Source organism: Serratia sp. H1w (genome assembly GCF_000633355.1).
Taxonomy (GTDB): domain Bacteria; phylum Pseudomonadota; class Gammaproteobacteria; order Enterobacterales; family Enterobacteriaceae; genus Chania.
Window position 1 is genome coordinate 1 of record NZ_AYMQ01000033.1, and the last position, 57,671, is coordinate 57,671.

The 57,671-nt window shown below is 52.3% G+C and carries 46 protein-coding genes and 1 tRNA gene; 9 read left to right on the plus strand and 38 right to left on the minus strand.

Annotated features, from left to right (window positions below):
- Positions 1 to 145: 145 nt before the first annotated feature.
- Complete coding sequence (argF, locus tag U869_RS0105375) at positions 146 to 1,165, minus strand: ornithine carbamoyltransferase (RefSeq protein ID WP_025122603.1); 1,020 nt, start codon at positions 1,163 to 1,165, stop codon at positions 146 to 148.
- 161 nt (positions 1,166 to 1,326) lie between these two features.
- Between argF and rraB the strand changes: the two genes are divergently transcribed.
- Together rraB and miaE are read left to right on the plus strand one after the other, a co-directional pair.
- On the plus strand, positions 1,327 to 1,755 hold the full coding sequence (gene rraB, locus U869_RS0105380) for a ribonuclease E inhibitor RraB (RefSeq protein WP_025122602.1): 429 nt from the start codon (positions 1,327 to 1,329) through the stop codon (positions 1,753 to 1,755).
- A 44-nt stretch (positions 1,756 to 1,799) separates the two neighbouring features.
- Entirely contained in the window at positions 1,800 to 2,561 is a 762-nt protein-coding gene (gene miaE, locus U869_RS0105385) for a tRNA isopentenyl-2-thiomethyl-A-37 hydroxylase MiaE (RefSeq protein ID WP_025122601.1), read from the plus strand.
- Between the two features lie 2 nt (positions 2,562 to 2,563).
- On the opposite strand, the gene U869_RS0105390 is transcribed toward miaE, so the two are convergent.
- The 6 genes from U869_RS0105390 to pepA all read right to left on the minus strand — a co-directional run bounded on the left by U869_RS0105390 (position 2,564) and on the right by pepA (position 12,352).
- Positions 2,564 to 4,594 carry a DUF1176 domain-containing protein gene (locus U869_RS0105390; protein ID WP_025122600.1) on the minus strand — a complete coding sequence of 677 codons (2,031 nt, stop codon included), beginning with the start codon at positions 4,592 to 4,594 and terminating at the stop codon, positions 2,564 to 2,566.
- A 166-nt stretch (positions 4,595 to 4,760) separates the two neighbouring features.
- A complete protein-coding gene (locus U869_RS0105395) occupies positions 4,761 to 6,368 on the minus strand; it encodes a GMC family oxidoreductase (protein ID WP_025122599.1) in 1,608 nt (535 codons plus the stop codon).
- A gap of 366 nt (positions 6,369 to 6,734) precedes the next feature.
- Positions 6,735 to 7,238, minus strand: a complete 504-nt coding sequence (locus U869_RS0105400) for a GNAT family N-acetyltransferase (protein WP_025122598.1) — start codon at positions 7,236 to 7,238, stop codon at positions 6,735 to 6,737.
- Positions 7,239 to 7,418: 180 nt separating this feature from the next.
- On the minus strand, positions 7,419 to 10,295 hold the full coding sequence (locus U869_RS0105405) for a valine--tRNA ligase (RefSeq protein WP_025122597.1): 2,877 nt from the start codon (positions 10,293 to 10,295) through the stop codon (positions 7,419 to 7,421).
- 13 nt (positions 10,296 to 10,308) lie between these two features.
- Entirely contained in the window at positions 10,309 to 10,758 is a 450-nt protein-coding gene (locus U869_RS0105410) for a DNA polymerase III subunit chi (RefSeq protein ID WP_025122596.1), read from the minus strand.
- An 82-nt stretch (positions 10,759 to 10,840) separates the two neighbouring features.
- Positions 10,841 to 12,352, minus strand: coding sequence for a leucyl aminopeptidase (gene pepA / locus U869_RS0105415; protein WP_025122595.1), 1,512 nt, complete (start codon positions 12,350 to 12,352; stop codon positions 10,841 to 10,843).
- A gap of 280 nt (positions 12,353 to 12,632) precedes the next feature.
- Between pepA and lptF the strand changes: the two genes are divergently transcribed.
- Both lptF and lptG read left to right on the plus strand, forming a co-directional pair.
- Positions 12,633 to 13,727 carry an LPS export ABC transporter permease LptF gene (gene lptF / locus U869_RS0105420; RefSeq protein ID WP_025122594.1) on the plus strand — a complete coding sequence of 365 codons (1,095 nt, stop codon included), beginning with the start codon at positions 12,633 to 12,635 and terminating at the stop codon, positions 13,725 to 13,727.
- The gene (gene lptG, locus U869_RS0105425) at positions 13,727 to 14,797 is read left to right on the plus strand and encodes an LPS export ABC transporter permease LptG (RefSeq protein ID WP_025122593.1); all 1,071 of its coding nucleotides are present in this window, start codon (positions 13,727 to 13,729) and stop codon (positions 14,795 to 14,797) included. Before lptF ends, lptG begins: the two co-directional genes overlap by 1 nt.
- A 233-nt stretch (positions 14,798 to 15,030) precedes the next feature.
- Here lptG and U869_RS0105430 read toward each other — a convergent pair whose 3' ends face one another.
- From U869_RS0105430 to deoC, 24 genes are all read right to left on the minus strand, one after another.
- A complete protein-coding gene (locus U869_RS0105430; RefSeq protein ID WP_025122592.1) occupies positions 15,031 to 15,360 on the minus strand; it encodes a multidrug efflux SMR transporter in 330 nt (109 codons plus the stop codon).
- Positions 15,361 to 15,374: 14 nt separating this feature from the next.
- Complete coding sequence (locus U869_RS0105435; RefSeq protein WP_025122591.1) at positions 15,375 to 15,734, minus strand: multidrug efflux SMR transporter; 360 nt, start codon at positions 15,732 to 15,734, stop codon at positions 15,375 to 15,377.
- Positions 15,735 to 15,943: 209 nt separating this feature from the next.
- The gene (locus U869_RS0105440; protein ID WP_025122590.1) at positions 15,944 to 16,606 is read right to left on the minus strand and encodes a hypothetical protein; all 663 of its coding nucleotides are present in this window, start codon (positions 16,604 to 16,606) and stop codon (positions 15,944 to 15,946) included.
- Between the two features lie 10 nt (positions 16,607 to 16,616).
- Entirely contained in the window at positions 16,617 to 17,252 is a 636-nt protein-coding gene (locus U869_RS0105445; RefSeq protein WP_025122589.1) for a phosphate propanoyltransferase, read from the minus strand.
- 35 nt (positions 17,253 to 17,287) lie between these two features.
- A complete protein-coding gene (locus U869_RS0105450; protein WP_025122588.1) occupies positions 17,288 to 17,716 on the minus strand; it encodes a BMC domain-containing protein in 429 nt (142 codons plus the stop codon).
- A gap of 10 nt (positions 17,717 to 17,726) precedes the next feature.
- Complete coding sequence (gene cutD / locus U869_RS0105455) at positions 17,727 to 18,677, minus strand: choline TMA-lyase-activating enzyme (RefSeq protein ID WP_025122587.1); 951 nt, start codon at positions 18,675 to 18,677, stop codon at positions 17,727 to 17,729.
- Positions 18,678 to 18,743: 66 nt separating this feature from the next.
- Positions 18,744 to 22,163 (minus strand): choline trimethylamine-lyase, encoded by a 3,420-nt coding sequence (gene cutC, locus U869_RS0105460; protein ID WP_025122586.1) that lies wholly within the window; start codon positions 22,161 to 22,163, stop codon positions 18,744 to 18,746.
- 72 nt (positions 22,164 to 22,235) lie between these two features.
- Positions 22,236 to 23,390: a 1-propanol dehydrogenase PduQ gene (locus tag U869_RS0105465; RefSeq protein WP_025122585.1), complete on the minus strand. Its 1,155-nt coding sequence runs from the start codon at positions 23,388 to 23,390 to the stop codon at positions 22,236 to 22,238.
- A gap of 17 nt (positions 23,391 to 23,407) precedes the next feature.
- Entirely contained in the window at positions 23,408 to 23,665 is a 258-nt protein-coding gene (locus U869_RS0105470) for a EutN/CcmL family microcompartment protein (RefSeq protein ID WP_021179125.1), read from the minus strand.
- Between the two features lie 22 nt (positions 23,666 to 23,687).
- Complete coding sequence (locus U869_RS0105475) at positions 23,688 to 25,304, minus strand: acetaldehyde dehydrogenase (acetylating) (protein ID WP_025122584.1); 1,617 nt, start codon at positions 25,302 to 25,304, stop codon at positions 23,688 to 23,690.
- Positions 25,305 to 25,391: 87 nt separating this feature from the next.
- Positions 25,392 to 25,670, minus strand: coding sequence for a BMC domain-containing protein (locus U869_RS0105480; RefSeq protein ID WP_021179127.1), 279 nt, complete (start codon positions 25,668 to 25,670; stop codon positions 25,392 to 25,394).
- Between the two features lie 14 nt (positions 25,671 to 25,684).
- The gene (locus tag U869_RS0105485) at positions 25,685 to 25,969 is read right to left on the minus strand and encodes a BMC domain-containing protein (RefSeq protein WP_021807825.1); all 285 of its coding nucleotides are present in this window, start codon (positions 25,967 to 25,969) and stop codon (positions 25,685 to 25,687) included.
- Positions 25,970 to 25,993: 24 nt separating this feature from the next.
- Positions 25,994 to 26,272, minus strand: coding sequence for a BMC domain-containing protein (locus U869_RS0105490; RefSeq protein WP_004249182.1), 279 nt, complete (start codon positions 26,270 to 26,272; stop codon positions 25,994 to 25,996).
- Positions 26,273 to 26,761: 489 nt separating this feature from the next.
- Complete coding sequence (locus U869_RS0105495) at positions 26,762 to 27,274, minus strand: FidL-like protein (RefSeq protein WP_029988074.1); 513 nt, start codon at positions 27,272 to 27,274, stop codon at positions 26,762 to 26,764.
- Between the two features lie 3 nt (positions 27,275 to 27,277).
- Positions 27,278 to 28,072 (minus strand): winged helix-turn-helix domain-containing protein, encoded by a 795-nt coding sequence (locus tag U869_RS0105500; RefSeq protein ID WP_025122583.1) that lies wholly within the window; start codon positions 28,070 to 28,072, stop codon positions 27,278 to 27,280.
- A gap of 40 nt (positions 28,073 to 28,112) precedes the next feature.
- Positions 28,113 to 28,679, minus strand: a complete 567-nt coding sequence (locus U869_RS0105505; protein ID WP_025122582.1) for a TetR/AcrR family transcriptional regulator — start codon at positions 28,677 to 28,679, stop codon at positions 28,113 to 28,115.
- 246 nt (positions 28,680 to 28,925) lie between these two features.
- Positions 28,926 to 30,314, minus strand: coding sequence for a GntP family permease (locus U869_RS0105510; protein ID WP_025122581.1), 1,389 nt, complete (start codon positions 30,312 to 30,314; stop codon positions 28,926 to 28,928).
- The gene (gene denD, locus U869_RS0105515) at positions 30,314 to 31,279 is read right to left on the minus strand and encodes a D-erythronate dehydrogenase (RefSeq protein WP_025122580.1); all 966 of its coding nucleotides are present in this window, start codon (positions 31,277 to 31,279) and stop codon (positions 30,314 to 30,316) included. Before denD ends, U869_RS0105510 begins: the two co-directional genes overlap by 1 nt.
- Before the next feature lie 34 nt (positions 31,280 to 31,313).
- On the minus strand, positions 31,314 to 32,081 hold the full coding sequence (locus U869_RS0105520; protein ID WP_025122579.1) for a DeoR/GlpR family DNA-binding transcription regulator: 768 nt from the start codon (positions 32,079 to 32,081) through the stop codon (positions 31,314 to 31,316).
- A 258-nt stretch (positions 32,082 to 32,339) separates the two neighbouring features.
- Positions 32,340 to 33,107 carry a DeoR/GlpR family DNA-binding transcription regulator gene (locus U869_RS0105525; protein WP_025122578.1) on the minus strand — a complete coding sequence of 256 codons (768 nt, stop codon included), beginning with the start codon at positions 33,105 to 33,107 and terminating at the stop codon, positions 32,340 to 32,342.
- Between the two features lie 135 nt (positions 33,108 to 33,242).
- Entirely contained in the window at positions 33,243 to 33,644 is a 402-nt protein-coding gene (locus tag U869_RS0105530) for a VOC family protein (RefSeq protein ID WP_025122577.1), read from the minus strand.
- A 1-nt stretch (position 33,645) separates the two neighbouring features.
- On the minus strand, positions 33,646 to 34,977 hold the full coding sequence (fucP, locus tag U869_RS0105535) for an L-fucose:H+ symporter permease (protein WP_025122576.1): 1,332 nt from the start codon (positions 34,975 to 34,977) through the stop codon (positions 33,646 to 33,648).
- Positions 34,974 to 36,497, minus strand: coding sequence for an FGGY-family carbohydrate kinase (locus U869_RS0105540; RefSeq protein WP_025122575.1), 1,524 nt, complete (start codon positions 36,495 to 36,497; stop codon positions 34,974 to 34,976). Before U869_RS0105540 ends, fucP begins: the two co-directional genes overlap by 4 nt.
- Before the next feature lie 81 nt (positions 36,498 to 36,578).
- The gene (gene deoC / locus U869_RS0105545; protein WP_369795083.1) at positions 36,579 to 37,292 is read right to left on the minus strand and encodes a deoxyribose-phosphate aldolase; all 714 of its coding nucleotides are present in this window, start codon (positions 37,290 to 37,292) and stop codon (positions 36,579 to 36,581) included.
- A gap of 283 nt (positions 37,293 to 37,575) precedes the next feature.
- Here deoC and U869_RS0105550 point away from each other — a divergent pair.
- The 5 genes from U869_RS0105550 (at position 37,576) to U869_RS0105570 (ending at position 41,650) form a co-directional block, all read left to right on the plus strand.
- Positions 37,576 to 37,660: transfer RNA gene (locus U869_RS0105550), tRNA-Leu, on the plus strand.
- 198 nt (positions 37,661 to 37,858) lie between these two features.
- On the plus strand, positions 37,859 to 39,106 hold the full coding sequence (locus U869_RS0105555) for an integrase arm-type DNA-binding domain-containing protein (RefSeq protein WP_025122573.1): 1,248 nt from the start codon (positions 37,859 to 37,861) through the stop codon (positions 39,104 to 39,106).
- Between the two features lie 262 nt (positions 39,107 to 39,368).
- Positions 39,369 to 39,557, plus strand: a complete 189-nt coding sequence (locus U869_RS0105560) for a hypothetical protein (protein WP_001003202.1) — start codon at positions 39,369 to 39,371, stop codon at positions 39,555 to 39,557.
- Positions 39,558 to 39,573: 16 nt separating this feature from the next.
- Positions 39,574 to 40,176, plus strand: coding sequence for a restriction endonuclease subunit S (locus tag U869_RS0105565; RefSeq protein WP_025122572.1), 603 nt, complete (start codon positions 39,574 to 39,576; stop codon positions 40,174 to 40,176).
- The gene (locus tag U869_RS0105570) at positions 40,169 to 41,650 is read left to right on the plus strand and encodes an N-6 DNA methylase (protein WP_025122571.1); all 1,482 of its coding nucleotides are present in this window, start codon (positions 40,169 to 40,171) and stop codon (positions 41,648 to 41,650) included. Before U869_RS0105565 ends, U869_RS0105570 begins: the two co-directional genes overlap by 8 nt.
- Before the next feature lie 45 nt (positions 41,651 to 41,695).
- On the opposite strand, the gene U869_RS0105575 is transcribed toward U869_RS0105570, so the two are convergent.
- The 7 genes from U869_RS0105575 to U869_RS0105605 form a co-directional block, all read right to left on the minus strand.
- On the minus strand, positions 41,696 to 42,409 hold the full coding sequence (locus U869_RS0105575) for a M48 family metallopeptidase (RefSeq protein ID WP_025122570.1): 714 nt from the start codon (positions 42,407 to 42,409) through the stop codon (positions 41,696 to 41,698).
- On the minus strand, positions 42,409 to 45,504 hold the full coding sequence (locus U869_RS0105580) for a type I restriction endonuclease subunit R (RefSeq protein WP_025122569.1): 3,096 nt from the start codon (positions 45,502 to 45,504) through the stop codon (positions 42,409 to 42,411). The genes U869_RS0105575 and U869_RS0105580 overlap by 1 nt, the downstream gene beginning before the upstream one ends.
- The gene (locus U869_RS0105585) at positions 45,501 to 47,531 is read right to left on the minus strand and encodes a DUF262 domain-containing protein (protein WP_025122568.1); all 2,031 of its coding nucleotides are present in this window, start codon (positions 47,529 to 47,531) and stop codon (positions 45,501 to 45,503) included. Before U869_RS0105585 ends, U869_RS0105580 begins: the two co-directional genes overlap by 4 nt.
- Positions 47,524 to 48,957, minus strand: a complete 1,434-nt coding sequence (locus U869_RS0105590) for a DUF262 domain-containing protein (protein WP_025122567.1) — start codon at positions 48,955 to 48,957, stop codon at positions 47,524 to 47,526. The genes U869_RS0105585 and U869_RS0105590 overlap by 8 nt, the downstream gene beginning before the upstream one ends.
- Positions 48,954 to 50,297 carry a restriction endonuclease subunit S gene (locus tag U869_RS0105595; protein WP_029988068.1) on the minus strand — a complete coding sequence of 448 codons (1,344 nt, stop codon included), beginning with the start codon at positions 50,295 to 50,297 and terminating at the stop codon, positions 48,954 to 48,956. The genes U869_RS0105590 and U869_RS0105595 overlap by 4 nt, the downstream gene beginning before the upstream one ends.
- 5 nt (positions 50,298 to 50,302) lie before the next feature.
- A complete protein-coding gene (locus U869_RS0105600; protein WP_025122565.1) occupies positions 50,303 to 52,759 on the minus strand; it encodes a type I restriction-modification system subunit M in 2,457 nt (818 codons plus the stop codon).
- Between the two features lie 335 nt (positions 52,760 to 53,094).
- Positions 53,095 to 57,225, minus strand: coding sequence for a triacylglycerol lipase (locus U869_RS0105605; RefSeq protein WP_025122564.1), 4,131 nt, complete (start codon positions 57,223 to 57,225; stop codon positions 53,095 to 53,097).
- Between the last annotated feature and the right edge of the window lie 446 nt (positions 57,226 to 57,671).

Genomic DNA, 57,671 nt, shown 5'->3' on the forward strand with positions numbered 1-57,671 from the left:
GCTGCATGCTGCGCCCGTCTGGATGCAGATGACAAGCGATTGGATAATCAATGGATTAAATCGGGTCGAACATGTTCGACCCCTACAAATTTAGCCGCATTGCCACTTTGTCATCAATCTGAACCCTCCGGTAAGAAGGTTTTTTTTACAAGGTCTTGCTCAGTGTGGCGACCATTACCGCTTTGATGGTGTGCAGGCGGTTTTCTGCCTGATCGAACACGATGCTGTGTGCGGATTCGAATACTTCGTTGGTGACTTCAATACCGCCGTGCATACCGTACTGCTCGGCCATTTGCTTACCCAGCGTGGTCTGATCGTCATGGAAGGCTGGCAGGCAGTGCAGGAATTTCACCTGTGGATTACCGGTCAGTTTCACCATCGCCATATTCACCTGATATGGTCTGAGCAGGGCAATCCGCTCCTGCCAGACTTCTTTGGCTTCGCCCATCGAGACCCAAACGTCGGTATACAGGAAATCCGCACCCTGTACGCCTTCGGCAATATCTTCCGTCAGCGTGATTTTGCCGCCGGTCTGCTGTGCCAACGCCTGACATTCCGCCACCAGTTCGGCGTGCGGCCAACAGGCTTTCGGGGCAACCAGGCGCAGATCCATGCCCACCAGCGCAGCGGCTTCCAACAGGGTGTTGCCCATATTGTTATGTGCATCGCCAATGTAGGCGAATTTCACCTCGTTCAAGGCCTTGCCCGGCAGGTGTTCGCGCACAGTGAGCAGATCTGCCAATAACTGGGTGGGATGGAACTCGTTGGTCAGGCCATTCCACACCGGCACGCCAGCATGTTCAGCCAAGGTTTCCACCAGACACTGACCAAAACCACGATATTGAATACCGTCGTACATCCGGCCCAGCACGCGGGCGGTGTCTTTCATCGACTCTTTATGGCCGATCTGGCTGCCGCTTGGGCCCAGGTAGGTGACCTGAGCCCCCTGATCGAATGCGGCAACTTCGAAAGAGCATCGGGTACGGGTCGAGTCTTTTTCGAAGATGAGCGCAATGTTTTTGCCTTGCAGATGCCGGGTTTCCTGGCCTTGCTTCTTGGCCTGCTTTAAATCGGCGGCCAACTGCAGCAAGGACTGGATCTCACTGGGGGTAAAATCCATTAATCTCAAAAAGTGACGACTGTAGAACGGGTTCATCTGGCTCATCTGCGCAAATCCCTATCGTTTGGTTGAATTTAAATTCACTTTATATGTATGAATATTCAATTTCAAGCCCGAAACAGAAATCTTTCACGTTTATCATGGCAGCGGTGACAGCGGTGTGTGAAAATAGAAGTAACGAAGCCCAATTTATTGAGGATAGAGGCATGGCAAACCGTGAATTGCTGGAAGAACAACGTGAAGAAACGCGCCTGATCATCGAAGAACTGCTGGACGACGGCAGCGATCCGGATGCGCTCTACACCATCGAGCACCATTTCTCTGCCGAAAAGTTTGAAGTTCTGGAGCAGGCCGCCGTCGAAGCCTTCAAACTGGGCTACGAAGTGACCGATGCCGAAGAGCTGGAAGTGGAAGATGGCTCTATGGTGATGTGCTGTGATGTGATCAGCGAAGTCGCGCTAAATGCCGAACTGATCGACAGCCAGGTAGAACAACTGGTGGCACTGGCAGAAAAATGCGGTGTCAATTACGACGGTTGGGGCACCTACTACGAAGATCCGAACGGTGAAGAAGGCGACGACGACGAAGAAGACGGCGACTTTATCGATGAAGACGACGACGGCAAACGTCATTAATTAAATCCTGCGGGCTGGCGCAAGCTGGCCCCTGATAGAACCCGATGAAATACCAATCCCTATTATCCCCGATACTCAACTTCCTGCATTGTGAAACCCCCGATGGCTGGATCGAAGCGGCCCGTCGCCCGGAAAACCTGCAACTGTTGCTGACCGACCACCTGGTATGCGAGCTGAAAGCGGCGCAGACCGGCATGTGGCTGATCCGCCGCTACGTGGCAGACAAAGAGAGCGGCGATGCTCTACTGGCGCTGCTCAGGCCGTATGAGGCGTTTGTGCATGAGGCGCAGGAAGTGCCGGAAGAGTTGTTCCGCCAGAGTGCCTTTACCAGGAAGATCCTGCCGAAGAACAGCTCGGCCTACGGCCAGGATCTGGTCGACAAGATGGTATTGCTGATCAAAGAAGAGCTGCATCACTTCTCGCAGGTGCTGGAGATCATGCAGGCCCGGCAGATCCCGTACAGAAAGATCACCGCCAGCCGCTACGCCAAAAGCATGATCCGCGAGGTGCGCACCCACGATCCGGCCACCCTGATCGACAAACTGATCTGCGGCGCGTATATCGAGGCCCGCTCCTGCGAACGCTTCGCCAAGTTGGCCCCGTTCCTGGACGATGAGCTGAACCGGTTCTATGTTTCGCTGCTGCGTTCTGAAGCTCGCCATTATCAGGATTACCTGTCCCTGGCAGAGCAGATTGCTGGCGGCGATATCAGCGAACGTGTGGCGTTTTTTGGCCAGCTAGAGGCTGAACTGATCCGCTCGCCGGACGAAGAGTTCCGCTTCCATAGCGGCGTGCCGGTGGCCTAAGGTCAGAGCGCGCCGTTATCGCCCACGCGTTGTTTATAGCCACTGGTCACCGAGGTGATACTTCTTGGCCCGCTGATGGCATAACCCGCGACAAACTCCGAGTCTTTCTCCGGGGATGACAGCGAGATTTCGGCATCGACACCGTGGCCATAAGCACCAAAGTGGCTGGCGACGGTGCCGATATAACAGTGGTCATTAATCCAGACGGGGATGTAGGCAACCGCTTCGTAAGCATAATGCAGGGCCGTGCCCATGCTATAACTCTCAGCATCTTCGGGCGACGTTCCCGCTGGGACTGGGCAAATCGCGGTATTAACCTGCCCCGCAGGCCGATCTTTCAGCAAGTGCTGCTGCATGGTTGCCAGTGATTTCAGCAGCGTTGCTTTGTCCTTGGCGCTGAGTGGCGGCGCAGGGACTTCCTCGTCTACCGAGGAATCGAGGGTATTGAGATCGTAGTAATAACGAATGGTCACCGTTGGCGTGTTGGCTGCCTGGCTAAACGGACGGATAAGATAGAGATTATCCTCGCCGAAATTACCGTTAAACCACAACGCATAGACCTGACCGTTGATTTCAACCCATTGGCTCCACTGGTTCGCGCCGCGCCCGTTTTCAGAAAACAGGGCTCCCGGCACCCCGAAATCACCATTGCCATCGTCCTCACTGGTGGAGTAAAACGCGGTATCACCACGCTTGAGCACGCCGGTGTAGCTGAATAAACCGGTGCCGCCGACGTAGCTGCCAATAATTAAATCGCGTTTGCCGTCGCCGTCGAGATCGACCAGTTGAAAGCTGACGTTGCCTGATTCCGTATCGGCGGAGATGTTGGAGTTCAGAAACGCCTGCCATTCATCATCGCTGATATCGGCAGACGGTTTGCCCTTTGGCTGTGGGCCATCTTCGTTATAGGAGAAGTCGAAAGCCGTTAGCGGCTTTTTGATGGGGAACTGCGCAGCAACGTTTTCCCATGCGCCTTCCGGGTTAGCCGCTTTCTGCTTCATCACCGCGCGGTAAAATGTTTTCAGCGCTGCGTTGTCGAGATCGACTTCCTGTGAGGTGCGGATCGTGCTGACATAGGTCGGCAGATGCCAAACGCCACCAATGGATAGCGTATTGCCTTGCCCGGCGTTGTCATGATACTCATCGGCCAGCGCAAACTGTTGGCCATCCCAGACCCAGGCGCGTATTGGCCCGCTGTATTGCCAAATCTTACCCTGCTGATAGTCTGCCGCATCGTTGGTGATCAATTGTGGACGTTTGCTGAAACTGTTATCCGTGACCCATAGGGCAAAGCGGGAAATATCGAAACACTCGGTTCTGATCAGGGAATGGCTGTTGTCTAGCGGGATAACATCAAAAGTTCTTTCCCTGCCTTCCTCGAGCTCGCTACAGTTCATTGCTGCGGTGGGCTGTATCCATCCGGCAATCTTTTGCTTTTGTAGCGCAGTTAATGGCTCGATATTTGGGGCGGCGATAACCGGTTGGGTAATGATTTCAGGCTTGGGGCTAGCGACCAACACCGCGTTGTTATTGTTCTTTCCGGGGGAAAGTAATGCGCTGTTCGTACCAACGCGCCGTTGGAACTCATCCATTTTCAACAGTACGGCGTTGGAACCAGAGGCAGAAAGCGCTATTCGCTCGCCGTTGAGGGAGAATTCGATCTGCTCATCTTGGCGCAGTGCGTGCAGGACGGACTGGCGTTGCGCATAATCCAAGATAAAGTCGCCATTGGCGGTGTTATTTAATTTCCCGGCCGGTGCGTTATTGATCAATAACAACGCCTCTGCTTTTGGTGGTTGCCCCTGAGTTTGCTGGGCAAAGGCCACCTCCAGCGTAAAACTTTCATCTGGCCCCGCCGGGCGGGTTAATAACAGGCTGACTTTTCCTTCGCTATAGCCTGCGGCCCGGCAGGTGCCGGTATTATCACAGGCTAACTCCCAGTCTTTATGGGCAAAGTAGGTGCCTTGCAACGGGGCGGCATGTAGCCACGGTGAGGTGAGTAGCCCAAAAACGGCGAGTGCAGCAATACGCATGAAAATCCCTTTGCATTGACGATGTAGCAGGGAATATAGCCGTATTTTTATCCTGTCGCATGCGCTTTTACGGTTCGTGGGTGGTATGCCGCAAATGGTCTCCTGTTCCTGACAGCGACTCCGGACTAGCTCCCTCTCCCTTTGGGAGAGGGTTGGGGTGAGGGGCCTACTCAGCTGTTCCCAATATCAAATCCACCGCCTTTTCGGCCAGCATAATGGTCGGGGCATTGGTATTGCCGCTGGTGACTTGCGGCATCACCGAGCAGTCGACCACCCGTAGCCGTTCAAAGCCATGCACCCGTAGCTGCAAATCGGTCACCGAGTCCTCGGCATTTTGCCCCATACGGCAGCTTCCTACCGGGTGATACACGGTCTTGCAGAAATTACGCACAAACTCCTCCATCTGCGCCTCATCATTGACCCATGCCGGTTGTGGCATCAGCAGGTCTTTAATCAACGGCTTGAAGGCGGCGGTCTCCAGGAAGCGCAGGCCAAATTTCACCGCACGAATGCTGCCTGCCAGATCGTCCGGGTGGCCGAGGTAGTTGGCCTGTAACTTGACCGGATCGGCCGGATTGCGGCTGCGTAATTGCACTTGGCCGCGTGCTTTGGGTTGCAGATAGCCGACCTTCAGCGACATACCGTGGATCGCCGGTAGCGGTTCACCGGGCACATCGTCCCAACTGTCCAGTATGGGCAGGAAGTGCACCTGCACGTCTGGCCTGCCGTTGCCCTGAGTATCGGCGAAGGCGGCCCCCTCCAGCACGTTAGAGGTCAACACGCCGCTGCGAAACGCCAGCCACTCGGCACCGTGGCGAATTGCCTGCATACCCCGATCGGCGCCGAACAGGCTGACAGGCTCGCGGGTACTGACGTTGATCGACATATGCAGGTGATCGTGGAAGTTTTTGCCCACCGGCAGATCGGCCAGCGGCGCAATGCCCAACTGCTCCAAGTGCTCGCGCGGACCGATGCCGGACAGCATCAGGAGCTTCGGTGAGCCAACCGCTCCGGCACTGAGGATCACTTCCTGACTGGCGCAGACGACAACCTCATTGCCACCGTTCAGGCTGTAAATCACCCCGGTTGCCACGTTGTTTTCAAACGTGACGCGGTGCACCAGCGCGTTGAGTTTCACCACCAGTCGCGAGTTATCGCGCACCGATTTCAGATAGGTGCGGGCGGTGCTGGCACGTTCGCCGTTGTGAGTGGTGGTTTGGTAGAACCCTACGCCGTGCTGGCTCGCACCGTTAAAGTCATTGCGGTAGGGCAGATCCAATTCCTGACCTGCGCGGATAAACGCCATGCTGAGCGGATGGCGGTAGCGGTTCTCGCTGACCGGCAGCAGCCCCTCGTTGCCGTGATACTCATCCGCCAGGCTTTCATTGGCTTCGGCACGTTTAAAGTAAGGCAGTACGTCCTGATAGCTCCAACCGATGCAGCCATATTGCTCAGCCCAGGCGTCGTAATCCTGTGGCTGGCCGCGCAGGTAGATCATGCCGTTGACCGAACTGCTGCCACCCAGCACTTTGCCCTGGGCGATCTGCATACGGCGATTATTGGCGTGCGGCTCTGGCTCGGTTTCATACGGCCAGCTCTTCTTGGCGATGATTTTGGCCACTCCGGCGGGCATTTTGATAAACAGATTATTGTCGTCACCGCCGGCTTCCAGCAGCAGGATACGGGCCTGGGTGCGACGGATGAGCTGTGCCGCCAGCACGCAACCCGCCGAGCCTGCGCCAACAATAATGTAATCGAAGTTATTTTCTGACATGACCGTTCCCTGTGCGTGATGGTTGGAGAGCGTCTTGGCAGAGTAACCCAGAAGAATGGCAGGTCAATTTGTGATCGTTAATTTATTAACGAATATCACAATAAATTTACACAGTGGCTGTTAACATCAGTTTAACTGTTTGAAATATAAAATTACCGTGTGGTTTTTTGAATGATGTTGATGTTAATGGTTTTGATATTGGGTTGCCCCTCACCCCAACCCTCTCCCAAAGGGAGAGGGAGCCAGTGCGGCGTTGTTGTCAGATACAGGTGATTTTTTGGGCAAATTACGGTCAGGCGCAGGAGCAAAATCGTGGCACATTCGGTCCCCTCTCCTTGGGGAGAGGGTGAGGGGCGTTTGCGGGAGTTAAAGCGTTTTCAGCATGGTGACTTCGCAGTCGCCGTGGCCGGTATTGCCCATGGCATGATCGATATGCTCGAAGCCCAGATGTTCATACAGGCCGATGGCCTGTTGCAGCGTGGCGGTCGTTTCGAGGTAACAACAACTGAACCCTTGTTGGCGTGCAAATTCCAGCGCCTGCAATGCCAGGCTTTTTGCCAGACCTTTGCCGCGTAGCGTGGGCAGGAAATACATTTTCTGTAATTCGCAGACGTCGATCTCACCGCCTTGCAGCGGCGCAACGCCACCGCCACCGGCAATCTGACCGTCTATCTCCACCACCCAGTAGGCACTGCGCGGTTGGCTGTAGAGCTGGTATAAAGCGTCCAGATTGGGATCGGAAACGGTATAGCCTTTATCCGCCGTCAGGCCATGCTCGGCGGAGACTTCGCGAATGACGTGAGCAATAGCGGCATTGTCGTCGGCCGTTATTGGGCGCACCAGAAGACGCACTGGGGTTGCTGTTGTCATGTTTTTACTCGCCATTTGCCATTAAATGGAGCCTGCGGGGCTCCTCAATTGGGTTGTTATTACCAAAGGTGTCGAATTGGTCAAGCTTTGTAATAACATCTAAGGCTGTCACTTGGCAATGCTGAAAAAAAACAGCGGGGAAAAATCACCCGCTGTTGTTGATTCGGCTTACCGCAGTGATTAGAGCGCGGCGATGGTCGCCTGCTGTTCCTGCAACTTCACCTTGCCTTCCTTGCAGGCTGCCAGACGTTCACGCTCTTTGGCCACCACCGCTTCCGGTGCGCGTGCCACAAAGCCTTCGTTGGACAGCTTGCCTTCGATAGAGGCGATTTCGGTATCCAGCTTGCCCATCTCTTTTGACAGACGCGCGATTTCTGCATCCTTGTCGATAAAGCCGGCCATCGGGATCAGCAACTCGGCACCGTCTACCAACTTGGTGACAGAAACCGGGCCTTTCTCGCCTGCTGGCAGCAGAGTGATCGAGGTCAGGCGTGCCAGGCGCTCGATAAAGCTCTGGTTTTCCTGCACGCGACGCTGAGCGTCACCATTGGCGTTACGCAGCAGCACTTCCAGCTGTTTGCTTGGCGCAATGTTCATCTCGGCGCGGATGTTACGCACCGCGGTGATCGCCTGCTTGATCCACTCCAGATCGTCCAGCGCCTGCTGATCTTCCAGTGCAGTGTCGAAGGCCGGGAACGGCTGCAGCATGATGGTATCGTCAGTAATACCTTTGATCTGCTTAACGCGCTGCCAGATGGTTTCGGTGATAAACGGAATGATTGGATGCGCCAGGCGCAGCAACGCTTCCAATACGGTGATCAGCGTATTGCGCGTACCGCGCTGTTCCGCTTCGCTGCCGTTGGTCACGATCGGCTTGGTCAGCTCCAGATACCAGTCGCAGAACTGGTTCCAGGTGAATTCGTACAGAATGCCTGCCGCGATATCGAAGCGATAGGTGTCCAGCGCCTCACGGTAGGCTTTCACCGTGCGGTTGAACTCGGCCAGGATCCAGCGATCGGCCAGCGACAGCTGCATTTCGCCGCCATTGAAGCCACAGTCGTGCGCTTCGGTATTCATCAGCACAAAGCGGCTGGCGTTCCACAGTTTGTTACAGAAGTTACGGTAGCCTTCCAGGCGCTTCATATCCCAGTTGATGTCACGGCCGGTAGAGGCCAGTGCCGCTAGGGTGAAGCGCAGGGCGTCGGTACCGTGCGGTTCGATGCCGTTCGGGAACTGCTTCTCGGTGCGCTTGCGGATTTTCTCTGCCAGCTGCGGCTGCATCATGTTGCCGGTACGTTTTTCCAGCAGATCTTCCAGCGAGATACCGTCTACCATATCCAGCGGATCGATGACGTTACCCTTCGACTTGGACATTTTCTGCCCTTCGTCGTCGCGGATCAGGCCGGTCATGTATACGGTCTTGAACGGGACCTGCGGCTTGCCGTTTTCGTCTTTGACGAAGTGCATGGTCAACATGATCATGCGGGCAATCCAGAAGAAGATGATGTCGAAGCCGCTGACCAGCACGCTGGTCGGGTGGAAGGTCTTCAGATCCGGGGTCTGCTCTGGCCAACCCAGCGTCGAGAAGGTCCACAGGCCGGAGGAGAACCAGGTATCCAGCACGTCCTCGTCCTGGTTCAGCGCCACGTCGGCACCCAGGTTGTTTTCGCGGCGCACTTCTTCTTCGGTGCGGCCTACGTAGACTTTGCCTTCGGCGTCGTACCAGGCTGGAATACGGTGGCCCCACCACAGCTGACGGGAGATACACCAGTCCTGGATATCACGCATCCAGCTGAAGTACATGTTTTCGTACTGCTTAGGTACGAACTGGATCTCACCTTGCTCAACTGCTTCCACCGCCACTTTGGCCAGCGGTGCGGTACGCACGTACCATTGGTCGGTCAGCATTGGCTCGATCACTACGCCGCCACGGTCACCGTAAGGCACGGTCAGATCGTGAGGTTTGATCTCTTCCAGCAGGCCGAGTTCGTCAAAGGCGGCAACCACGGCTTTACGGGCAGCAAAACGCTCCAGGCCACGGAACTGGGCTGGCAATTCGCCGCTGTAGGCAGTGCTGGCTTCGCCCAAGGTATCGAACACCTCGGCTACGTCCAGGATATCGCCGTCGAAGCTCAGGATGTTGATCATCGGCAGGCCATGACGCTTACCGACTTCGTAGTCGTTGAAATCGTGCGCCGGGGTGATTTTCACGCAGCCGGTGCCTTTCTCCATATCGGCGTGCTCGTCACCCACGATGCGGATGCGGCGGCCAACCAGTGGCAGAATGATCTCTTTGCCAATCAGATCCTTGTAGCGCGGATCTTCCGGGTTCACCGCCACGCCGGTATCACCCAGCACGGTTTCCGGACGGGTGGTCGCTACCACCAGATAGTCTTTGCCTTCTGCCGTTTTCGCGCCGTCGGCCAGCGGATAGCGCAGGTGCCACATGGAGCCTTTGGATTCGCGGTTTTCCACTTCCAGATCGGAAATGGCGGTGCGCAGTTTCGGATCCCAGTTCACCAGGCGTTTGCCACGGTAGATCAGATCTTCTTTGTACAGGCGGACAAACACTTCTTTCACCGCGTTGGACAGGCCATCATCCATGGTGAAGCGCTCACGCTCCCAGTCCACGGAGTTGCCCAGACGGCGCATCTGACGGGTGATGGTGCCGCCGGACTCTGCCTTCCACTGCCAGATTTTGTCGATAAACGCGTCGCGGCCATAATCATGGCGGGTTTTATTTTCTTCTGCGGCGATCTTGCGCTCAACCACCATCTGGGTCGCGATACCGGCATGGTCGGTACCGGCTTGCCACAGGGTATTTTTACCTTGCATGCGCTGGTAACGGGTCATGGTGTCCATGATGGTCTGCTGGAACGCGTGGCCCATATGCAGGCTGCCGGTGACGTTCGGCGGCGGGATCATGATGCAGAAACTTTCCTGGCTGGTATCGCCATTCGGTTTGAAATAGCCCTGGCTTTCCCAGTGATCGTACAGCTTCTGTTCGATCTGGGTTGGGTCATAGGCGGTATCGAGATCGGTGTTGGTCTTTTCCATTTTTATTTCAGGTTCAGTTAGTTGGCGGCGTGGCCGTGGTCAAATGGAAGCCGACGCTGCGATAGGCTTTATAACGTTCGCGCGCCAACTGTTTCAAGGTGTCTTCGTAAGGGACGAAGTCTACCACTTGATGGAAAGCAGTAGCAAAATCTGCAAACTGCGGCAGCAGGGCGATCAGCAGATCGCGCGGAGCATTGCCGCGTTTGCCAGGCCAACACAGTTCGACCGGCGCGCCAAAGTTTGGCCCTTCGCCCGCCAGATTGTGTGGCACAAATTGGTGTGGCTCACGTTGCCACAGCGCTTCGTCCAGCCGCTGGGCCTGCTCCTGGCTTTCACAGGCAATCAGCACCCGCTTGCCTGCGCGCCACTTTTCGGCGGCAACGGCGCAGGCCACAGCCTCGTGCGCACTGAGTGCACCAGCGGGTTCTGCGTGTTCAAGCAGGTAGAACGTTGCCTGTTTCATGATTAAATTCACCGTGGCCAAAAAAGTGTAAGGGCACAGCGTGCTGTGCCCTTGGTGATTATACCTGATTTACCGCGCGGATTTAATCGTCGCCGTTCAACCCGGCACGATTGAGCAGGAACTGCGCCAGCAATGCGACAGGACGGCCAGTAGCCCCTTTAGCCTTGCCGGAGCGCCAGGCGGTCCCGGCGATATCCAGGTGTGCCCAGCTGTACTTGCGGGTAAAGCGTGAAAGGAAGCACGCGGCGGTGATGGCACCACCAGGACGGCCACCGATGTTAGCCATATCCGCAAAGTTGGAATCCAACTGCTCGTAATACTCATCGCTCATCGGCAAGCGCCATGCACGGTCGCCCGATTGCTCGGAGGCACCGATCAGCTCGTGTGCCAGCGGGTTGTGGTTCGACATCAGGCCGGTAATGTGATGGCCCAAGGCGATCACACAAGCACCGGTCAGGGTGGCGATATCAATCACCAACTCTGGCTCGAAACGTTCCACGTAGGTGAGGGTATCGCACAGCACCAGGCGGCCTTCGGCATCGGTGTTCAGCACCTCGACCGTTTGGCCTGACATGGTGGTCAGTACGTCGCCTGGGCGATAGGCCCGTCCGCCTGGCATGTTTTCACAGCCAGCCAGCACGCCGACCACGTTCAGCGGCAGGTTGAGTTCTGCTACCACACGCATGACGCCGTAAACGGTCGCGGCACCACACATGTCGTACTTCATCTCGTCCATGCTGTCGGCCGGTTTGATCGAAATACCGCCGGAGTCGAAGGTCAGCCCTTTACCCACCAGCACGATCGGCTTAGCGTCCGGATTAGGATTTCCCTTATATTCCATCACCGACATCAGCGATTCGTTTTGCGAACCGGCACCGACCGCCAGATAGGCGTTCATCCCCAGCTCTTTCATCTGCTGTTCGCCGATGACGCGGGTGGTGATGTTGGTGCTGAAGGCGTCCGCCAACTGACGTGCCTGTGAAGCCAGATAACCGGCGTTACAGATGTTCGGTGGCATATTGCCAAGATCTTTGGCGGCCTTTATGCCGGAAGCCACGGCCAGGCCGTGTTGGATGGCACGTTCGCCGCTGGTCAGTTCACGGCGCGTTGGCACGTTGAACACCATTTTACGCAGTGGGCGACGTGGCTCGACCTTGTTGCTCTTCAACTGATCGAAGGTGTAGAGCGTTTCTTTGGCGGTTTCTACCGCCTGGCGCACTTTCCAGTAAGTATTGCGGCCTTTGACGTGCAGTTCGGTCAGGAAGCAGACGGCCTCCATGGAACCGGTGTCGTTTAGGGTATTGATGGTTTTCTGGATCACCTGCTTGTATTGGCGTTCATCGAGCTCGCGCTCTTTGCCACAGCCAATCAACAAGATGCGTTCGGAAAGAATGTTCGGCACATGGTGCAGCAGTAACGTCTGCCCGACTTTGCCTTCCAGTTCGCCCCGGCGCAGTAGTGCGCTGATATAACCATCACTGATTTTGTCGAGTTGTTCTGCGATAGGTGACAGGCGGCGTGGTTCGAAAACACCTACTACAATACAGGCGCTGCGCTGTTTTTCCGGGCTACCGCTTTTTACACTGAACTCCATGCACTCTCCTGAATCTTAAAGACAACGGCGAAAGCTACGGCTAGAATGATCGACTCCGCCATGAACTTGCGTCATTGAGTTAACTAACTAGGTTAACCTGAACGGCGTAAATGTTCTGTTTTGGCAACTATAGGTCTGTTCCTATAGGACGGCCAAACAGCTTGATGTTCTAATACTATTTTAGCTGTGAAGGTTGCCACATGATGAGAAAAAATGGCGGATTAGCGATGAAACTATCGATTTTCCTGCAAAAAGACAAGTTTTCACAGGCGTAATAAGCGTGATCATCATTAGATATCTGGTACGGGAAACGCTGAAGAGCCAAATTGCCATCCTGTTTATCCTGCTTCTGATCTTCTTTTGTCAGAACCTGGTCAGGGTGTTAGGTGATGCGGTCGACGGCAATATCCCGACAAATTTAGTCTTATCCCTGCTTGCATTGGGTGTGCCGAAGATGGCGCAGCTAATCCTGCCCTTAAGCCTGTTTCTTGGCCTATTGATGACGCTTGGGCGGTTGTATACCGAAAGCGAAATCACCGTTATGCACGCCTGCGGCTTGGGGAAACGAACCCTGATTATTGCCGCTATGGTGTTGGCGATCTTTACCTCGGCGGTGGCTGCGGTAAACGTCTTCTGGGTCGGGCCATGGGCGGCCAGCCATCAAGACGAAGTGATTGCCGAAGCCAAAGCCAACCCCAGCATTGCCGGGCTGGCTGAAGGGCAGTTCCAGTCTTCACAGGATGGCAACGCCGTATTGTTTGTCGGCAGCGTCAAAGGCAACACCTTCACCGATGTGTTCCTGGCGCAGCTACGCCCGAATGGCAACCAACGCCCTTCGGTGGTGGTGGCCGAACATGGGGTGATCAATCAGGGGCGCGATGGATCGCAGGTCGTTACGCTGGACAAGGGCACCCGGTTTGAAGGTACCGCTATGTTGCGTGATTTCCGCATCACCGACTTCAGCGACTATAAAGCGGTTATCGGCCATCAGCCGGTCACCATCGATAATACCCAGTCCGAGCAGATGTCGATGCGTACGCTGTGGGAGTCGGACGAACCTGATGCCCGCGCCGAGTTCCATTGGCGCCTGACGTTAGTGGTTTCCGTGGTGCTGATGGCGCTGTTGGTGGTACCGCTTAGCGTGGTCAATCCACGTCAGGGTCGTGTACTGAGCATGCTGCCAGCGATGCTGCTGTACCTGATCTTCTTCCTGTTGCAAACCTCGCTGCGCTCCAATGGTGGCAAAGGCAAGCTGGATCCACTGGTGTGGATGTGGCTGGTCAACCTGGTGTACTTCGCGATTGCCCTGGCACTTAACCTATGGGATACCGTGCCGATGCGTAGATTGCGTGCACGCCTGAGAGGAGCGGCCTGATGTTTGGCGTACTGGACCGTTATATCGGTAAAACGATATTCAACACCATCATGATGACGCTGTTCATGCTGGTTTCGCTTTCCGGCATTATCAAGTTTGTCGATCAGCTGCGTAGAGTCGGCCAGGGGGAATATTCGGCGCTGGGTGCGGGGGTATATACCCTGCTCAGCGTACCCAAGGATATTGAACTGTTCTTCCCGATGGCGGCACTGTTAGGAGCCCTGCTTGGCTTAGGTACTCTGGCGACGCGTAGCGAATTGGTGGTCATGCAGGCCTCTGGCTTTACCCGCTTGCAGATCGCCGGCTCGGTGATGAAAACCGCCATTCCGCTGGTATTGCTGACGATGGCAATCGGCGAGTGGGTGGCACCGCAGGGTGAGCAGATGGCGCGTAACTACCGTGCGCAGCAGATGTACGGTGGCTCACTGCTCTCTACCAAGAGCGGTCTGTGGGCGAAGGACGGCAACGACTTTATCTACATCGAGCGTGTGGCGAGTGAAAAAGAGCTGGCTGGCGTCAACATTTACCACTTCAACGATCAGCGCCGGTTAGAGACGGTTCGCTATGCCGGTACCGCAGATTTTGAAGATGGCGCGTGGCAGCTTTCGCAGGTAGATACCTCCGATCTGACCAACCCTAACCAAGTCACCAGTACCCAGACGCTGACCGGGGTATGGAAAACCAACCTGACGCCGGACAAGCTGGGCGTCGTGGCGCTGGATCCGGAATCACTCTCCATCAGCGGCTTGCACAACTACGTGAAGTACCTCAAGCAGAGTGGCCAGGAGGCCAACCGCTATCTGCTGAACATGTGGAGCAAGATCTTCTCGCCACTGTCGGTGGCGGTGATGATGCTGATGGCACTGTCGTTTATCTTTGGCCCACTGCGTAGTGTGCCGATGGGCGTGCGGGTGGTGATCGGTATCAGCTTCGGCTTCCTGTTCTACGTGTCGGATCAGATCTTCGGCCCGTTGAGTCTGGTGTACAGCATGCCGCCCGTTCTGGGGGCGCTGCTGCCAAGCTTGCTGTTCCTGCTGATTAGCTTGTTCCTGCTGCTGAAGCGGAAATAACGAACGTCCCCTCACCCTAACCCTCTCCCACAGGGAGAGGGGACTGTATGTGCCACAATTCTGCTCCTGCGCCTGATCTTAACACGGGCACAGCATGCGGCGCCCCTACATAGCCTGACCGCAACGCCAAACTCGCTCGCTCTCCTTTTGGGGAGAGGGTGAAAAGCGATAACCGAGAAGACAAAAAAGGCGCAACGTTACCGCTGCGCCTTATGAGTTTGAAACCTGCAATCTTACATCTGCGAGAAGATATTCATAATGACGCCACCGCCGATGATCAGCGCCATGGCGAAGATGGCTGGCAGGTCCGGTTTCTGCTTGTATAGCAGCATGGAGACGAAGGTCACGCCGACGATGCCAAAGCCGCACCACAGCGAATAGGCGACACCTACCGGGATATAACCCATCGCCCTGGTCAGGGCAAAATAACATAGGCAGTAAGCGCCAATCACCAACACCGAGGGCCCCAGTTTTTTAAAGTTGTTGGTCTTTTTGATCATCGAAGTCCCGGTAATTTCAGAACCGATAGACAGTGCCAGCCATAAGAAGCCAAGATTAAACATAGTTGATACCCTTATTATTCTTCGGAGGAGCCCATTTTGGAGAAGAGGTTCATAATCACGATGCCGCTGGCAATCACGATCATGCCGATAATGGCTGGCATATCAGGGTGCTGGCCGTAAAACACCATACCCAGCGAGGAGACCAGTAAAATCCCGGTGCCCGACCAGGTGGCGTAGGCTAGCCCAACAGGAATGTATTTCACCGCGTTGGACAGCGAGTAATAACAAACGCAATACAGCACCACAATCAGTCCGAGTAATAACGTCTTGGTGGTACCTTCACTGTTATCAAACATTTTTAGTGTCGAGGTGGCCGAGGTTTCAGAGAATATGACCAATAACATCCACAACCACGCTTTTGCCTTGGTAGACATAATAGTTAGCTCCTGATAAGTAATAATGATATTAAAATTTAATACTGAGTTTATTTCCTCTCACCCAACCCCCTCCCAAAGGGCGAGGGGGTTGGTACGGTGCTATTTTCAGACACTGTATTTAATGGGTGGCACAGTCGATCCCTTTTCCTTGGGGAGAGGGTTAGGGTGAGGGGAGTATCACTGGGGTAATATTCCTCTCTGGATTTTTATTGTTTTTTACCTCGGCTATATTCCAATGCCAGATCCGTCAATCTGGCTCCGGGTGGTAAATGACCGTCGCATCGCTTGAACTCACTCAGTGTGATGTAGCCTTGTGCAGGCGCGGTGACGTCATCAGGTTTGGCGGATAACATCCGATCCAGCGTAGTCAGCTCAATGCCCAGTGCTGCCAGCTTTGGCCGGTGATCTAGCTGGGGAAGGTTTCCCGCTGCGCGGTTTAGCCCTTTCAGCTGATTTAATTCGCTGGCCGGATTGCAATTATAATCCAACGCCATAATCGGCCTGCCGCTTATGCGGGCCAGATGAATAAATCGGGCCGCCTCGGATTGTAATAAACCGTTAGCTACCTCTGCCGCCGTAGCGAAATCAAGGAAAGGGATCAGCACTCGTTCAATATTATCCAGTGCGCCGGTTTGACTTATTTCAGTCAGGGAAGTGATTGGCCCGAGCTGGCCCCAATCTGCTTCTGTATGAAGTTCTCGGGCATTATCGCTAAACAGGATCATCGGCGAGAATGCCTGGCAGCGCTGTAAACGCGTGCGGATAATTTCACGGTAGCCATCCGCCGCGGTTAATAACACCAATGCTGGTGGCCGCATCCGTGAGAGCACTTCATTAACCAATCTGTCGATGATTTCACGCTGCATCATATTGACCGCCTTAGGGAACGATAACCACGTTGTCACCGGAAGCCAGCCCGGCGGCGTTGGCCTCATCGGTATCAATGTGCAATTCCAGGGCAAAACTGGCTTTGATCCGCACGATCACTTCATCAAAGATCAGCCCACGCACGCCTGCCGCCTTCACCCGTACCTTCTGCCCGTTCTGCACGCCCAATCTTGCGGCATCCTGCGGGTTCATATGGATATGGCGCTGGGCGCAAATCACCTGCGAACGCAGCGAAACATAGCCTGCCGGGCCAGCCAGCATGGCGTCGCCGGAGGCGATCAGATTGCCGGATTCGCGTACCGGTGCTTTCAGCCCCAGGGTAAAGCAGTCCGCTTTGGAGATTTCCAGCTGACTGCATTCTCGCGCTGGTCCCAGCACCCGCACTTTGGAGAGCGAGCCTTTCGGGCCGACAATCATCACGCACTCTTTGGCGGCAAATTGTCCCGGTTGGCGTAGCTCTTTGAGCGGGGTCAGCCGATAACCGGCCCCGAACAGTGCCTCGATATCCTGCTGCGACAGATGGACATGCCGGTTAGAAACCCCAACCGGGATGGCGGTGCCGGTGGTTGAAGTAGGGCTCTCTGCCAGGTTATGGCGGATCCTTTCCAGTAACGACTCATTAAACATACTGTTGTTCCTACCCGATCTCAGAGACTGTACGATTATTTAGGTTCTTTCTTGCCGTTGCGCCCTTCGGTGCGGGCGGGTTTGCTGTCCGCTACGGGGGCTTCAACTATCGGTGCCGGGTCTGCCACTTCGACGACTGGCGCTACCGACTGTTGCTGCACCTCGGCAACTGGCGGCGTCAGCTCCTTGCCTTTCAGGCCGGTTAACAGCGCAACCACCTGTTTTTCCGGGCGGGCAATCACCAGCTTGCCTTTGATAAACGCCGGTTGTTTGATCACCGCCACGCCGCTGTCGATCGCCGTTTTCACTGCGCTGATTTCGCCGGCAAAGAACACGGAAACCAGACCGGAACCTATCTTCTTGTACCCCAGTACCGTTACCGCAGCGGATTTACAGGCCGCATCGGCCGCGTGGATCGCGGCGGTCAGGCCAAAGGTCTCAATCACTCCCAGGCTTAAGTTCATTTCAAGCTCCTTAGTGCCTTACCAGGCGGATATCAAAGTCGAAGCGCTGGAAAAAAGCCGCCAGTTGATCCAATTCTTCATCGCTATAACTTGGGTCGTCTTTGATCGGATAGATCATGTCGAGACGCTGGTATTTGTTTTTACCCAATTGGTGATAGGGCAACACGTCGATGCGGCTGATATGGCCGTTGCGGGCCAGCGCCATGACATACTCAATGGCACCGGTAATGGCATCGTAAGAATCGTTGTAGCCGCGCACCAAAGGCATGCGCACCACGATATGGCAGCCAAGTTCTACCAGGCGTTCCAGGTTTCTTTTGACGCCCTCGTTACCGACGCCAAATAATTCTTTATGCCGTGCGCTGTCGATATGCTTGATATCGAACAGGAACATATCGGTGCAGGTCGCCAGCTTTTCATAATTGGCTAACGTGGTGGTGCCGTTGGTTTCGATGGCGGTATTGATCATCTGTTTTTTGCATTCGGTCAGCAGTGCGGCCGCAAAGTCGGTTTGCAGGCTCAGTTCGCCACCGCCCAAGGTGACGCCGCCGCCGGAGGCATGATAGAAATCGACGTCTTGCAGGATGATATCCATCAGTTCCTGCACCGTGACATCCTTGCCCATAATATCCAGTGCGCCGGAAATGCAGACTTCTTCGCATTTGCGGCAGCCGATGCAGTCTATGTTGCGATCGAGGTGGTGCTTGAGATCGCCCTGTGCGTTCTGAATTTGGCTATGAATGCCGACCGGACAGACATCGACGCATTGGCCACAGTCAACGCACTTGTCATGTGAATACATCACCTGAAAATTGCTGGTGAGCCCCTCGGGGTTGGCGCACCAGGCGCAGAGGATGTTACAACCTTTGAAAAAAATCAGGGTGCGAATACCGTCTCCGTCATAGATCGAGTATTTCTGGATATTGAATATCCGACCCTTTTTCTCCAGTGTGTGATCCATATTATTTTTCCCCTTTCTTCGAAGGCTGATGGGGCAAGACATCCCTGTCTTACCCAAGGCTTAAAGTCAGAACTTCTCAATAACGGTACGGCTGATAATTTCGTCCTGAACTTCTTTGCACAGCTCAACGAAGTAGGCGCTGTAACCGGCGACGCGGACGATCAGGTCGCGATATTTTTCTGGCTCCAACTGTGCCTGTTTCAGTACTTCGTTATCCACGTAGCTGAACTGCATCTGGCCGTTACCCAGAATGGAGGCGGTACGCAGCAGGGTGATCAGCCCGTTCTTGCCTTCTGGGGTATCCAGCAGCCCTTTGAGGAACTTGAAGTTGTGCACCATGCCGATGTTCATGGTTTCCACGTTCATCTTGCTGACGGACTTGATGATGGCGGTTGGACCCTGTTTATCCGCGCCCTGCGTCGGGCTGATGCCGTCGGAAAGCGGCATCCAGGCCAGACGGCCGTTTGGCGTGGCGGCAGTCAGTTCACCGATCGGTGTGTTGTTGGAGATCGACAGGGTGCCGTGGCTCAAGGTGGAGTAGAGCATCTTGTACTTGCGGCACTCACGCTCGGTCCACTCGGTGATGTCCAGCGCGTACTGATCTACCGTGTCATCATCGTTGCCGTACTTCGGTGCGTTCAGGCAGTCGCGGCGCAGTTGTTCAAAGCCTTCAAAGTTGGCCAGCAGTGCGTCACGGATCTGCTCCAGGGTGTATTTGCCATCCTGATAAACCAGCTTGCGGATCGCGGCCATGGAGTCGACATAGGTTGCCAGACCGGAGAAGATCAGCCCTGGGCCGTGGTTGACTACTGCGCCACCGGCGGCCACGTCCTTGCCTTGTTCCATACAGCCTTCCACCAGCAGCGACATCAATGGCTTAGGTGCCACGTCGCGGTGCACACGCTGGCTGATCACGGTGCCGATCGCCGACAGTTTGACGATGTGTGCGATCTGCGCCTTTACCGCGTTGTCGAAGTCTTCGTAGGTTTTCAGGGTGTTCAACTCACCGGTATCCAGCCCCTGGTAGCTATCGAATAGCACCATGCGGCCACGGTTGAGCACGAACTCGATGGCGATTGGCCACTGGGTATAACCGGTGGAGGTCCACTGATAGATACGGCCGGATTTTTGCGGCTCCACGCAGCCCATCAGGCAGTAATCGCGTGCGTCTTCAAAGTCGAAGCCCTTGCGCAGCATCATCTTGATGTGTGAATCATCAAAGTGGCAGGCCGGGAAGCCCATACCCGCTTTCACCACGTCGACGATCTTCTCCATATACTTCTGTGGAGACTGGTTGTGGATACGGCAGGCCAGCGACGGCTGGTACACTTTGACAAAGCGTACGGCGTCCATAATCAGGTAGGTCAGGTCGTTACAGGCGTCGCCGCCGCTGCGCTTCTGCCCGCCGATGGTCAGGTTGATAAATGGCTGATAACCGGCGAAGTATTTGGCACCCAGCTCGCTGGACATCCACATCAGTTCGGCACACTTGATGATGAAGGCCTGCAACAGTTCCAACGCCTGTTCCTGCGTCACACGGCCAGAGGCGATATCGGCCTGGTACATCGGGTAGCAATACTGATCCAGACGGCCCAGCGACAGCCCGGTCTGGTTCTCTTCCACTTCAAACAGCGATTCCACCGTCCAGATACTTTGCAACGCTTCTTGCAGCGTTTTCGGCGGGTTGGACGGCACGTTTTCGTTGGTTTCGGCAATGGTCAGCAGTTCGGCACGGCGCGCCGGATCCTGCTCAACTGCGGCCAGCTCACGGGCCTTGTCGGCGATGCGTTTGGCATAGGCCACCACGCCGTCACAGGTTTCGATTGCTGCCTTGTAGAAGTAGATCTTGTCGATATCCGCCGGGTTTTCCATGCTCAGAGCAGCGAGGTGCTGTTGGGCATCGGCCTTGATACCGTTCATCCCCTTGGTGAACAGCAGGATATCGTAGCCTGGGCAGGTGTCACCACCGCCGTTGATCTGGTGGTAGGAGAGGTCGCTGACAAAGGTTTCACCACTGAAGGCCCAAACGCCCGCTTCGCGGTATTGCGCTTCGCAGATCTCATCGAGTGAACGGCCTTCCCAGAACGGCACGATCTCTTCGCGGATCGTCTTCTTGTCGGCTTCGGAGATGACAAATGGATCCTGCGGACGGGTGCCCATGGTATCCAGCTCGTCACGCACCCAACGCCAGGCGATATCCGGTGAAAATGCCCCGGCACGCGGTTTTCCGCACGGATGGCCGACGATCAGCTCATCTTGCTGGATCAGGATCGGCGCGGTTTCGCAGGCGGCACGGAAAGACTTGGCACGCAGCAGGATGGTTGGCAGACCCGGGTTGTTTTTCGCCATTTCGGTAAAGGTAATGGCGCGATAGATCGAAACGCTTGGGCGGGCATCGAGGTAGTTGTCACGCAGGCGTTGCAGGCGTGGCGTCAGCCCTTCCATCAGTTTGTGTGTCGCGACGTCTTGCGGCGAGGCTGCCACGAACGGTGCCGATGGTGCGCTGTACTCTGGACGTACACCGGCAAGGCCGGCGAACAGTTTCACCTGCAGGTTGCTGTTAAGCGTCATCAGATTGCTGCGTGCGGCCAGCAGCATGGCAGACAGATCGTTGATCACCACAGCCGGGTCGTCGAGGCGTACGCCGTGCAGCAGAGCGTCAAACATCGGGTAGCCGTCCAGTTCACGTGGCGCGCGCACTTCGGAGAGCTCACACAGTTTCAGCCACAGGCACTCAACGATTTCGTAGGCCTGTTCCGGCGTCAGCACGCCACGGGTGATGTCTTGCTGATAGAAGCTATACAGCAGCTTGTCGAAGCCGCCTGGGTAAACGGCGTAACTGCCGTTTTCCAGATGCAGGGCCAATTGGAAGAAGTAGAATGATTGGCAGGCTTCTTTAAAGCTGGTGGCGCCGTAGGCTGGCACTTTTTTCAGCATCGCGGCCGCTTCTTGCAGCTCCGCCTTGCGGTACGGATGGTTTTCTACCGCCGCCATGTTCTCTGCTTTGCTAGCCAGTTTCTGGGCCAGATGCATCGCCGCATTGCAGGCGTAGATCATGGCGCGGCACTGGTTAACCTCGTCCAGCCCGGAGCGGCTGACAGCGCTGCCGATGCTTCTGGCGCGGTCTTCCATTTCGGCTTCAATGGCGAACAGCCCTTTGGTGATCACCGCCAGATAGTCCGGCGAAGTCTGGCCTAAGGCGGTGAAGGCCGAAGGACTGCGCAGCTCGCTTTCGCTGTGGAACACGGCGGCGCGCGGGGTGGAGGATTGGCTACCGATGATCAGCTCATCGGGGCCGATATAACCGGGCAGTTGCTTGACTAGCTCATTGAACAGCTTGGCATTCTTGACCAACTGCGGCATGCCGCCCACATCGCCACCCAGCGTCTCCAGAATGGCGGCACGTTCGGTGCTGATGGTGCTGTTTTGGGATAAGAGTCTTTCTGCCAGCAGTTTTACGCGTGGCGTCAGTGAATAATGGGCCATGTTCAAATCTCTCCTGATGTCCTTCGGTTTTCGCTAAATCCGGCAAAAACCGTTAACTAGATGATGAATGCGTTATTGGAGCTGTACCGGGCCGCCGTTGTAGGCGAGGCGGAACAGTTTCTCCAAATCGGCCGCGTTAACCTCGCGCGGGTTGGTTGGCGTGCAGCTGTCGTGTAGCGCCTGCTCGGCCAGTTCACCAAGGCAAACCTGGAAGCGATGTTCCTCCACTCCTGCGGCTTGCAGATTGGCGGGGAGCTGCATTTCCTGTTTTAACGTTTCGATGGCCACCAGCAGGCTGTTAACGCCATCACGTACCGAGGTGCTTGGCAGCCCCAGCAGGCGTGCCAGAGCGGCATACTTGTGCGCGGCCGGGGTGTCGCAGTTGCCGTCAACGTCGGCGTTGAACGCGACCACTGATGTCATCAGCAGCGCATTGGCTCGGCCATGCGGGATGCCAAACATGCCGCCGAGGGCGTGTGCCAGGCTGTGGGTAATACCCAGCGAGGCGTTGGTGAATGCCATCCCGGCCATACATGAGGCGTTGTGCATTTTTTCACGTGCCGGCAGATCGCCCCCCTGCTGGTAGCAGGTCAGCAGGTGGCCGAACACCATCTGCACCACTTTTTCGGCCATCGCATCGCTGAAGTCACTGGCCTTGCGGGAGACATAAGCCTCCAGCGCGTGGCACAGCACGTCCATCCCGGTATCGGCGGTAATGCTGGCCGGTACCGACTTCACCAACTGAGGGTCGAGGATGGCGATGTCGGGCAGCATGAATTCGTCCACCAACACCAACTTTTTGCTGCGGGACTTGATCACCGAGAAGCTGGTGACTTCGGAACCGGTGCCGCTGGTGGTGGGGATGGCGACGAAACAGGGCTTGCTGCGGCCGCTGTCTTTGCGGCAATGCCACAGGGCATACATCACCGCCTTGGCAGCATCGATCACCGAGCCGCCACCCAGGGCAATCACCAGATCCGGATAGTCGTCATCCATCAGCTTCATGCCGCTGACGATGGCGGAGATATCCGGGTCGGAGGCCACGTCGTCATACTGACGGCAGCGGATCTGCTGTTGTTGCAGCAGGTTGGTGACCCGCTCGGCCAAGCCAAACTTCACCATCGCCCGATCGGTGACCAAAAACGCCGAGCGTCCTGGCAGGCCGTTCAGTGCGAGCAGCGCATCCTCACCGAAGTGGATTTTTGGCTTAATCAGAAACTCATTCATGCGACTTCCTCTTACTCTTAACGCTCCCGGTGAACCTTCTCGACAATGGCAACGATCGACATGGCCTTGTAGCGGTCTTTACTCAGTGCGAAATACTCTTCTACCAGCACCAGATCGTTTTCACCGGCACCGACGCTGTCGACGGCCACGTAGGTGCGATCTTTGATGGCTTCCAGGTCGTCACCCAGCGCCGTGACCAGCAGCAGGTTGCTGCCGCGCAGTTCGTCACTCTTCTGTGTGGCCACCACATGGCCGGTTACCTTTGCGAGGATCATGTTTTCACCCTTGGTTGATGTGTTACCGGGACAGGCGTCCAAGCACTTCAGTAATGATCCGTTCGACGTTCTCTTCGGTGATGTCATTGGCCGCGGCGTTAACCACTGCACGGGTGACCGCCCCGAAACGATCGTCGCCTTGGGCATATAGCGGTGCCGGTGCGGCCTGTGGGGCTACCGCCGCCGTTGGGGCAGCAAAGCGGTTATCGTCGAAGATGCTGGTGCCGTGGCTGGTTGGAGCGCTGCACGGCTGAGCTGCCGGTTGTGGCTGGCGCAGATCTTCGATGCTACGTACGCCATAGCCGACTTTGCGTACGTTCAGCAGGTTCATCGGCCCGACGTTATCGGAGCTGGAACCACCGCCAACGGCACCGCAACCGAGCGTTAGCGCAGGTATAAGATTCGTGGTTGCGCCAATGCCTCCCAGCGCGGCGGGCGTATTGATCAGGATACGGTGTACCGGTTTTTGCAGTGCAAACTCGCGGATCACCTGCTGATTCTGAGTATGAATAACCAGCGTATGCCCAAGCCCTTCGTTGGTGAGCAGTTCCACTACGCGGTCGCAGGCGCTCATCCAGTCTTCTTCGATGTACAGACCCAGCACCGGGCAGAGTTTTTCACGGGCATACGGATTTTTACGCGAGACGCTGTTTTGCAGAGAAATCAGCACTCTGGTGGTCGCAGGTACGCAGAACCCGGCGCGTTCGCTGAGGTAGATGGCGGTCTTGCCCACCACTTCAGGATTGATCATGCCGTTCGGACGCAGCAGGATATTGGCCAGGCGAGCCGACTCTTCGTCGTTCATGAAGTAGCAGCCCTGAGTCAGCAACTCGTGGTGGACATCCTGATAGATGCACTTTTCCACGATGATCGACTGCTCGGAGGCGCAGATCACCCCGTTATCGAAGGTCTTGCTGGTGATGATGTCTTTCACCGCCTGCTTGATATTGGCGCTGCGTTCGATAAACGCCGGGCCGTTGCCTGGGCCACCGCTGATGGTTGGCGTGCCGGAGCTGTAGGCTGCACGTACCATGCCCTCGCCGCCGGTGGCCAGGATCAGCGCGACGTCTTTGCTGTGCATCAGGGCTTTGGTGGCTTCCAGCGTCAGCTGGGTCAGGCCGTCAACGATACCTGCCGGGGCACCTGCCTGGAGGGCCGCCTGCTTGACGATCTCAATCGCCCGCTGGCTGCACTGGCGCGCATTAGGGTGCGGGGAGAAGATAATGGCGTTCCCGGCCTTCAGCGCGATCAGCGTTTTATAGAAAATGGTCGAGGTCGGGTTGGTAGACGGCACCAGTGCGGTAATAACTCCCAACGGGACGCCCACGTCCATCACTTTATTCTGTTGGTCGTCACGAATAATACCGACGGTCTTTAAATCCTTAATATGCTCAAAAACTTTTTCTGAAGCGAAAATGTTTTTTAACACCTTGTCTTGCCAATTGCCAAAGCCGGTTTCTTCATGCGCCATCTTGGCCAATTCTTCGGCATGCCGTGCCGCCTCGCTGGCAATATGTTTAATAATGCCGTCGATTTTTTCCTGTGAATATTTGGCAAACAGCAATTGCGCCTGTTTGGCATTTTTAATCAGCGTGCGAGCCTGCTGAATGGATTGTAAATCCGGATCTAATGTGGTCATTAGTCTATCCCCTGAATAGGAGTTTAATTTTTTACTTGTTGCAATCGGGTAGAGTACTTATTTGCCACCGCCGGTAATCAGGCTGAATTACGCCTTATGCTGTGAGGCAATTTTCTCAATATCATTATGAGGGCGCGCAATAACCCGTGATGAAATCACTTCGCCAATCCGGCTGGCCGCTTCGATACCGGATTCCACCGCCGCGTTAACGGCACCCACGTCGCCTTTCACCATCACGGTGACCAGACCGGAGCCGACGTTCTCATAGCCAATCAGTTCAATGTTGGCGGCTTTACACATGGCATCAGCGGCTTCGATAGCTGGCACCAACCCTTTGGTTTCGATCAATCCGAGTGCATCTTTCATCAGTGAATTCCTTGTTATTCGGTGATTTTGTACTGCGAAATGATTTTCTGGATATCATTATGCGGACGGGCAATCACCAGTGAGGTGACCACTTCGCCAACGCGTTTGGCCGATTCAATACCGGAATCCACCGCTGCCTTGACCGCGCCGACGTCGCCTTTCACCATCGCGGTAACCAGGCCGGAGCCGACGTTTTCATAGCCGATCAGCTCCACGTTAGCCGCTTTGCACATGGCGTCGGCTGCTTCAATGCAGGCCACCAGCCCTTTGGTTTCAATCAATCCTAATGCGTCACCCATGATCCGTTCTCCTCTGAAGCGTCTTTACGCCTTGTGCTTAATCACGATTTTATTGATGTCGTTATGTGGACGGGCGATAACCAGTGAGGTCACCACTTCACCCACACGCTGCGCGGATTCCACACCGGAATCGACGGCGGCTTTTACTGCACCCACGTCACCTTTCACCATCGCGGTAACCAGGCCGGAACCGACGTTTTCATAGCCGATCAGTTCTACATTGGCTGCCTTGCACATGGCATCCGCCGCTTCAATACAGGCCACCAACCCTTTGGTTTCGATTAAGCCTAATGCATCACCCATTGTTGTTTCCTCCACAAAGCCGGTTTATGAGTTGTCATCTGCTGTGCCGTGCGGCCATGAAAGGATCAAGGTTTCCGACGGCTAAGGGCACTATACCCCCCTGGCGGTTATTCAAAATATAAATTCAGTAATCCATATCTATTTAGTTTTTTGTTCTGGTTGGTGGTGTGAATTTATCTTCTGTTTATCTGTTTGCTCTGATAATCAGCCTGGTAATAGTTCCGCCCCCTGGCTGAAATCACCCGGTTTTGGCATTCACTCAACGGCGGAAAACAATGTTAAATCTCTGGTTATTAAATGGGTTTTTTAGGTAGCAGGGCGGCTTGCAGACTGTGGAGTAGCGCAGATTTTTACCTTGGAGATAACTTCATGGATTTAGGGTGGGAACAGGTCTAATGGGGCCAATGAGAGGAGGGTCACAAAACCAATGAGGGGTAGGCTTAAGTCAAAGGAGAACGGCTTTACTGGCGAACGCTATGCTGCGCCCAATTAGCTGCCCGGTTTCAGCGTGCAGACAAACAGCGGGGAGTTGATGGAGCTGAGGAGCACGGTGTCGGCATTGATTTTCTCCATTGCCAGTTGCAGGCCGTCATGGCTGTCCGACATTTCCCGCATAAAGTAATCAAAGATCACATCGGGCGACTGATCGATAGAGGACTTGCTGGCGACCCAGCGGTTGATCTGGTAATAGCGTACACCGGGGGAAACGCGTTTACTGGTATAATAGAACTGTACGTAACGTTGTAAATAAAGCCAGCCTGCCGTTGAATCAGAATATCCTTCAACTACGATGGAACCTTTACCTTTGGCACTAAAATTAAAATGCACGTTGACGTTAACGGATTCGGTTACGGTATCTTCAAAATGCATAATGGCTTTCGTCGAGCAGTTTAAAATATCATCGCGCCAGATAACATTATGTTTGAAGGTGACAAAGAGTGAGACCAGTAGCAATATGATAGAGACGGCAAAAAGCCCTCTCCCCCAGCCTATCGTTTTCATAATTTATTTCCATGAATAATAAAAATAGTTATCGCAGTAGCTGAATGCATTATCTTGATGTTTGGCGCAGTGTGCGAGAAACGTTCGGCCTAATCCGTTGGATTGCAGCTTATCACCATAAAAGAACAAAAAACGCTCGTCCTTATCATACTTTATTTTTTTATGATCTTTGACGGCAATAAAGTTTTTCAGGTAATTCTCGCGCATTCTTGGATTTATCATGGTGTCGGTGGACAACACCTCAATGGGTTCTTGCGCGACAGAAGTGAAGGTGAGAGGAGCCAGGTTGCCATTGTTACTCCAGGACCAGCCGATGAGCGCAATGGCCAACAGTGAGATCGTCGCCCCGGCATAACCCCAGTAGCGATCGTTGCTGGTTTTGGCCGCTGCCAGCGGCGCGGGTTCTGGAGCAATCTCTGCCGAGGGTTCGTTTTCACTGGCGTGTATCACCGGGTGCAACAAGGAGTCATCGATCACCTCGATCGTCAACTCCGGGTTGATTTCCAGCCTGCCACGCGCCACGGTGACGATCACGTTCTCAATGCCGTAACGGCGAAAGGCTTTGCGCAGGATGCTCAGGTACTGATTCAGATTGCTGTTGGAGGACATCAGCCCGTTGTCGTCCCACACGCGCTGCATCACCGTATCACGGCTGATCACGCCAGGATGCTGGATCATGAAAAACAGCAGGGCGTTGGCAGTGATGGTGAGTTGACTATCTGACTTGCCGCCATCGTCCAGCTTCAGCGAGCCTTCGGTGGCATCATAAACAAGAAAGGCATTAATTTTATATTTCATTATCGCCCCTGGGTGGTTGGCTGACCGCGAGCCGGGGAGGTTAAAACTCCTCGAAGGTCATTGCCGCCAATCTTGCCACCAATGCCTGCCGTTCTTCCGACGTCATAGTGACTCCTTCCGTGAGTTCTGACAGCCATAGGCCGTCCGCACCATAGCGCACCAGATTACCCACGTAGCTGCGATCAAGTTCATCGGCACTGGCCAGATGTTGCAGCACCCAATCGCGCCAGCATTTACGCAACACGGGTTCATCCGGCATGGCCAGCGACAGCAGGGCCAATTGACGGCTGGTGTCGGTTTCGCTAATGCCAGCCAGATACATCAGGTAGGCCCGGGAGAAGCGCCCGCGTGGATTATCGTCTGCGGCCATCAACGCAATAATGCCGCGATCCATCACGGCCAACAGGCGAATAAACAGCGCGTGGATCAGCTCTTGTCTGCCGGGAAAGTGGTGCAGTAGCCCGCCTTTGCTGACCCCAGCCTGCTTGGCGACGGCGTTGAGGGACAAGGCGGCAATCCCATTTTGGGCGGCAATGATACTGGCGGCTTCAAGCAGCTGTTCTTGCAGCCGTTCCGGATCTTTTTTGCGATGTACGTAGGTGTTCATGCGGCGATCATACCGACCAGTCGGTATGTTATTTTTGATCGAGGTCAATCCGTTTCCCGTAAAGGTCGGACCAATCCCCAATATTGCTAACCAGGTCAAACTATTTTAGTTATCAAGGTATTGGGAAAGTTTTTACTAGCTTAATTAGGCGTTCGAACGGTGCGTTAGGGCTAACATCGGGACGTCGAGGGTATAAAGCAGCTCGGACAACTCCCTCTCCTTTTGGGAGAGGGTTGGGGTGAGGGGCTACAAGATCCAATCCAGTATCAGAATACCAACCAGGCTAATCGCCCAGGCTATGGTGGTAGGCACTGACCAGACCATCATCTGTTGTTTGACGTCCTTGATGCCCATCATTCGGTTCACCACCCAGAACATGCTGTCGTTAAAGTAGCTGAAGAACAGCGCGCCCATGGTAGCGGCCTGCGCGGCGGCGAGCATATTGACACCGGGCAACTGGCTAACGATGGGGGCTGAAATGGATGCTGCGGTGATCATGGCGACCGTGCCTGAGCCCTGGATCAAACGCACCAGCGTAGCAATAAAGAAGGGGATCAATACCGGCGACAGCGGTAGGTTGGCGACGTGCTCTGCCAGCAGAGTGCCGGTGCCACTTTCGCGCAATACCGCTCCCAGCGCACCACCGGCACCGGTCACCAGCAAGATAATCCCGGCGGTCTGTAACCCTTCCTCCAGCCGTTCCAGCGTTTCGTGCTTATCAACTTTCGGCATCAGGGTGTAAACCGCCAGCAGCACGCTGATAGCCAACGCAATCACCGGTGCTCCAAGGAAGGCAAAGGCTTGCCCCCACAGGCTGTCCCCCAGCCAGGCCATCCCTTCGGACTTGGCCAGCATGTTGTTCACCGCGTTGATAAAGATCAGCACGATGGGCGCGACGATCGGCAGCAGCGATAGCGTCAGGCTCGGCAGCGTCTTGGCCTCTTTCTCGGTCAGATAGCGCTGGTGGGCGGCTCGCAGATCTTCCGGCTCCTCCTCCTGGTTATCCGGCATAAAGTCCGGGTAATAGGTGCCCAGCCAGCGCGCATAGATCACGATGCCGATCACGCAAGGAATGGCCAACACCAGCCCCGCCAGCATCATGGCGCCGATATCCACGCCGAAGATCCCTGCGACGCCAAGTGGGCCAGGAGTGGGTGGCACGGCGTGGTGAGTAATAATCAGGCCGCCAGCCAAGGCGACGCCGAGCGTCAGCAGGTTGCGTTGGCCCTTTTTAGCCAGCGCCTTGACCAACGGATAAAGGATCACGAAGGCGGAATCGACGAAGATCGGAATACTGACGATATAACCGGTGATTGCCAATGCCCACTCTTCGCGCTTTTTTCCCAGCCATTTGATAAAGCTGAAGGCGATCTGCTCCGCCGCGCCGGAGACTTCCAGCACGCGACCCATCATCACCCCCAGACCAATCACAATCCCGATGCTGCCGAGCGTGCTGCCAAAGCCTTTGGAGATGGTATCTACCGTTTGCATGGCGCTCAGCCCGCCGCTGATCCCGGCGATAGAGGCCGCTGCCAGCATGGCGATCAGCGCGTGCACCCGGGTGCGTAATACCAGAAACACCAGTACGAACACGGCCACCGCCAAGCCAATGATGGGAGTATAAAGCGCCATGATCAGCTCCCTACCTGTGGCATCTCATCGTGCATAAAGGCGCGGATCACCTGCTGGAAGTTCTCATCGACGCGGAATCCCAACGCCAATGCACGCTGTACGTCGAAGTTACCTGGCCAACTGGCGACAATGCGGTTGATCGCCTCATCCGGCACAAAGCTCACCCTGGCACAAGCCTGCTCACCGGCCACTTCGCCCAGCGCGGCCAGCATCTGTTGCACCGTGACGCTGATGCCAGGCAGGTTGACGATGCGTGAGGTGCCGAACTGCGCGGCGGGCAACGTGGCGGCGTGGATAAAGTTGCTAACCACGGTGCCTGGGCTGGACAACCACAGTGCCAGCTCCGGGGAAACCGGGCAGACCGAAGGCTCGCCGTGCAGCGGTTCACGGATGATACCGCTGGCAAAGGAAGACGCCGCCTTATTGGGTTTGCCGGGGCGTACGCTGATGGTAGGCAGACGCAACACCCGAGCATCGACAAATCCTTTACGGGCGTAATCGTTGATCAACAGCTCACACAAAGCCTTCTGTGCGCCATAGGAGGACTGTGGCTTGACGGCGCAATCATCGGTGACGGTCGCCGGAAGCTGGCCGCCAAACACCGCCAGCGAGCTGGTGAAGATAAACTTCATTGCAGGAGCATTACGGCGAGCGGCCTCCAACAGTTGGCGCGTTGCATCAAAGTTCACCTGCATCCCGAGATCGAAGTCGCTTTCCGCATGACTGCTGACGATGGCGGCCAGATGAAACAACACGCCGCAATCGCTGTCGATCAACTGCTCGGCAGCGCTGGGTTGGGTAAGATCGAGCGCCAGGCAGCGGACTCGAGGATCGGCAATCGGAGCATTAGGCTGCTGGATATCTGCCAGCACCAACTCGTCAAAAGGTAATGTCGTATTGTCTTGCAGTAATGCGGCAGCCAAGCGTTGACCCAAAAAACCGGCTCCACCGGTGATGATGATTTTCATGGTTATGTTCCTTTTCCTGTAGGGATTGTGGTTATCAGAGGTTGATGTTGTGTAGCCGCACTCCACGTTCCTGGAGTTGTTGCAGCGTTTCTGGTGGTAGGGCGGCATCGCAGATAATGTCGTCGAGTGCCGTTAGCGGGCAGACGCGAAACATGCCGTACTTGCCGTATTTACTGCTGTCGGAGACCAGCACCTTGCGCCGGGCCACGTCCAGCAGCGCCTGTTTCACCAGGACTTTTTCTTCGTGCGGAGTGGAGACGCCATGCTCCAGATCCCAGGAACTGGTGCTGATAAAGGCCACGTCGATATTCAGCGTGCGCAACAGCATGGCGGCGCAGCTGCCAACGCAGGAGTAGTTACGTTGATCGACCCGCCCGCCGGTATGAAACAGGTTGAGCTGCGGGCGGTTCATCAGATGCTGGATAATGGAAAAGTCGTTGGTGACTACGGTCAGGTTGAAGCGTTCCGCCAGTTGGCGGGCGATCTCGAAGCTGGTGGTGCCGGCATCCAGATAGACCACCTGGCCATCCTCAACCAGCCCGGCGGCATACTTACCGATGGCCCGTTTTTGCCGGTGATGCAGTTGGGCCTTTTCCTTGTAGGCCAGCTCCTGGCGTAGTGCGTCACTCAAGCGTACGCCGCCGCTGACGCTGATCACCTTGCCTTCCTCTTCCAGTTGATGGATGTCTCGCCTGACCGTCATATGTGAAACGCTCATCAACTCGGCCAGGGCCACGATGGTGACCAACTGATACTCATGTACATAGCGATAGATAAAATCGCGGCGTTCCGATGGGATCATTCTCGTCTCCGGGTCGGTAGCGATGGTGCCGCTGGGGGGCTGTTATTTTTTGTTATGTCATTCATATTTCATCATTTGATTTAACAAATAAACGATGAGTATCACAAAAGCGTTGGTGAGAAGAGAAGGGTAATATCTTTGATATTCATATAGTTGATGGTTGTTACTGTCAGGGAGGGGCTAACAGAAGCTTGTGATGAAAAGTGTGATATCTAACAAAAACGAGCAGGGCCGCTGGCGCAGCCCGGTGGGGAAGGGTTATGGCTGGTCTTGCACACTCAGCAGGGCGATGCCGGCATCCTGGTAATCCGCTGCGTCTTCTGGCAGGCGATCGAGCACGATGGTGTCGATCTGCGCCGGGGTGGCGAACTGTGCCAGAGAGGTGTTACTCAACTTGGTATGATCGCAGACCACGATCACCTGGTTGGCGTGCTCCACCATGCTGCGCTTGGTTTCCGCCAGCATGATATCCGCCACACAGGCCCCTTGCTTGAGCGACAGGGCGTTCACTCCCATAAAGGCCTTATCAATATTCAGCGTATCCAACAGGGAACGGCCATTGATCGCCACCGCGCAGTGATAACCTTTTTTGACGATGCCGCCGAGCAGCACGATCTGGATCGAATCCACATCCTCCAGGCTTTTGGCGATCATAAAGTCGTTGGTGATCACCGTAATATTACGGCGCTGGCGGATATGGCGGGCAATCTGCAAGGTGGTGGTGCCGGTATCGAGCACGATGATGTCGCCGTCTTCCACCAGGCTGGCCGCCAACTGGCCAATCTGCTCTTTGGAAGCCAGGTTCACCTCTTCACGCTGATCGGAGCTGATTTCAAAGCTGGCGCGGGTGCGCAGGATCGCGCCACCGTGGGTGCGAGTGAGCATACCAGCGTCTTCCAGAATACGCAGATCGGTGCGGATTGTGGCACCCGAAACGTTGAAACGTTCGCTCATTTCGCCGACGGACAGCTTGCGCTTCTCTTTCAAAATAGTGAGAAGCTTTTCCTGGCGTTCCTCTGCGTACATACCCACTCCCGGCCTGCTCAACGATGTGCGGCTAATATACCCCGCACATGCGTTGCTGGCAAAAGCGGTATTTCGGCGTGGCAAAGTCGACTCATGTGGTTCCCCTCCATACTTGGGGAACCAATAACATGCAAATTACAGCGGCTGATTAAACTCTACCCGCTCACCGTCTGGCCCGGCGATCATAAAATAGCGCACACCGTTGCGGCCACTGGGTTGCAGCGTAGGGCCTTCCGTCAGCGGATAACCCAACTCGGTTACCCAACGTTGTGCCGCAGCCAGATCGTCAACCCGTAGCGCAACATGGTCGATCCCCAAGCTGGCCGCGTCGCGCGTTTGCCCCTGCCAGGGGAGCTGATACAGTTCCAACGTTAGTTCGCACAATGTCAGAAAGCTTACCTCGATGCTGCCTTGCGGATCTTCCAGCGTGAGCGACTGGCTGGTGGTAAAACCGAGCGAATGATAGAAGCGGGTAGCCCGTTCGATATCCGCACTGCGCAGACCGATATGCGCCAGACCACTGATTGGGTTTGTCATGTCAGATCCCCTTTTTCACGCAGTAGAACCCGTAAAACGCCACGTAAGCAAAGCAGAGCAGCGGTACCGCAAAGGCGATTTGCATGTTGCCGCCGTTGGCATCGGAGATCATCCCCATAATCAACGGCACCACCGCGCCACCGATGATCGACATCACCACGATTGAGCCCGCTACCTGCGTTTCCTCCCCCAGCCCCTTGATGGTGAGGCCGAAGTTGGTTGGCCAGCACAGCGCCATACAGAAGTTGGTGCCCATGATGGCCACTACGGCGAACAGGCTGTGAATATTAACGGCCAACAGCAGCAACAGCACGCAGATAGAGCAGAACACGCCCAGCAGCAGCGCCGGGTTGAATTTCTTCATCAGCGCGGTGGTGACCACTTTCCCGGCACAGTAACAAACCAGCGTGGCGATCAACCAATAGGTGGCCGAGTGCTCGGTGGTGCCATGCTCAATCATCTGCACGAAGCGAATGGTGAAGCTCCATAGCCCCACCTGCGCGCCGACATACAGGAACTGCGAAAGCACCCCAAGACGAAAGCGCGGCAGAGCGAACAGGATGCGCAGTGACTGTGCCAACGGTTTGCCGCCGGAGCTTTGTGAGTTTTGCGTCTTACAAGCGGGGAATTTAACCGCCACAAAGATCAGCGCCAGCACCACCAACACCGACCCGATGATCAGATACGGCGTGACCACCTGCGACACCATCTGGGTGCGAGCTGCCTCGGCCAGTTCGGCGGGCATCTGCAAGAGTTGCTCGTGGGTGGGATCGTTTTTGCCGAATACCAGTTGCTGGCCGATCAGCACCCCGAAGATCACTCCCAGCGAGTTAAAGATCTGCGAGAAGTTGATACGCTGGGTCGAGGTTTCCAGCGGGCCGAGCAGGCTGGAATAGGTGTTGGCGGAGGTTTCCAGGAACGACAGCCCGGCGGCGATCACCCCCAGACAGGCCAGGAAAGCGCCGTAGGTCATGATTTGCGCAGCGGGGATAAACAGAAAACAGCCGAGTGCATACAGACACAGGCCGATCACGATCGCCACCTTGTAGGAGTAGCGCTTGATCACTGCCGCAGCGGGCAGCGCCACCAGAAAATAGCCGAGGAAGAAGATCGACTGCACCAACGCGGTTTGGGTATCGGTGAGGTCGAACCCCTTTTTGAACTGGGCGATCAGGATATCGTTAAGGTTACCGGCCATGCCCCACAGGGCAAACAGGCAACAGACCAGCATCAGCTGTAGCCAGGGCGTGGCGGGGAGGTAGGCACTGCGGTCAATAGCGGGGGCCGCAGCCTGTTCCGCCGTATGGGTTTTACCGATCAGGGAGTCGCTCATAGTGATTTTCCTTGGTCCGTAGAGAAAGCGCTAATGGCATCCAACTGCTGATACAGGGGTTGGGCCTGACGATAGAGCTGTTCGAACAGCTCAAAGCAGCGCAGGTAGTGTTCATGTAAACGGGGATCCGGCATAAATTCCCGTTCGACGCTGACGGTACGGCCGACGCCCTGGGCAAAACTGTCGAACAGGCCAATGCCGACACCTGCGATGATGGCGCAACCGGTAGTCCCGTTTTCCTGATTACGGGTTTGCAGGATCGGCAGGTTGTAGGCCGAGGCTTTGATTTGCAGCCACAGCGCACTGCGCGCACCACCGCCGGAGGCGATCATGGCGTCCGGCTCCGGCGTACAACGCCGCAGCTGTTGCAGATTGCGCAGCGCGGCCAATGCGACGCCTTCCAACACCGCGCGGTAGAGATGCTCCTGGCGATGCTTGCGCTGCAAACCGAAGAACTGCGCCCGGGAGTTGGTGTGCTCTGCCAAACGTTCGCCGGTGAGATAGGGCAGGAACAGCAGCCCTTCCGCGCCCGGAGTCACTTCCGCTGCCAGATCGAGCATCTGCTGGTGGCTGAGACGGCTATCGTTAAGCGCCATCCGTGCCCAGCGCATCGCATCGCCGCCGGCATCCAGAATGGTAAAACCGCCCCAGGCTGGGTTGGCCAGATGCAGGTTATTGATCCAGGGATCGAGCAACGGTTGCCTGGCGACCACGGTCAATAAGGTTGAGGTGCCGGTACTGTCCGAGGCGGTGCCGGGCTGATACACCCCAGATCCCAATAGCGTGGCGGCCATATCGGCCGCACCGGCCACCACCGGGATCCCCAACGGTAAACCGGTAGCGGCTGCTGCGGCCTGGTCGATCTGGCCGATCACATCGCTGGAGAGGTGCAGTTCAGGCAGTTGATCGCGCCGCAGTTGAAACTGGCTGAGCGCGGCTGCCGACCATGACTGCGTGCTGCTGTCCATCAGGTAATAGCAGGAGGCTTCGCTGTAATCAGTGGCACGCACGCCGCATAACCGGAAGTTGATGTAGTCTTTCGGCATCAGTACCGTGGCGACACGCGCCCACAGTTCAGGATGATTTTCCTGCAGCCACCACAGCTTGAAGGCGGGCCAGGCGGCTGTGGGCGGATTGTTTAACAGTGCCAACCACGGCTCCTGGGCTTGTCGCTGTTTAAAGCGCTCTACCTGCGGCTGCGAACGTTTGTCGTTCCACAGCAAGGCGCGATCGACCACCAGTTTGCCATCGGCATCCAGCAGCACGGTGCCATGCATCTGGCCGCAGACGCCTACGGCGGCAATGCGAAGACGATATTCAGCAAAGCGGGCCAGCAGCTCCTGAATACATTCGCAGGCGCTATGCCACCATAACGACGGTGGCTGCTCTGCCCATCCCGCCTGCGGCGTGATTTGATCGTATTCGCGCTGGGCGAAGCCGAGGATTTCTCCGGTGCACATGACCAGCCCGGCGCGAGTGCTGCCGGTGCCGACATCAAGGGTAAGAAGTAAGTCTTTCATTTTATTATCACTCCGGTTAGGGCGACGGCAGTCACCCCGAGAAGCGTCACGCTGGTGCATTAAAAGCACCGCGTATCTGTTTTAGTTATCGTTCAGTTCCGGGAATAGGCCTGGGTCTTGCTCCAACTGCTCCAGCACCTGTTGGGTGGCATTGGCGCTCATACCGAAGCGGCGCACGCCCAGGCGATACAGCGCCCGCACCGTATCCAGATCGCGGATACCGCCTGCCCCTTTGATCTGAATGCGACCCCGCAACTGATCGGCAATGATCGCCACCTTCTCTGGTGTGGCTCCGGTCGGTGCCCAACCGGTGGAGGTTTTCACCCAGGCCATTCCCACTTCCACCGCGATATCGCATACCTTGCGGATTTGCTCTTCGTTCAGGTAGTGCGTTTCCAGAATGACCTTGGCCGGCACTGGCGCAGCCGCTGCCACCACACGGCGCAGATCTTCACGCACATAGTCGTAGTCGCCGGACAGCACCTTGCCGATATTCACCACCATATCCACTTCGCGAGCGCCATCGACAATCAACTGGCGTACCTCTTGCACCTTGATGTCGGTGGCATGCGCACCTGCGGGGAAGCCGACCGGGCCGCCGATCATCACGTCCGCACGGCCCTGTTCTGGCAGCAGGGTACTGAGGAAACGTGTCCAGCACGGCAGCACGTGTACCGAGATGATGCGATAGCGGCTAGCCAACTCGGCACAGTGGCGGACGTCCGCTTCGGTGTTGGTGGCCTGCACCGCGCTGAGATCGATAAGCCGTGCCATGCGTTTTTTTGTTTCATTCATTGTTAATTCCTCTCTTTTGCTTTCATTTGATTTTATGTTTGCACCATATACGTTTTCATATGCATTTAAAAAGGCAATATTGAGTAAATGTGATCTGTTTTGCAGTTTTTTTGATCGCTTTGGCGCTGAGGAGGGCTGGTTCAGGACAAGAAACGAGCGGAGGCAGCCGAGAAAATCGACGAGTGACGTTTTTTTCAACATTCAACTCGTTGAATGCTTGATAAGTGTTGCGTGCGACAAGTGGGAAGGTATAATGCCCACGTTTTCCGCATACTACTTCAGTGCCGAAGTGGCGAAATCGGTAGACGCAGTTGATTCAAAATCAACCGTAGAGATACGTGCCGGTTCGAGTCCGGCCTTCGGCACCATCGGAACATCAATAGACGTCAACGGACGTCTTTTTTTGTGCCTGAAATCCAGTATCCGCAAGGCTTTCCTCGCTTTTTCACTCAACCTAAGTCAACCTGATTCAATCTACATCAACTTACTGATGCGGGTACAACTGCGGGTATATCCCGGTTCGATAATATTTGTACCCATACAGAACCCTTGAAAGGATACTCATCATGGCTCTGAGTGATGTGAAGGTTCGTTCGGCTAAGCCTGAAGAAAAAGCCTATAAACTAACTGACGGTGAAGGCATGGTTTTGCTGGTTCACCCTAACGGTTCCAAATATTGGCGGCTTCGTTATCGCTTCGGCGGCAAAGAGAAGATGCTAGCGTTGGGGAAATACCCCGAAGTATCGTTGGCGGATGCCAGGGCACGCCGGGATGAAGCCCGTAAGCTGTTAGCAAACAGCGTCGATCCCAGTGAGAACAAGAAAGCCGTTAAGGTAGAGCAGGAGCAAGAGGCGATAACGTTTGAAGTGGTTGCCAGAGACTGGCACGTCAGCAATCAGAAGTGGTCTGCATCGCATAGCGCTCGTGTTTTGAAAAGTCTGGAGGATAATCTTTTTGATGCCATTGGTAAGCGGAACATTGCAGACCTCAAGACACGGGATCTGCTTTTCCCCATCAAAGCGGTGGAGTCGTCCGGGCGTCTCGAAGTTGCGGCTCGTTTGCAACAGCGAACTACCGCGATTATGCGCTTTGCTGTGCAGAGCGGATTAATTGATTACAACCCTGCGCAAGAGATTGCTGGTGCGGTTGCTATGGCGAAAAGACAGCATCGTGCTGCGCTAGAACTCAATCGCATTCCTGAATTACTTCATCGCATTGATCACTACTCTGGCAGGCCGTTAACCCGGCTTGCTGTCGAACTTACCTTGTTAGTCTTTATCCGTTCAAGTGAACTGCGATTTGCCCGCTGGTCAGAAGTCGATTTTGAAACGGCCATGTGGACGATTCCGGGAGAGCGTGAACCACTGGAAGGAGTTAAGCATTCTCAGCGTGGTTCGAAGATGCGGACCCCCCATCTTGTTCCCTTATCGCGTCAGGCCTTAGCTATTCTGGAAAAGATCAAAAGTATGAACGGGAACCGAGAGCTGATTTTCGTGGGCGATCACGATCCGCGTAAGCCGATGAGTGAGAATACGGTGAATAAGGCGCTGCGGGTGATGGGCTACGATACAAAAACGGAAGTGTGTGGGCATGGTTTCAGGACGATGGCGTGTAGTTCACTTATTGAATCAGGATTGTGGTCGAGGGATGCAGTGGAGCGGCAGATGAGCCATCAGGAGCGTAGTTCTGTGCGTGCGGCTTACATCCATAAGGCGGAGCACTTGGGTGAGCGTAGGCTGATGCTGCAGTGGTGGGCTGATTATCTTGATGCCAATCGGGAGATAGGGGTAAGTCCGTTTGATTTTGGAAAGTAACACCAAAATATTTTTCTATCATGAATTCGCAAGATAAATGAGAATAATCATGAGGTTAGTGAGCCCATGATGCATAGCGACAATGACATCGTTAAAAAGTAGTACGACGCTACTGTTGCATAAATTCTCTGTAACCTGTTATAGTCTTCTCACTGACCTAGTACGACGCTACTACCTAGGTAAGAGAGGGAGTAAATAGCAGCGGCAACTGCTATTTACCCGAAACATTCTGGCCAAAACCGCTATGAGAGGCTCTAACAAAATGAACGAGAAAAAATATCAATCCCTGCGTAAAAAGTCAATAAGTAAGGGGGGGAATATGGCTTGTATTGTTATGCTGGTACACGCGCTCTCCTTTTCCTCATTGCAGATGGATTTAGATGTACGTGTGGGGGATGTGAATTGGAAACACTCGATTGTGCTTAAAACTACTGGAGGAAAGGGAGAGTAATCTCCCTAACTAACTTATGCATAAAATTGTTACATTAGAGAGTGTTGCTGAGATCCGCTTAGGGATGCCCTTTAAATCGGCAATACAAGATGCTGGTGAGCAAGGCTCCTGTTATCTCATCCAGACGAAAGATATTGGGCTGGACGGCAGTTTAGATCTAGGTGCTTTAACCTCTGTTATCCCAGAGGGTAATCCTGAGAAGCATTATCTTTTCCCTAATGATATTTTATTACGTCTGCGGGGACCTGTGTTTTCAGCTGGGATTATCGAAGGGAATCTAGGCAAACCAATCATTACGTCCAATCAGTTAGCAGTAATTAGATTTAATGAAAATCTAATACTACCACATTATTTACATTGGTATATAAACTCTACTTCTGGAAGTAAATATATTCGCAGTTTGAGTGAAGGTACTAGTATTAATAAGATTAATTCAAAAATGGTTTCTAAAATGACTGTTAAACTCCCAAGTTTGGGGGTTCAAGAAAAGATTGGTTCTATTAATAGAAACTGGAATAAACAAAAAATAATCTATAATTCACTAATACAAAATGGCGATGTGCTCTTTGATGGTATATGTGAAAGTATCATTAATAGCGAGGAGTTAGAAAATGAGTGAAATGAAGGTGCTTCATAAATCACTTTTACTTGCTTGTGATTTGTTTAGAGGTAAAGTTGACTCATCTTCTTATAAAGATTATATATTTTCAATGTTATTGCTGAAATATATTTCTGATGTTAAGGCTGATTATGGATACGATTTAATCAATGAAGAATATTCTGGGTTGTTAGAAATTGTTTCTCGAGTACCAGAGGATGCTAGTTTTTATAAAATATATCATGATGCTAAGAATCATGGTGATTATCTCGGAGAGAGGATTGATGATTCTCTGAGATTAATTGATCAGGCTATTGATTCGGTCTGCCAAAGTAGAGGTGGTTATTTATTCGAGTCGATAAAATTTGCGACGGTTAATTTTGGTGCAAAATCAGAAAGAGACCGGATGCTTAATGAATTACTCGATATTTTTGCAAGTCCTGAAATGAAATTTGATTATACCCAGGATGGTAATAAAAAGATAAAAGCAGCATGTAGATATCTTTTTGAAAAAATTGCATCTGACTCGGCTATGAGGGGGGCAGAATTTTATACTCCAGAAGGTGTTTCACTACTATTTGCAGAGTTATTGCAGCCTAGGGATGGAGATAGTATTTGTGATCCTACTTGTGGGTCTGGTTCTCTTTTAATTACCCTAGGGGAAAAAATAAAAAAATCCTTTAGAAGCAATAATTATACTTTATTTGGTCAAGAAGTTAATAGATCCATTTGGGCCTTGGCTAAAATGAATATGATTATGCATAACGAAATTAATAGTCGGATAGAATGGGGGGATGTAATATCTAACCCTCAGCTTCTGGATACAGATAATAGATTGATGCAGTTTGATGTAGTTGCTTCTAACCCTCCGTTAAATATTATCGGTTGGAATCATGATGATTTAGTACGTAATGATTATGGTCGCTTTAATTTAGGTTTCCCACCTCAGTCTAAGGGTGATTATGCCTTTATTTTGCACATGGTTTCAACACTTAAAAGTGCAACTGGTAGAATGGCCATACTGGTATCTCACGGGGTATTGTTCCGTGGAGGTCAAGAGGAGAGTATAAGGAAAAATTTAATCAGTGAAGGGTTGTTAGATGCGGTAATAGGTCTACCAGATAGGTTGCTTCCTGGGACAGCGATACCAACCGTCATTTTGATATTCAGGAGAGATAGAAAAAATTCTAATGTCGTGTTTATTGACGCATCTGATTTAGCTAAACCAGTAAAAGGGCGCAATTTAATAACAAATGAAATCATTGAAAAAGTATCAAAGTGCTACTTTGAAAGGAGTAGTGTTGATGATTTTTCACATGTGGCTTCTTATGATGAAATACAATTAAATGATTTTAATTTAAATATATCTCGGTATGTTAAGAAGCATGAGGAGCAGGTTTTTGTTGATCTTGAAAGATTAAGTAAACAGCGTGAAGAACTACTATCAACATTGCACGAATTAGAAAGAGAAATGAAAGATTTTATTGATAATTGATGGAAATGGTTGATGCAATAGTATCAACCATTTTCTGATTGAATTTCAATATCCCCAATGATTATAAGCCAAGGGCATTTTATTCAACTTAGCTCTGTGTTCACGCCAGTTTGGCAAATGAATACTCATCAGGCCGATAAAACGCTCATTGTGCTTGCGTTCGTGTAGATGAACTAGCTCGTGAACCACAATGAATTCAAGGCATTCAGGTGGTTTTTTTACCAGTTCGAGATTGATCCAGATACGTGCTGTCTGTGGATTACAGCTACCCCATTTAGTCTTCATTCGCTTGATGCCAACATAACTGGCTTCAACTTTAATTTCCTGCTGCCATTTTGCCATTAACTTAGGCAGTCTTTGTTTTAAAATACCGCGATACCACTGGTTGAGAACAGCTTCCCGCTGGGCCGTATCATAATGTGGAGGTACTTTCATGCGTATCCAACCACCCTGAAGTTTCACTTCAGCGGGCTTATCTACTAAAACTACATCCAGCCGATATCCTCTTCCCCAAAGGTAGTGTGTTTCGCCACTACACATTTCTCGTTCACTCTGGCGCGGCTGAGCCTGAAATTGTGCTTGCTGCTGTCGGATCCATACCAGCCTTCTGACAACAGCCATCCTGATAGCTGTGTCTGACAGTGAGACGGGGGCCGATACTCTCACTCGGCCATCCGGAGGCAGTACGCTGATATGCAGGTTTTTGATTGGCTTACGCTGCAAATCGAGAGTGAGCTCACCAAAGGTAACCAATGGCATCAGCGATACTCCTTCTGTGCCTTCACCAGGGCCATTACATCTGCGACCGTCACTGAATAACCTTTGATCTCTTCCGCGATAGCGAAACTAATCTCGCGTTCTTTAAAACGATCCCCATACCAGTCGGCCTTTTTGGTGTGACGCACTGCAGCATCTATCTTTGTCACCAAGACTTCATCCTGCCCGAGGTTGTCAAACAACGCTTTCTTGGCGAGGGTATCAATACTTGCTGGATAAGTACTTTTACTACCTGACTGCGGATGTTTAACCTGCTTCGCCAGTTCACGTACGTGCTCCAGATACTCCTGATAAGAGATAGCCTGTTGACGACGAAGTGCGATCAGTTCATCAAGCAATACCGACATTTTTTCGTAGTATTTCGGGTTGACGGGGTTTTCATCAACAATAGTTCTGCGAACGTTATTTTCAATCGCTTCAGCCATGGCCTCCTGGTTGCCACGCATGTCGGCTGGAAGTCCATCCAGTGCTTCTTCTCCGCGTTCAATAATCAACTCAAGCAGTCCTAGTTCCTCAAAATCCATAAGGGTTTCACTAGGATCGGCATCCACCCAAAGATCCAGCATCTGACGCATCCCTGGCTCGAATTGCTTCATGTCCACGAAATCGCCACTGGCTATTTTGATTTCATCGCGGACTTTTGTATAAAACTCAACATCAATGCGGATTTGATTTGCCTGCTGCTCGCTATAACCAGCATCTGTTAGCTCACCTGCCAGATTGGTAAAAGCACGGATAAGCTTCGCCACGGATTGATACAATGTTAGACGTAAAGCTTCTTTCTCAGATAACTGCTCTATCGACGCCCCTGATTCCCCACAGAAATAATGCTGATAATCAAGTTGATTGCGTGGCATTTTTACTGGTTCGCAAAGGGTGCGAACGGCATCCAGAGCACCATCAAGATCGATTTTGGCTTGTTGCAAACGATCTTTCAGTAACCCGGCTACATCTTCTTTGTCGTAGCCGTCAAAGGCTTCTGCGGTGTAGTCCTGAACTGTTTTTTCCAATGAGCGGAAAAGGTCTTTATAGTCGACAATATAGCCGTATTCTTTATCTTCACCATCCAACCGGTTAACGCGACATATCGCCTGGAAAAGGTTGTGATCGGCCATTTTCTTGTCGATATAAAGGTATGTGGCTGACGGAGCATCAAAGCCAGTCAATAACTTATCAACGACTATCAGAAGGCGCATCTGGCCTGGTTCTTTGATGAAGCGTTGTTTGACCTCTTTTTCGAAATCACTCACACGTTTGGCTGCTTCAGCCTCAGGTTGTTCAAAATATTCTGCAAGCATTTTGCGGTAGATGTTGTACTTGGCTAGTTTCTCAGTCAGTCCTTCACCGCTCTCTTCGCCTTTAATCTCACTGGCATTTGGCTGGTAGCTCGTCACAATCGCACATTTACCGGCAAAACCTGCGTCACTAAACATCTCATAGCATTTGCAGGCCTGATAGACGCTGGAACAGACCAGCATGGCGTTACCTCGGCCGTCGGCGAGCCGTGGTTTTTGTTCAAAATCGAGAAGGATGTCAGCCACAATTTGTTCCAGCCGCGAGCGGCTCGACAACAGCTTCTGCATCGAAGCCCATTTCTGCTTGAGTTGCTGTTGGCCAAGGCGAGAAAGTTTAGATGTCTTAGCATCAAACCACTGGTCGACTTTTTTCTGAGATTTGACCCGCTGATCAATGTCACGAGCTTCGTAGCGCAGGTCCAGTACAACCCCATCATTGACTGCTTCATCAAATTTATAAGTGTGGATATAAGGCCCGAAGACCTCTACTGACTTCTTCTTATCTTTCTTCATCAGCGGGGTACCGGTGAAACCGATAAATTGTGCATCTGGCAAAATGCTTGTCATTGCCGCATGCAATTTGCCGGATTGGGTTCGGTGGCACTCATCCACAAACACGAATAATTTTCCCTTCGGGCTAAAATCGGCAGGGATATTTCGTTTTATTTGTTCGATAAAATCGTCTGTGTCAGCGTCTTTGTCATCCTCCTCCTGACGACCAAACTTATGCACTAACGAGCATATAAGCCAGGGCTTGGTTTGATTCAGGCGAGTCACCAGATCCGCACCGCTCCGAGTGCGAAGGATCTCTTCTTCCACACCGTTAAACACTTTCTCAATCTGTTCATCAAGTTCTGTACGGTCGGTAATGATTAAAACTCGGCTGTCGGTAATATTTTCTCTGATCCATTTTGCTAGCCAAACCATAGTCAGACTTTTACCACTGCCCTGGGTATGCCAGATAATCCCGCCTTCATTGCGTTGAATAAAAGGTTTCGTTGCAGTGACGCCAAAATATTGGTTATGACGGCAGGTTTTTTTCACTCCAGCATCGAAAACGATAAAGTCGTGGATCAATTCCAGCAGGCGCTGTTTATTGCATATCTGAGCCAGGTGACGATCAAGCATGTAGGCGTGAGGTGATTCCGCGGCTTCTTTCCATTGAAGGTAATATTTCTCCGGCGTTTCGATTACACCATAGCGAAGCCCTTCTAAATCATTACCGGCCATCACCAGTTGGATGGTAGTGAAGAAGTTGCGGATGAAGGCTTTTTGCTGATTATCGAGGTTTTGGCGGATGCCCTCTGAAACTGAAACTGTAGAACGTTTTAGCTCAATGACACCAAGCGCAATACCGTTAACATACAGCACCAAATCCGGGCGCTTTTTATTTTCACCGTTGTAGGTCACTTCTTCAGCTATAGCAAAATCATTGGCTTCTGGATTTTTCCAGTCCACCAACCACACGGTTTGATTCTGCTCACCAGCACCTTCTTTATCCTTCACGCCGTAGCGTAGCAGGCGATACACCTCTTTGTTTGCATCATAGAGGATACGGCCTTCACCAAGACTTGCGGCTCGATCCAGTTGCCGTAATGCTCTGGCTATTAGTACTTCTGAAACGCCGCGTTTTGTTAACCAGGCAGAAACTAAGCCTGGTTCAATATTCCGGTTGTCTTCTCGTTTATGCCAGTTACCAAGATAGTGATAACCGAGATGTTTGGTGAATAACTGGATAACACGTTTTTGTGTTATGCGTTCACGTTGGCCAACACTGTTCATAACACCTCCCTTAATACGCTATCACTACCATCGACACTGCTTAACACTGCCAGCATTTCCGCTTCGTGAGTGGCGATTTCTTCTTCCCCCCACTGATTGTTCTTCTTCATCAGCTCGATCATGGCGAGCAGTTTCAGATTATCAATTTCATTCCGTTCCAGACTCGCTTCGAAGTGCTCTTGCTTTTGTTTTGGCTGGAAATTACTCAATCGCGAATTCTTGCTGTGGCTAATCAGACTGAGGTTGCCGAAGGTATGCAACGATGTATCTGGTAATGTCCTATAGCCATCCATGGGGTGCTGGGGATAGAAATGCTCTACTGAACTCCGGAAGGTAAATTCGAAACGTTTGACTACTTCAGCTTTATGTCTGTCACGGCACCAGAGTAAGTAGTCCAGGTAATTGAATACCAGGTTGTTTGCTACCATCCCAAAGCGCATCTTCTTCTTAATCTTGTCCGACAGTACCACAGGTTGGAGATGTAGCTCTTTACCGTAGATAATCTCAAAATATGATTTTGGTTCTTGTTCTGCCAGGAAGTTTTGAAAGACAAACGAGGAGGCGAGATGCTCCAGATACCCGAGGTACTTCCTTGCATCTATCTGGTTTTCAGCGGAATAGGCATTAAACAGATAGTACAAGGCCCCATTCAACCAGTGTTTATAAACCAGAGTAGGGGTCGAAACGTGGAATGCGGAAAGTAACATCAAAATCTGCCGGTTGATGCCGGTATTGTTACCCTCATCTTCATTAAACGTATTGGTATAACTGGTACTCTTCTCCGAATACCAACGCAGGCGCTTCAAACTCCAGCCATCGCTACCTTTGGCGAACTCTCGTTTTATCACGAACTGATCAAAAAGATATTTGCATTTGAGAAGTGCAAAGACGAAATCCTGTACCGCTTTAACCGGGTCATTCTGCTTTAATAACCGAAGTTCGAACTGTTCGATTAATTGTTTGTCGTCAAGCGGAACATCTACTTTGTTCTTACCTGTGTTGCTGCAGACACGCAGCACATGGAGCAGGAAGTTGGAGAAGTTGATAACACTATTAAACCGATCTGAGCTACCTTCATCTTCATCACCTCTATCACCACTTATGGTTGAAGATGACTTGATAATGTCAGCCAGTGTGCGGTTTGTTTGGTTCTCTGTTGTACTAAGCTCCGAAGCCGATGAGATAAGCATGTCAGCTAGCGATTTAAAATCAGCAGGCACAAACTCCCCCCAATTTTCCTGACCAAATAAACGATGACGCTCGGCTGGTGTGAAACCGTATTGGACGTAACGTTCCATGTTGGAGCTGGCATCCCAAACTCGTGAGAGGGTGTTCAGGCTGCTCTGTCGATCTTGCTGGTCCGTTATCTTGTTGAGCGCAGCCATGAGTCGCGCTTTCACCACTTCATGCTTTTCAAGTTGCTCGCCTCGATTGTTCATTACCTCAAAAAAATGATTGAGGTCGGTATCGGCAGGTACTTCTATTCGGGCAATTTGTACATAGTCGAATAGATAGGTACAAAAATGGTTTAATGGCTCTCCAACTAGCTTCAAGTCGCGCAACACTTTGCCAATCAGCTCATAGCCATTAATCAACCCTTCGTTAAACTCCTTGCTTCGAAGTTTATGTGGTTCGACGCCTTGCCAGAGGCGTGCAAAGGTCTCACTGGATTTTGGTCTACTCTCGAACCCCAGATTAATGCCCTGGTACCAGCTCATATCCAGCGTGGATCCCGCTTGTTTTTTTAACCAGGTAGCAAGAAGGGATAGGGTAGTGAAACGCTGCTGTCCGTCGATTATCTCTGACTGCCCATCAGGGCGAGTGAACACGACCAACGTACCGATGTAGTAAGTTTGAGGGAGTGGGCTATGAAGGCTTTTTCGCTGGTAGTCGAGTATGTCCTGCACAAGTTGAGTGATCTCACCTTCTCCCCAGGCATAGTTACGCTGGTACATGGGGATAAGATAATGAGATGCATCACCCAGTAATGATCTTACAGTGAAGGATGTTACCTTTGCATCACTCATAGTAGTTCATCTCCTTGAACAGCCTCACCAATTCATCTTGTTCATAGTTACCTTTTAGGCGGTTATTGTGATTTTCTGATGCCCTAACTGTGAGTAATGGCATAGATAGCACATCACCAGGTACTCTGGCCTCTTTGATTACCCGGAACAGATTATTTTCCAGCACATACTTATCCATAGTAGCTAGCTGTACCACCTGCTGTCGGATTCGGCATCTATAGGCCCAGATAAAGCTTTTTTCAATCGCTGCAGATAAGGACTGCCCACCAAATTTATCGATATAAAAGATCAGAGCACAATCAAACATAGTGCGTATATATTGATCTCCTGTCCGATAGCGATTGTGATAGCTATTTAACGTTCTTAGTATCTGAGTCGCCATTTCACCAAGGGCTGCGCCTTGAATCATTAACGGTTTTTGAGTATGAGTGCTGGCATGCTCACTGGAGATAATTGCCGATACCTGTTGCTGGTAATGTTCTGCCATCTCGAAAAAGCGTCTTCCATTGATAATCATCTGATCGAGATGGAAAGGGAAACGCATTTTCTGGCCATCAATCTTGCGCTGGTACTGATTGTTATAGTCATCTACAAAATGGTGCGCTATGCGCAAAGATTCCACATAAGGGAACTGACCAATCTGATCAAGGTTGATCCCTTTGAATAGGCCGACTTCATCCTTACCAAAGAAACGAGCTGAATTTCCCTGCGACCACTGACGTACCCTGTAGAGATAGGATGCGAAAAGATCAGCCAGCTCATCGCTGGGTAATCCCTCCCAATGAGCAACGGATGCAGCTTTCAGTTCTGCCTCATGGCTGGCGAATTCACGTAGATGGAAGGCTTTAAGCAGATCGTGAGGATCCAGATCCCGCCCACGAGCATTTTGTGAGTCGAAGAACTGAAAGGTTTCAGAAAGCTCAGTCAGCACAAAGACCACGATCTGGCAGCGATTGAGAAGAAAATTGATATGCTCTTCGCTGAATTCTCGATGGCTAACCTTACGTTTTAACTCCTGATAATTCTGGTATAGATTGTATTCCGATACCTGACTGGGAAAGCGTTGCCGTCCCATAAAACCTTCAACGGAGGGCTTTAGCTGGGTTAGCGCTTCCTGCAAATCCTGACGTTCTAACTCAGCAAGTCGGGTTTCGATAATGGCCCATACTGCCAGCATTAATGTCAGAGTTCGTTGCTGACCATCGACGATATCCAGTCTATGTTCTACATTGCTCCTAGGCTGATGAAACACTACTGAGCCCAAGCGGTAGGCTGATTTATCGAGATGACTGTTTATGTCCGTAAACAGTTCGCTGATATTTTTTACCGTCCATTTATAAGGACGCTGATAGGCCGGAATGGTTACGTCAGTCAGGCTCAGTAGACCCTTGACCGACAGAACTGTCTTATCAAGGGCATGTTTCATGGCTGCTGTTCCAACGGTAAACGGATACGGCCGGTCAGCAGTTGTTGCATCATTCCTTGTTTTATATCGCGGAATTTGGCGAGCTTTTGCTCTAATACCTCGAGTTCAGTATCCATATCTGAGAGGATGGTGGCGATGGCAGTTTGCTCTTCTAAGCTCCCTGCAGGAAATTTTAAATTTTTGACATCAGTACTATTTATCGCCGGATAATTAGAACCGGTTATTAACATATCTATTTGCTTGTTTATTACAGAGTGAAATAAATGCTGGTATAAATAAGCTGCACAGAATTTTTGCTGCTTGCATCTAATTACACTGAAACCAGTTGAACCGATAAAATTCTGAATCTCATTAGCAATAAAGTAATGCGACATGAGATTTGGCCTCACTGTTGAGACAAGCAAATCGTTGAACCGCAGGACACGTCTGGCCCTTGACGGAGCTGTCGAAAAGGTATGTTTGGTTGTCTCAAGTAAAGAGCCAGCTTCAATACTCTCAAGAGAAATATAATTAAACTCATAGTTTTTTTGAGTGTTAACGGATAAATTTTCTGGGTCAACAACTCCAACTTCTTGAATACATACGATGTTCCAATCTTCCGGAATTAGTCCAAAATCGCTAGGCTTATAACCTTTAAAAGTTCCATCTGGATATTTAGAAAATTGCGGTAGGCGAGTATGACCAGTCAGTAGTTGCTGCATGGTGGCGGTTTTGATGGAATGCTTTTTGGTGATTAAATGCTCAAGTTCAGTAATCAGTGTATCGGTATCAGAGAGCACATTTGCGATGGCTGTTTGTTCATTCTTTGGCGGGATTGGAAGCGGGGTGTTTTCAAGATCACCTTTTTTTACATGAACGAAAGATGATTTAAATCCATGAGCCATTTTTTCAATTTGCTCCTGGACCTTTCGAAGTACGTAATAGGAATAACTTGCTGTAACAAAGTTTTCATCAGGGATGACTTTGAATATATGCTGATTTAGTATTGCTTTTTTCCCTTGCCATACTCTAGCTCCAAAAGAAACTCCTTTTGAACCAGACCAAGCGAATAGTAAATCGCCTTTTTTTATATGAAATTTTGTATCAATAACCCCGGTAAAATAGTTATACGGTGCATGTGAGTCATTAAGATTTTGAATTCTAATTATTGGTAAGCCTTCTTTTTCCCATTGTGATGGCTTGAAACCATAACCATTAATTAATTTCATAGTTTTGGCTATATTAATTACCATCCAATCCTTAGGTATTATCCCCACTTCTGTTTGTTTAAAACCAAGTGGAACTGCCTCCTGTTTCATCGACATTGTTTTCTCGTTCAGTGTCATTTGCGGATTGCTCATTGTACTCACTCTATGCCCATCGCCTGCAGATGAGCTATGACTTTGGCCTCTAGCTCCGTTACGTTTTTTGTTAGTTCAGACAGAGCCGCGCTATAACGTTCTTCCAGTTCTTTAACACGGTTTGCTAGTCGCTGAGTGACACGTTCAATCTCGGTGTTTAGAGCTCCGGAAAGGCTAACCTTCCATTTATCTTGTACCAGTAGAACTTTAATGTCGTTATCAGTGAGTTTTGGGTAATGAGAAAAAACTGTAAGATCCAATTTTTCCTGAGCATCCTTATGCGCTTTTTTGGTTTTGGTTTCAGCATCGAACAATGCCTGAGCAGCTTTTAGTACTGCCTTTTCCTCTCTATCTGTGGCAATTTTAAATCGTGCCTTAATGCTGGCAGCAGTGACTTTGTCTTTATCATTTACCGCATCGGCAAGTAACCCATCTTCATCGCCGTTTTCTTCAAGGAAACTTTCAAGTGCTTGGGCAGCTTCATCATGAGCGACCTGAAGTTGATCAAGTTCCAGCTTCTCGGTAGCAAAATAGCGAGTTACTAAAAGTACTGGCGGCAAAAGTTCAGCCGTATACTTTTTCTTGCCAATTACCAGATCCGGTGTTTCTTTGAGTTTTTCTCCTTTTTCGACAATAAGTTCACGAAGCACTTTGCCCGCCTGCCAGCCATCCTGACTCAGGACATAAACGTCGTCCTGCATCACATCCATCCAGTAGTCCATTAGTAACTGATAGATAGCGTAGTTCTCGAGCAACGGAGTGTCAGCTGTAGCTTCAGAAGCATAGGCAGCGAGGAGCCGCTCGCCAATTTCTTCAATCAGCTGTTTCGGTGAGTCTCCACGAGCAATTTCTTCAAGCTGACAACCTGCAAACCACTTTTCAAAGGGTACCAGTGCTCCAGCTCTGAAAGCGGCAAATTCCGGGTGTGCCAGTATGGTGGTCTTAACTTCACTTGCTTCGACTCGAGCATCGCTGTAACCAGGCCGGGCAGGTTCGAACAGATCCTGACGTAAAGTCGGGAAAATTTTCCAGTAAGCACTGAGAGCATCAATATCGCGATCGGGAATACCTCCAGCCAAATGGCCAGAAAGGTCATGCAGATCTTCCGGATCGCTGCTGTCGATATAGCGAGGGATATTGAGGTTGAAGTCGTTGGCTGCAATTTCTGACAGCGGTACCATGCGACTGAAGCGGGGGATTTCCTGCTCACGATTAAATACATCAACAATTTTATGGATGTCCTGGGCGCGTAGGCGATTTTTATTGCCATCCTTAATAAAGCCATTACTGGCATCGATCATAAAGATACCTTGTTGACTCTCACCATTAGCATTGAACGCTCTGAGTCGAGCATCTTCTTTATCGATGACAATAATGCATGCCGGGATACCCGTGCCGTAGAACAAGTTAGCGGGCAGGCCAATGATGCCTTTGATGTAACCTTGCTTGAGCAGATTTTCACGAATACGTGCTTCGGCATTGCCCCGGAACAGTACGCCGTGTGGCAGGATCACTGCGCCTTTAGCTGTGCTCTTGAGACTCTTGATGATGTGCAGCAGGAAAGCGTAGTCGCCGTTCTTTTCGGGTGGGGTCCCCCAGACAAAACGGTCAAAAGTATCGTTTGCAGCATCCAGCCCGCTGGTCCAGTTTTTGTTGGAGAAAGGGGGGTTAGCTACAGCAAAGTCGAAGGTTTTAAGGTTATCGTTGCCATCCTTCCAATGTGGATCGGCTAAGGTGTTACCTTTCCAGATTTTAGCGGTGGCGTTGTTATGCAGGATCATGTTCATGCGTGCCAGTGCGCTGGTCGCATAATCCATCTCTTGGCCATAAATGGTCAGCCCTTTCGGACCGGCTTCGTCACTGGCTTTCAACAGCAGTGAGCCTGAACCACAGGTAGGGTCATAAACGGTAGCATCTTGTGGTGTCTGTTTACTGATGCCAATCACTTTCGCCAGAATGCGTGACACCTCTGCCGGGGTGTAAAACTGCCCCTTGGATTTACCTGACTCTGTAGCAAAGTGACGCATTAAATATTCGTAGGCATCACCCAGCAGATCGTCTCCATCAACGCGGTTGGCTGAGAGATCCAACCCTTCGAAGATTGCCACCAGCTTGGAAAGGCGGTCGATCATCTCCTTGCCTTTGCCCAGCTTGTCTTCATCATTGAAGTCGGCAATGTCGATAACACCTTTCAGGTCATTAGCTTCAGCAAGTAATCTGATGGTTTTGTTAATTTTTTCGCCAATTTCTTTGTTGCCCTTGAGAGCAACCATATCGTCGAAACTTGCACCTTCCGGCACTTCAATCATCGCGTAAGGGTTGCCCTTAGCTTTGTCAGAGACGTACTTCATAAACAGTAGGGTCAACACATAGTCTTTGTACTGTGAAGCATCCATTCCGCCACGCAACTCGTCGCAGCTCGCCCAAAGGGAGGAGTAAAGTTCGTTCTTCTTGATAGCCATATGGTGTCCGGTAAAAACAAAGCATGTAACGCGGCAAAGAGGTGACGACACAATCGTCCAAATAGTTTCTGTCGCGTAAGAATTTACCAGAGAGTTTATCAAGTTGGTGGGGCTTCGACCATGGACGTCTGTACATCAAATTCAGATATTGCTGTAGATAAAAAGGTAAGTTTTACTTAGGCGTGCAGTAGGGAAATTATGGTAAAGGCTATTCGGAAAGGGCTGTACTACATGTAGTGGCGTCCAATTAGCCGAAAATTACTTTCACCAAAACAGCCCGCATTGCGGGCTTTATGATGTAAAGCATACTTCATAGTGAGGGGAGCTATTCTGCATTAATATTCGAACTGTTCACTATCCCTTTTGTTTAGTCTCGCGCTCCTCTGCTGGTCTCTGTCGAACCGTTCTTGCACTTCGTCCATCATCCGCGAGGCTGCAAGCGCAAGCTCCGGACTTCCGCTGTTGCGAAGCTCAGCGAGCAATGTCAATTTATCCTCTGCACAGGCTGCTCTGGAGCCTAAGTCGTCATCTGCAGAGGCATTATGCACCAAGCCCGATAGCACCGGTTCGGGTGAAGGAGCTCCTGCAATCAGGGCGCTGGCCAGGGCGGTCCACACGAGATGTTCCCCGGATTTTTCATACGGAGAAATCAGTGTTGCCAGGCATGGATAGCGGGTCCGAGGATCCTGCTGACACCAGGCCATTGTGACTGCCATTGGCAGTACCGTCAGAGGCTGGTCTTTGCTGTAAGACCGCTGTGAAACAACGTCACGGAAGGCTTCATCAACGACGCCGGGTGCAGGACATAAGCGGTCAAGAATAACTTGCGGCTGGTAGTGACAGATGAGGCCGAGCACCTCGGTGAAGTCATAATCATGCAGAGTATAGCGTTCTGATGACCGGACAATGGCTGCCAGCAGGTCGCGAGCCTGCTCAGCAGAACACGCCTGAAATGCACGTTTCGCGATCGCAGAGATGTTATATTTGGGAATATCTCTGGTCGGTACCGGATGCCCATAGATGATGGCGCAGATCCACCTACGCGCGAGCTCCAGCAGAGGCTCACTGCAGACATAGCCGTCGCGACCGTCATCATGAACCCGCATCGAAAGGATATCGAACGCAGTGGAGGGGCCATTTTGATGGCGCCACATCAGTTGCAGGAGTTCGATGAGCGAACTGTCGGGGATAATGGCATGCCGCCTGCCACTGGCTAATATTCGGTAGCCACTCACATCTTTTTCCGGGTCCTCAAGATGGTGCATAACTCGCTCAATGCTGTTTGCATCCATCGGAATGTGCGCCTGTATTATTGCAAAGTGCTTCTCCATCTTAGGCATGTGCAGCCAGGCATCCAGAACGGCATGACAGAGCGCGGAATCCTGGTGATAAATTCCCCGTAACGAACCACAAAGAAAGACATTTTTAATGTTCTCTGCGCCTAGTCGGGTTATCTGGGTATTAAGTTTCTGGCAGAAATCCTGAGGATCTGAAATCTCTTTGCCCAACACGGTCGAAAATTCCATCATCCGTCCATAGTCGCTGTCCTCAAGCAAGGCACGGTAAATAATGCTGTCCCTGAGGTCTGGCAAGCAGGATGCTACGTCTCTGCCGAGGGCAGCAGCCAATTTGTTGGCAACGTCATATCCGGAAGTGTGATTTTCCCCGTCCTCATCCTTTTCCCCGAGGCCATAAAAACTCTGTTGCTGTGAAAAAATAAAGATGTTGAGTTTCTGTGCTAGGCTATCCGGTCGGGTCAGTTGTTCGAGCTGCTGCAGGGCTTCCCATTCTGCTTCGGTTTGTTTCTCGACGTCGAAATGAATGACCTGTTTGACGGTCGGCCACAACACTTCATCACCCGGCGTTCCGATGAGTTTTTCAATCAGCGTGACAAGCTGGACTTGTGCGGGTTTGATCTTCCATAACGATCTGAACGAGCTATGAACTAACCTGCATGCCTCCCGGGAAAACTCCGAATGCCTATTACAGCTGGCGATGAGAAAGTCCAGAACTCTGCAGAACCAGGTTTCGTAGTCGTTCATCGTCTGAGGAAGATAACCAAAGTCACGAACCTGAGCCCCGAAGTCGAAGCCTTGGAAAGAAGTAAAATGCGATGATTTAAGCAGGCTTTGTAGCAGGCGAGATGCCAGACCCGTGCGCTGTTCGAGGAGCAGTGTATCGATGATGTTCAGACGCATCGTTAACGGCGCATGGGTGCCGGAAAGATGGATGTGGAACAGGGTGCACAGAAGGTCGGTACTGGAGGCATTGTTTTCGTTTGCCTTCTCATTGTCGGCAAAGCGGCACAGCAGCCAGACGCACTGCTCAAAATAGCGTGCCTCATAGGCCAGCGAGCGAAGCAGACGAGCAATCACGGTAAATGCCGGATTGTCACGCGTAAAGAACCCGCCGTCAGGCACTTGGTCACCGGTTCGTGTAATGAAGTCTAGGGTCTGCTCCTGGGCTACCGGGGCGACACTGGCAATCAGGGAAAAGATCTCAGTGTATCGGTCCTTCCCCCGGGCGAGCATCCTGTCAAATAAGCCGTCAGAAGTCAGCATTTTATCTGCCATGGCTGCCGCTTCCCGGGAATCCGAGAGATAACCCAGCCGGCGAGTAAATGACCTGAACAGACGTTCATGTTGGTCCGGATCCAGAGCCGATAGGATCTGTGCGTGCGGAATGTCTTCCAGTGCCCGCTGGGCGAGTCCATTCGCAACAGGATGCGGAAGAATGGCCATCCAGTCTCCCCGCACCTGAGCCAGCCCGCGCCGCTGAATTTCCTGCGCGCTAGCATACAGGTCGTTATGATGAAGACGGGCAAGACGGGCCATTACGGTCAGTTCATCGCTGTATCCGTCCCCGGCGGTAAAGCGGAAAGAATAGACCAGTGAGAGGAGAGAGCCTGCCCGCATCAACTCCGGGCTGGCTGAATGGCGTTGATCAAAGAGCCTGCTGAACAATTCGCTGCTCCTCAGTCTGGAAATATTCTCTCCCCGGCCGATGGTGGCAGCTAGCGCCAGTGCAACACGGGCATTCCCTCCCGAGAATTCTGCAATGGTACTTCGACTAGCCTGGCTGATGTCAGGGAAATAGCCAGATATTAAGGCCTCAATCAGTTCTCCAGAGCTGGCCTCCATCGAGATAACATCGGTGTTATCTGGAATATCATCCCGAACATCATACTCCACGGTCAGAAGACGGGAACGCGCAGGCCCAGGATCGGCGTTTAACACACTGTTCAGTGAGTTATGCAAGGCCGGGGCACAGTTGTCGACGACAACCACCGCCTCCTGGGCCGTGGATTTGAGTTTTTCCAGCAGAGCATCTGGAGCTGGAAACGCTTGGCCTCCGGCATCGGTATAAAAAACAGTGTCGGGGGAGAGAGCTGCCCGACCGATGTTTGTTTCAAAGAGGGCCTGTACAAAGCGGGTCTTCCCGACCCCAGACAGTCCGACCAAGCGGAGTACCGCACCGGGCACAGCGAGCTTTTGTCTGATCGCGTCCAGCATCTCTTCAGCCGTGATTTTCCTGCCAGCATCGATAGTCGCATCGCTGAACTTGACCTTATCATCAATAATATAACGTCCATCAACGTCTTGCGTAGCGCCTGACCAGTTCTGGTATCCGCGCCAGCCACTGACCTGACTGCCAAAATGCTTCATTAGCCAGAGATGCTGTGGGGTGATTTTCGCCGACTTAACAAAGTTCAGCACATGCTGATACACCTCATTCTGCCTCGAATCAGGTTTGCAGATCCCGTTATGATCAGCATCGACCATAACCATCTCTGCTTGGATTCCCGGGTCTGCACTGTCTGGTTTGACAATCTTAGCAAGCCCGTATAATTTTCGGCTTTCGCCGAGGACCAGACGCTTACCGGTAAAGGTGCGGTCCCAGTTGCGATACCAGACGTTGAGTTCGCGCAAATCGGGGTTGTTGCGGTAAAGATAGGCCGTCATGGCTGACGGTCGTCCTCCGAGGCAGGCAAATGTCAGCAATCTTGCGGGTAAGGAATTACCTAAACTCGAGACATCAGAACCCTGATGGGGGGTACCAAGAAAGGCAACGGCGGTGATACTATTCAGCAGTACGCTGACCTCAGGCTCATCCTTTCGGTCACAAGCAAGCCGGATTATTTGTTTAATCAGCAATCCGCCCTGACTGTGACCGATGAAAATAACTTCTCCGCGAGTGATGTCATTCTGCAGAAGTAGCAATTTAAATATGTTCTGAGCCCGATCCTTCAAGCCCATGTCGGGTTGCAACCAGGTCAGGAGACTGGTTTCATATTCGACAGCCCAGATTCGCAGATCCGGATCATCCTGCTGTAACCATTCAGGCCAGAACTGACGTTTATCCTTTCCGGCAGTCCAGGTTTTACGGTAATGGCCACCGAGACCATGTATCAGAACAACATTGCGTTTTGCCCCTTCAGTACCTGCTATTAAATGAATGGTAGCCATCTTCCCACTGTTCCTTGCGTATGTTTAATCTAAATTCACGCCAGATAAGGTCATTCTTTGATATTTGTTTAACGCTATTTATATCAGTATTCAGGCTTCTTGAACCGCTATCAAGTTTAGATATAGCTGTCAGCCCGACGAATAAATCAATGGGGCAGGCCATTGTCATGGTCTAAGTTCGTTGCCTGAAAGTCATAACAGAACTAAACAGGAAGGGGAAAGGACCCGCATACAGGATTGCTTATGTCAAAAGGAGCCTACTTTCAACAGGCTACGAGCCATATACAAAATTGATAAGAGCTGATTCCAGCTGGCTTCTTGCTGCGCTATAAATTTCAAATTAGTGGCTGTGATGCCCGATTATAAGTTTTGGCAGTGGTATGTTGACGAAGGAGTTCTGCTGAATAAACCCACCGTAAAAGTTTGCCTAAACTGCAGGGTTAGCG

Bases quoted from the DNA above. Each gene is read 5' to 3' on its own strand.
- argF (WP_025122603.1), bottom strand. From the start codon at position 1,165: ATGAGCCAGATGAACCCGTTCTACAGTCGTCACTTTTTGAGATTAATG.
- rraB (WP_025122602.1), top strand. From the start codon at position 1,327: ATGGCAAACCGTGAATTGCTGGAAGAACAACGTGAAGAAACGCGCCTG.
- miaE (WP_025122601.1), top strand. From the start codon at position 1,800: ATGAAATACCAATCCCTATTATCCCCGATACTCAACTTCCTGCATTGT.
- U869_RS0105390 (WP_025122600.1), bottom strand. From the start codon at position 4,594: ATGCGTATTGCTGCACTCGCCGTTTTTGGGCTACTCACCTCACCGTGG.
- U869_RS0105395 (WP_025122599.1), bottom strand. From the start codon at position 6,368: ATGTCAGAAAATAACTTCGATTACATTATTGTTGGCGCAGGCTCGGCG.
- U869_RS0105400 (WP_025122598.1), bottom strand. From the start codon at position 7,238: ATGACAACAGCAACCCCAGTGCGTCTTCTGGTGCGCCCAATAACGGCC.
- U869_RS0105405 (WP_025122597.1), bottom strand. From the start codon at position 10,295: ATGGAAAAGACCAACACCGATCTCGATACCGCCTATGACCCAACCCAG.
- U869_RS0105410 (WP_025122596.1), bottom strand. From the start codon at position 10,758: ATGAAACAGGCAACGTTCTACCTGCTTGAACACGCAGAACCCGCTGGT.
- pepA (WP_025122595.1), bottom strand. From the start codon at position 12,352: ATGGAGTTCAGTGTAAAAAGCGGTAGCCCGGAAAAACAGCGCAGCGCC.
- lptG (WP_025122593.1), top strand. From the start codon at position 13,727: ATGTTTGGCGTACTGGACCGTTATATCGGTAAAACGATATTCAACACC.
- U869_RS0105430 (WP_025122592.1), bottom strand. From the start codon at position 15,360: ATGTTTAATCTTGGCTTCTTATGGCTGGCACTGTCTATCGGTTCTGAA.
- U869_RS0105435 (WP_025122591.1), bottom strand. From the start codon at position 15,734: ATGTCTACCAAGGCAAAAGCGTGGTTGTGGATGTTATTGGTCATATTC.
- U869_RS0105440 (WP_025122590.1), bottom strand. From the start codon at position 16,606: ATGATGCAGCGTGAAATCATCGACAGATTGGTTAATGAAGTGCTCTCA.
- U869_RS0105445 (WP_025122589.1), bottom strand. From the start codon at position 17,252: ATGTTTAATGAGTCGTTACTGGAAAGGATCCGCCATAACCTGGCAGAG.
- U869_RS0105450 (WP_025122588.1), bottom strand. From the start codon at position 17,716: ATGAACTTAAGCCTGGGAGTGATTGAGACCTTTGGCCTGACCGCCGCG.
- cutD (WP_025122587.1), bottom strand. From the start codon at position 18,677: ATGGATCACACACTGGAGAAAAAGGGTCGGATATTCAATATCCAGAAA.
- cutC (WP_025122586.1), bottom strand. From the start codon at position 22,163: ATGGCCCATTATTCACTGACGCCACGCGTAAAACTGCTGGCAGAAAGA.
- U869_RS0105465 (WP_025122585.1), bottom strand. From the start codon at position 23,390: ATGAATGAGTTTCTGATTAAGCCAAAAATCCACTTCGGTGAGGATGCG.
- U869_RS0105470 (WP_021179125.1), bottom strand. From the start codon at position 23,665: ATGATCCTCGCAAAGGTAACCGGCCATGTGGTGGCCACACAGAAGAGT.
- U869_RS0105475 (WP_025122584.1), bottom strand. From the start codon at position 25,304: ATGACCACATTAGATCCGGATTTACAATCCATTCAGCAGGCTCGCACG.
- U869_RS0105480 (WP_021179127.1), bottom strand. From the start codon at position 25,670: ATGAAAGATGCACTCGGATTGATCGAAACCAAAGGGTTGGTGCCAGCT.
- U869_RS0105485 (WP_021807825.1), bottom strand. From the start codon at position 25,969: ATGGGTGACGCATTAGGATTGATTGAAACCAAAGGGCTGGTGGCCTGC.
- U869_RS0105490 (WP_004249182.1), bottom strand. From the start codon at position 26,272: ATGGGTGATGCATTAGGCTTAATCGAAACCAAAGGGTTGGTGGCCTGT.
- U869_RS0105495 (WP_029988074.1), bottom strand. From the start codon at position 27,274: ATGAAAACGATAGGCTGGGGGAGAGGGCTTTTTGCCGTCTCTATCATA.
- U869_RS0105500 (WP_025122583.1), bottom strand. From the start codon at position 28,072: ATGAAATATAAAATTAATGCCTTTCTTGTTTATGATGCCACCGAAGGC.
- U869_RS0105505 (WP_025122582.1), bottom strand. From the start codon at position 28,679: ATGAACACCTACGTACATCGCAAAAAAGATCCGGAACGGCTGCAAGAA.
- denD (WP_025122580.1), bottom strand. From the start codon at position 31,279: ATGAAAATCATCATCACCGGTGGAGCCGGTTTTTTGGGTCAACGCTTG.
- U869_RS0105520 (WP_025122579.1), bottom strand. From the start codon at position 32,081: ATGATCCCATCGGAACGCCGCGATTTTATCTATCGCTATGTACATGAG.
- U869_RS0105525 (WP_025122578.1), bottom strand. From the start codon at position 33,107: ATGTACGCAGAGGAACGCCAGGAAAAGCTTCTCACTATTTTGAAAGAG.
- U869_RS0105530 (WP_025122577.1), bottom strand. From the start codon at position 33,644: ATGACAAACCCAATCAGTGGTCTGGCGCATATCGGTCTGCGCAGTGCG.
- fucP (WP_025122576.1), bottom strand. From the start codon at position 34,977: ATGAGCGACTCCCTGATCGGTAAAACCCATACGGCGGAACAGGCTGCG.
- U869_RS0105540 (WP_025122575.1), bottom strand. From the start codon at position 36,497: ATGAAAGACTTACTTCTTACCCTTGATGTCGGCACCGGCAGCACTCGC.
- deoC (WP_369795083.1), bottom strand. From the start codon at position 37,292: ATGAATGAAACAAAAAAACGCATGGCACGGCTTATCGATCTCAGCGCG.
- U869_RS0105555 (WP_025122573.1), top strand. From the start codon at position 37,859: ATGGCTCTGAGTGATGTGAAGGTTCGTTCGGCTAAGCCTGAAGAAAAA.
- U869_RS0105560 (WP_001003202.1), top strand. From the start codon at position 39,369: ATGAACGAGAAAAAATATCAATCCCTGCGTAAAAAGTCAATAAGTAAG.
- U869_RS0105565 (WP_025122572.1), top strand. From the start codon at position 39,574: ATGCATAAAATTGTTACATTAGAGAGTGTTGCTGAGATCCGCTTAGGG.
- U869_RS0105570 (WP_025122571.1), top strand. From the start codon at position 40,169: ATGAGTGAAATGAAGGTGCTTCATAAATCACTTTTACTTGCTTGTGAT.
- U869_RS0105575 (WP_025122570.1), bottom strand. From the start codon at position 42,409: ATGCCATTGGTTACCTTTGGTGAGCTCACTCTCGATTTGCAGCGTAAG.
- U869_RS0105580 (WP_025122569.1), bottom strand. From the start codon at position 45,504: ATGAACAGTGTTGGCCAACGTGAACGCATAACACAAAAACGTGTTATC.
- U869_RS0105585 (WP_025122568.1), bottom strand. From the start codon at position 47,531: ATGAGTGATGCAAAGGTAACATCCTTCACTGTAAGATCATTACTGGGT.
- U869_RS0105590 (WP_025122567.1), bottom strand. From the start codon at position 48,957: ATGAAACATGCCCTTGATAAGACAGTTCTGTCGGTCAAGGGTCTACTG.
- U869_RS0105595 (WP_029988068.1), bottom strand. From the start codon at position 50,297: ATGAGCAATCCGCAAATGACACTGAACGAGAAAACAATGTCGATGAAA.
- U869_RS0105600 (WP_025122565.1), bottom strand. From the start codon at position 52,759: ATGGCTATCAAGAAGAACGAACTTTACTCCTCCCTTTGGGCGAGCTGC.
- U869_RS0105605 (WP_025122564.1), bottom strand. From the start codon at position 57,225: ATGGCTACCATTCATTTAATAGCAGGTACTGAAGGGGCAAAACGCAAT.